The organism is Cellulosimicrobium sp. JZ28 (assembly GCF_015327065.1).
Classification (GTDB): Bacteria; Actinomycetota; Actinomycetes; order Actinomycetales; family Cellulomonadaceae; genus Cellulosimicrobium; species Cellulosimicrobium funkei.
Genome location: NZ_CP017660.1, coordinates 1,482,203 through 1,539,873 on the forward strand (window position 1 = coordinate 1,482,203; position 57,671 = coordinate 1,539,873).

Below are 57,671 nucleotides of genomic sequence, written 5' to 3' on the forward strand. Positions count from 1 at the left end.
GGGACGCCCCGGCGCGCGGCTGGTACGCGCGCGACGTGCACGAGGTCGCGCGCGACCTCCTGGGCGCCCTGCTCACGCGGCGCAGCGCCGACGGCGACGTCACGCTGCGGATCACCGAGGTCGAGGCGTACGACGGCGAGCGCGACCCGGGCTCCCACGCGTTCCGCGGGCGCACGGAGCGCAACCGCGCCATGTTCGGCGAGCCGGGCCGCCTCTACGTCTACCGCCACCTGGGTCTGCACCACTGCGTCAACGTCGTGTGCGGGCCGGTGGGCCGCGCGTCCGCCGTCCTGCTGAGGGCCGGGGAGGTGACCGACGGCGTCGGGCTCGCCCGGTCCCGCCGGGTCGCCGCGGGCCGGTGCGACTCGGACCGTCAGATCGCGCGCGGCCCGGCGCGTCTCGCGGTCGCGCTCGACCTCGACCTGCGCCACTACGGCGCGGAGCTGACGGACCCGGACGGCGAGCTCGTGCTGCACCGGGCGACGGACGGGCCGCACCGGCCGCCGATCGCCACGGGACCGCGCGTGGGCGTGTCGGGCGACGGCGGGGACGGCGAGCTGTTCCCCTGGCGCTACTGGCTCGCGGGGGACCCGACGGTGTCCGCATACCGCCGCGTGAGCGCGCGCTCCCGCTGAGCCGGGGCGGTCGACCCGCGGCACCACGGTCCGGCGCCGCCCGCGAGGTGGGCGGTGGCCGGGCGACGGCGTCCGGCACGGCAGACTAGGACCCGCGGCCCGGACGGGGCCGCACCCTCGTGCCCGCACGGCGGGCACTCGACGAAGGAGCAGAAGTGAGCGACGTTCTCGACGAGCTGCAATGGCGGGGCCTGGTGGCGCAGTCCACCGACGAGGCCGCGCTGCGCGCCGCGCTGGCCGAGGGCCCGATCACCTATTACTGCGGCTTCGACCCGACGGCGCCGAGCCTGCACCACGGTCACCTGGTCCAGCTCCTCCTGCTGCGCCACCTCCAGCTCGCCGGCCACCGGCCGATCGCGCTCGTGGGCGGCGCGACGGGCATGATCGGCGACCCGCGCCAGTCGGGGGAGCGGGTGCTCAACTCGAAGGAGACGGTCGCCGACTGGACCGAGCGTCTGCGCGGCCAGGTCTCGCGCTTCCTGGACTTCGAGGGGGAGAACGCGGCGCGCGTCGTCAACAACCTCGACTGGATCTCGGAGATGTCGGCGATCGACTTCCTGCGCGACGTGGGCAAGCACTACCGCCTCGGCACGATGCTCGCCAAGGACACGGTGGCGCGCCGCCTGAGCTCGGACGAGGGCATCAGCTTCACGGAGTTCAGCTACCAGATCCTCCAGGGCATCGACTTCCACGAGCTGTACCTGCGCCACGGGGTCACGCTGCAGACGGGCGGGAACGACCAGTGGGGCAACCTGCTCTCGGGCGTCGACCTCATCCGTCGGACGGAGGGCGCGTCGGTGCACGTCATGACGACGCCGCTCATCACGAAGGCCGACGGCACGAAGTTCGGCAAGACCGAGGGCGGCGCGGTCTGGCTCGACGCCGACATGATGAGCCCGTACGCGTTCTACCAGTTCTGGCTCAACGCGGCGGACGACGACGTCGTGCGGTTCCTGAAGATCTTCACCTTCCGCTCGCGCGAGGAGATCGCGGAGCTCGAGGCCGCGGTCCGGGAGCGGCCGGGGGCACGGGAGGCGCAGCGCACGCTCGCCGCCGACGTGACGACGCTCGTGCACGGGGCGGCGGCGACCGACGCGGTCATCGCGGCGAGCCAGGCGCTCTTCGGGCGGGGCGAGCTCGACGCCCTCGACGAGCGCACGCTCGAGGCGGCGGTCGCCGAGCTGCCGCGCGCGACGGCGCAGGTCGGCGACCCGGTCGTCGACCTCCTCGTGGCGTCGGGCCTCGTCGCGTCGAAGGGGGCGGCGCGCCGGGCGGTCGCGGAGGGCGGCGCGTACGTCAACAACGTCAAGGTCAACGGTGAGGACGCGACGCTCGGGGCGGACGACCTGCTGCACGGACGGTTCGCGCTGCTGCGCCGGGGCAAGAAGACGCTCGGGGTCGCCGTCGCCGCCTGATCCGGAGGGCGAGGGACAGGAGGGGCCGGGCCGCGTCGAGCGGTGCCGGCCCCTCCTGCGTCGGGTCCCGCGAGGGCGGCACGGAGCGGATTTGGCACTCCCGCGGAGCGCGTGTAGTGTTCTCGACGTTCGCCCGGCAGGGAGGAACGGACACCGGGTCTCGATCATCCGAGACGGTGGCTGGTCCCCCGGGCGGTCCCCTCGAAGATCGACAGGGTGCTTCGCGCGCCCTGAGGATGTTCGAGGCTGCTGGCTCTACGGCCGGCCCTCCGAGCTCGGAACACCGAGTTGGAAGGGACACCGAGGATCTGGTAGATTAGAGAAGTTGCCCCAAGCGAGGTTCTGCCCGGTCGGGTGGTGCTGAGTTGGTGTGTGTCGGTTGTTTGAGAACTCAACAGTGTGCTTGTTAGTCAATGCCAAATTTTTTGTCCCTGTGGCATGGCTGGCCTGGTTGCCCGTCGGGTGGTTGGGTTGGTTGTGTCTGGGATTCCTTTGGTTGATTTCGGAAGATGATGTCATCTTTCGTGTTGATGCCAGTTTTGTGAACCCTGTTGGGGTTCGCTTCGTATGGATTGTTCACTGCCGGGGTTTGTCCTGGTGGTGGGCGTTGTTCATTTACGGAGAGTTTGATCCTGGCTCAGGACGAACGCTGGCGGCGTGCTTAACACATGCAAGTCGAACGATGATGCCCAGCTTGCTGGGCGGATTAGTGGCGAACGGGTGAGTAACACGTGAGTAACCTGCCCTTGACTTCGGGATAACTCCGGGAAACCGGGGCTAATACCGGATATGAGCCGCCTTCGCATGGGGGTGGTTGGAAAGTTTTTCGGTCAGGGATGGGCTCGCGGCCTATCAGCTTGTTGGTGGGGTGATGGCCTACCAAGGCGACGACGGGTAGCCGGCCTGAGAGGGCGACCGGCCACACTGGGACTGAGACACGGCCCAGACTCCTACGGGAGGCAGCAGTGGGGAATATTGCACAATGGGCGAAAGCCTGATGCAGCGACGCCGCGTGAGGGATGAAGGCCTTCGGGTTGTAAACCTCTTTCAGCAGGGAAGAAGCGCAAGTGACGGTACCTGCAGAAGAAGCGCCGGCTAACTACGTGCCAGCAGCCGCGGTAATACGTAGGGCGCAAGCGTTGTCCGGAATTATTGGGCGTAAAGAGCTCGTAGGCGGTTTGTCGCGTCTGGTGTGAAAACTCGAGGCTCAACCTCGAGCTTGCATCGGGTACGGGCAGACTAGAGTGCGGTAGGGGAGACTGGAATTCCTGGTGTAGCGGTGGAATGCGCAGATATCAGGAGGAACACCGATGGCGAAGGCAGGTCTCTGGGCCGCAACTGACGCTGAGGAGCGAAAGCATGGGGAGCGAACAGGATTAGATACCCTGGTAGTCCATGCCGTAAACGTTGGGCACTAGGTGTGGGGCTCATTCCACGAGTTCCGTGCCGCAGCAAACGCATTAAGTGCCCCGCCTGGGGAGTACGGCCGCAAGGCTAAAACTCAAAGGAATTGACGGGGGCCCGCACAAGCGGCGGAGCATGCGGATTAATTCGATGCAACGCGAAGAACCTTACCAAGGCTTGACATGCACGAGAAGCCACCAGAGATGGTGGTCTCTTTGGACACTCGTGCACAGGTGGTGCATGGTTGTCGTCAGCTCGTGTCGTGAGATGTTGGGTTAAGTCCCGCAACGAGCGCAACCCTCGTCCCATGTTGCCAGCGGGTTATGCCGGGGACTCATGGGAGACTGCCGGGGTCAACTCGGAGGAAGGTGGGGATGACGTCAAATCATCATGCCCCTTATGTCTTGGGCTTCACGCATGCTACAATGGCCGGTACAAAGGGCTGCGATACCGTAAGGTGGAGCGAATCCCAAAAAGCCGGTCTCAGTTCGGATTGGGGTCTGCAACTCGACCCCATGAAGTCGGAGTCGCTAGTAATCGCAGATCAGCAACGCTGCGGTGAATACGTTCCCGGGCCTTGTACACACCGCCCGTCAAGTCACGAAAGTCGGTAACACCCGAAGCCCATGGCCCAACCGTTCGCGGGGGAGTGGTCGAAGGTGGGACTGGCGATTGGGACTAAGTCGTAACAAGGTAGCCGTACCGGAAGGTGCGGCTGGATCACCTCCTTTCTAAGGAGCTACCAACCCTCGTCCGCTGGTGTTTGCTGGTGGGTGGGTGGTTCAGGTGCCACGCCATCGCCGTCCGTGTGGTGGGTGGTTGCTCATGGGTGGAACATTGACGAAAGAGCTTTCTTGGTCTTGCTGGTGTCAGTACCTGCCGGCTCGCACGTGCCTCTTCGGGGGTTGGTGTGGGTGGTGGTGGAACATCGCGGGTGGGACCTGGGGGGCTTGTCGAGCACACTGTTGGGTCCTCAGGTCACCGGCCACCGGTTGGTGGGGTGCCTGGTACGGGCCGGTCCTTGGACCACGAACCGCTTCGTCTGCGCTCTTGTCTGAGGGTGTGGGTGGGGTAGGCGGGTCTGGTGGGGTCGGGGTCGTTGGTTGTTTGAGAACTGCACAGTGGACGCGAGCATCTTTGTAAAGATCAAGACGCACCCTTTGGGGTGTGGTTCTTGGTTCTCTGCAGTTTTGTTGTTTTTGTTGAAGTTTTTAAGGGCACAGGGTGGATGCCTTGGCACTAGGAGCCGAAGAAGGACGTGGTAGCCTGCGATAAGCCTCGGGGAGCTGGCAAACGAGCTGTGATCCGAGGGTTTCCGAATGGGGGAACCCCGCACGAGTCATGTCGTGTGACCCGCACCTGAATATATAGGGTGTGTGGAGGGAACGTCGGGAAGTGAAACATCTCAGTACCGACAGGAAGAGATATTCCGTGAGTAGTGGCGAGCGAAAGCGGATGAGGCCAAACCGGGCGCGTGTTCAAGCTGTCAGGCGTTGCGTGTTCGGGGTTGTGGGACCCTTCTGGTGGATCTGACAGTCCACCGGGGAGTAAGAAAGCCGTGTCATAGTCGAACCGCATTGAAAGGCGGACCACAGACGGTGCGAGTCCGGTAGACGAAATGGTGCGGCCTCCCGAAGGGGATCCCAAGTAGCACGGGGCCCGAGAAATCTCGTGTGAATCTGGCAAGACCACTTGCTAAGCCTAAATACTACCTAGTGACCGATAGCGGACCAGTACCGTGAGGGAAAGGTGAAAAGTACCCCGGGAGGGGAGTGAAATAGTACCTGAAACCGTGTGCCTACAATCCGTTGGAGCCTCCTTGGCTGGGGTGACAGCGTGCCTTTTGAAGAATGAGCCTGCGAGTTAGTGCTCAGTGGCGAGGTTAACCCGTGTGGGGAAGCCGTAGCGAAAGCGAGTCCGAACAGGGCGCCCATAGTCGCTGGGTCTAGACCCGAAGCGAAGTGATCTAGCCATGGGCAGGTTGAAGCGCGGGTAAGACCGCGTGGAGGACCGAACCCACCAGGGTTGAAAACCTGGGGGATGACCTGTGGTTAGGGGTGAAAGGCCAATCAAACTTCGTGATAGCTGGTTCTCCCCGAAATGCATTTAGGTGCAGCGTCACGTGTTTCTTGCCGGAGGTAGAGCTACTGGATGGCCGATGGGCCCTACAAGGTTACTGACGTCAGCCAAACTCCGAATGCCGGTAAGTGAAAGCGTGGCAGTGAGACTGCGGGGGATAAGCTCCGTAGTCGAGAGGGAAACAGCCCAGACCACCGGCTAAGGCCCCTAAGCGTGTGCTAAGTGGGAAAGGATGTGGAGTTGCACAGACAACCAGGAGGTTGGCTTAGAAGCAGCCACCCTTGAAAGAGTGCGTAATAGCTCACTGGTCAAGTGATTCCGCGCCGACAATGTAGCGGGGCTCAAGTACACCGCCGAAGCCGTGGCATCTGCGCTCAACTCAGGCCTTCGTGGTCCAGAGGCGCAGGTGGGTAGGGGAGCGTCGTGTGGGCGGTGAAGCCGCGGGGGAACCCAGCGGTGGAGCCCACACGAGTGAGAATGCAGGCATGAGTAGCGAAAGACGGGTGAGAAACCCGTCCGCCGAATGACCAAGGGTTCCAGGGCCAGGTTAATCCGCCCTGGGTAAGTCGGGACCTAAGGCGAGGCCGACAGGCGTAGTCGATGGACAAGGAGTTGATATTCTCCTACCGGCGAAGAACCGCCCATACCGAGCCCGGTGATGCTGACCGCCCAAACCTGCCCATCGACCCTTCGGGGTCACCGGGCAGGGGCGCGCGGGACCCAATCCGGTAGTAGGTAAGCGTATTAACAGGGGTGACGCAGGAAGGTAGCCCGGCGTGGCGATGGTAGACCACGTCCAAGGCTGTAGGCCGTCGGGTAGGCAAATCCGCCCGACACACAGGTTGAGAGCTGACGGTGAGCGCACAAGCGCGAACTGGGTGATCCTATGCTGCCAAGAAAAGCCTCGGCGCGAGGTTCTAGCCGCCCGTACCCCAAACCGACTCAGGTGGTCAGGTAGAGAATACTAAGGCGATCGAGAGAATCGTGGTTAAGGAACTCGGCAAAATGCCCCCGTAACTTCGGGAGAAGGGGGCCCGAAGCGTGAACACCCTCGCGGTGGGAGCGTGGACGGCCGCAGAGACCAGGGAGAAGCGACTGTTTACTAAAAACACAGGTCCGTGCGAAGTCGCAAGACGATGTATACGGACTGACGCCTGCCCGGTGCTGGAAGGTTAAGAGGACGGGTCAACCCTTCGGGGTGAAGCTCAGAATTTAAGCCCCAGTAAACGGCGGTGGTAACTATAACCATCCTAAGGTAGCGAAATTCCTTGTCGGGTAAGTTCCGACCTGCACGAATGGCGTAACGACTTCTCCGCTGTCTCAACCGCGAACTCGGCGAAATTGCACTACGAGTAAAGATGCTCGTTACGCGCAGCAGGACGGAAAGACCCCGGGACCTTTACTATAGCTTGGTATTGGTGTTCGGTGCGGCTTGTGTAGGATAGGTGGGAGACCGTGAAGCCCGTACGCCAGTGCGGGTGGAGTCAACGTTGAAATACCACTCTGGCCGCTTCGGATGTCTAACCTCGGTCCGTGATCCGGACCAGGGACAGTGCCTGGTGGGTAGTTTAACTGGGGCGGTTGCCTCCTAAAATGTAACGGAGGCGCTCAAAGGTTCCCTCAGCCTGGTTGGCAATCAGGTGTCGAGTGCAAGTGCACAAGGGAGCTTGACTGTGAGACTGACAGGTCGAGCAGGGACGAAAGTCGGAACTAGTGATCCGGCGGTGGCTTGTGGAAGCGCCGTCGCTCAACGGATAAAAGGTACCCCGGGGATAACAGGCTGATCTTGCCCAAGAGTCCATATCGACGGCATGGTTTGGCACCTCGATGTCGGCTCGTCGCATCCTGGGGCTGGAGTAGGTCCCAAGGGTTGGGCTGTTCGCCCATTAAAGCGGTACGCGAGCTGGGTTTAGAACGTCGTGAGACAGTTCGGTCCCTATCCGCTGCGCGCGCAGGAAACTTGAGAAGGGCTGTCCCTAGTACGAGAGGACCGGGACGGACGAACCTCTGGTGTGCCAGTTGTTCCGCCAGGAGCACCGCTGGTTGGCTACGTTCGGAAGGGATAACCGCTGAAAGCATCTAAGCGGGAAGCCTGCTTCAAGATGAGGTTTCCATACCCTACGGGGTGAGAGGCACCCAGCAGAACACTGGGTCGATAGGCCGGACGTGGAAGCGGGGACGAAAGACCCGTGCAGCTGACCGGTACTAATCAGCCGACAACTTCAACACCAAACACTTTGCTACGCGTCCACTGTGCGGTTCCCGAACCACCAACACCACACCCCCGCACGGGGTGCCCCAGGTGTTGACACGGTTCAACAGAGTTACGGCGGTCACAGCGAAGGGGAAACGCCCGGTCCCATACCGAACCCGGAAGCTAAGCCCTTCAGCGCCGATGGTACTGCCCTGGAGACGGGGTGGGAGAGTAGGACGCCGCCGGACAACCCTTCACCGAAGGCCCACCCCACACGGGGTGGGCCTTCGGCATTTCCGCGCCCAGCACGCCGACTCGCTGGTGCCGCAGCACGCCGTGCAGAGCGCGTGCGAGAGTCGCCGACCGGACCGGACGCCACCGCGCGTCCGCCGTCGGGTGCGAAGCCAGGCTGCCGCATCGTGAGCAGGTCGCCGGTGACACGGCACGAGCCTCGTCGTCCCGTCGTGGGAGGATGGCTTGCGCAAACTCCAGAACGAGAGGGAACCCCGGTGAACGACACCCCCCGTGAGCCCGAGCCGGATCGTCCGTCCTCGGGCGACGACCGCGGCGGTCGCCGCGACCGTGACGGCCGGCAGGATCCTCCCCGTGAGGGACGTGGCCGGCAGGGCGGCGCGCCGTCGGGCGACCGCCGCGGCGGGCCCGCCCGGGGAGCGGGCCGAGGCGCCGCGGACCAGCGGGGCGGCGGCGAGGGCGGATACCGTGGTCGGCGCGACGACGACCGTGGCCGCCCGGGCGGTGACCGGCCCGCACGGGACGGGGCGAGCCGCGGTACCGGCGGACGCCCGGACCGCGACCGTCGCGACGGGTCTCGCGGCACCGGTGACACCCGGGGCGGCGACCGCTCCGAGCGTCGAGGTGCCTGGGGCGAGCGTGGCGACGCGTCGCGCGGTCCCCGGCGTGAGTACGGGGCAGCCCGCGACGACCGGTCACGTTCTCGTGACGCTGACACCGGGCCGCGTCCGTGGCGTGGCGGTGCGGACCGTCCGGCACGGGGTGGCGACGCCGGTCGGGGGCGCTTCGACCGCGACTCCGCTGGCGGGCGCCGGGGACCGGGCGGACCGCGCGACGATCGCCGCGGTGGCGACCGTCCCGGCGGTGAGCGCCGGGGTCACGCCCCGCGCGCCGGAGCGGGTCGCGACCGCGAGGGCTTCGACCGCCGTCCCGAGCCCCGACACCCTGCCGGCCCGGACCTGCCCGAGGACGTGCAGATCTCCCAGCTCGACCGCGCCGCGCGCGGCAGGCTGCGGACGCTGAGCAAGGACACCGCCGAGGTCGTCGGGCGCCACCTCGTCATGGCCGGCCGTCTCATCGACACCGACCCGGAGCTCGCGTACGAACACGCCCAGGCGGCGGTGCGTCGGGCGGGTCGCGTCGACGTGGCGCGCGAGGCCGCGGGCCTGACGGCCTACCGGACAGGACGGTACGCCGAGGCCCTGCGCGAGCTGCGCACGGTGCGCCGTCTCAACGGGTCGTCGGAGCACCTGCCGATCATGGCCGACTGCGAGCGCGGCCTGGGGCGGCCGGAGCGCGCGCTCGCCCTCGCGTCGTCGGACGAGGCCGCGACCTTGGACGACGTCGGCCGGACCGAGCTGGCGATCGTCGTGAGCGGCGCGCGCGTCGATCTCGGCGAGCTCGACGCCGCGCTCGCGGCGCTCGACAACGTGCCGCCGGTCGGCCGCGGCGGCGAGCTCGGCGCCCGCGTGCTCCAGGCGCGCGCGTCCGTCCTGGAGCTCGCCGGCCGCACGGAGGAGGCCGCCGAGATCCTCGCCGGCATCGACGCGCGCCTGCTGGCGGCCGCGCTCGGCGAGGAGGACGAGGACGTCGTCGTCTACGACCTGAGCGAGGAGCTCGAGGAGGCGGACGAGGATGCGGACGGCTCGGTAGAGCCCGACGCCACGACCGACGAGCCCGGCGGTGCTCCTGACGCGGACGAGGCCGGGTCGGCGTCGTCCGGCTCGGACGAGCGCGAGACGGACGAGCGCGAGACGGACGAGCGCGAGACGGACGAGGGCGAGACGGACGAGGGCGAGACGGACGGGGGCGACCGGTGAGCGCGGGCCTGCTCGCGAGCGACGTCGCACTCGCGGACCGCTACGACCTCGCGCTGGTCGACCTCGACGGGGTCGCGTACCGCGGGCACGAGCCGATCGAGCACGCGTCCGAGGGCCTCACGGCCGCGCGGGGGCGCGGGATGCGGCTCGTCTTCGTGACGAACAACGCGTCCCGCGAGCCCGAGTCGGTCGCGGAGCAGCTCACCGGTCTCGACATCCCGACCACGCCGGACGAGGTGATGACCGCGGCGCAGGCCGCAGCGGCCCTCCTGCGGACCCGGCTCGAGCCGGGTGCGCGCGTCCTCGTCGTCGGTGGCGCGGGTCTGCTGACGGCGGTGCGCGAGGCGGGCTTCGTCGTCGTGGCGAGCGCGGACGACGAGCCGGACGCCGTCGCGCAGGGGTTCGCGCCCGAGCTCGGCTGGACCCAGCTCGCCGAGGCCGCCTACGCCGTCCAGCGCGGTGCCTGGCACGTGGCGAGCAACCTCGACCTGTCCCTCCCGACGGCCCGCGGGTTCGCACCGGGCAACGGGTCGCTCGTCGGGGCGGTGCGGGCCGCCACGGGCGTGACGCCCGACAGCGCCGGCAAGCCGTCGCCCACGATGTACGGCCTCGCGATCGACCGGGCGGGCGCGCGGGCGCCGCTGGTCGTCGGCGACCGGCTGGACACCGACCTCGCCGGAGCGCGTGCCGGGGGCTACCCCGGTCTGCACGTGCTCACGGGCGTGAGCACCGCGCGGAACGCGATCCTCGCGGAGCCCGGGCTGCGGCCGCACTACGTGGGCGCGGACCTGCGCAGCCTCCTGGAGCCGCACCCCGCGCCCGAGCGCGGCGCCGAGGGCTGGTGGACGTGCGGTGACAGCGCGGCGCGCGTCGACGACGGCGCACTCCGGCTGGACGTGCGCGGCGCGGCGACGATCGACACGGTGCGTGCCGCGGCGTCGGCCGCCTGGGCGGCGGTCGACGAGGGCCTGCCCGTCGACCCGGCGAGCGTCCCCGACCTCCCGGTGGGGACGCACTGACGGCACGCGGGGCGGACCACGGCGGCGGCGCGCGGCGCGCGGCGTGCTTCCGGCACCGCGCGCGGTCGTCCGTGGGACGCTACCGGTAGCGTGGTCCGCGGTCCCGGGGCGACGCCCCGGGCGACGAGCGACCAGACAGGAGGCAGGACATGACGGACGGTCCGCAGCGACCCGTGCCCGGTCCGCCTCCGGGCCGCGCGGCCGACCCGGGCGTCGGCGACGCCGAGGGGTCGCTCGAACCCGTGCTCTCTCGCCTCGCCGAGCTGGACGGCCTCGCGACCACCGACCACGTGGGGGTGCTGGAGGCCGTGCACGACGCGCTGGTCGCCGAGCTGGCCCGCGCGGAGGACTGAGCGTGGGGGAGCGGGACGACGCCCGGCTGGACGGCGAGCTCGTCCGGCGCGGGCTGGCACGGTCGCGTCGGCACGCGGCGGAGCTCGTCGCGGCGGGCCGCGTGACGCGTGCCGGGACGGTGCTCACCAAGCCGTCGACCGGCGTCCGCCCGGAGGACGTCGTCGAGGTGGCCCCCGACCCGCACGACCCGGGCTACGCGTCCCGGGCCGCGTTCAAGCTCGCGGGCGTCCTCGACGCGCTCGACGCGGTCGCGGGCGAGAGCTCGGCGGAGTCGGGGGCGCTGCCCCGCGGCCCGGTGGTCGACGGCGCGCGGTGCCTCGACCTCGGTGCGTCGACCGGGGGTTTCACCGACGTGCTGCTGCGGCGCGGCGCGCGCGAGGTCGTCGCGGTCGACGTGGGCCACGACCAGCTCGTGCCCGCGCTGCGCGCCGACCCGCGCGTCGTCGTGCACGAAGGGCTCAACGTGCGCGACCTGTCGCCCGCGCACGTGGGGGTCGTGCCCGACGTCGTGGTCGGCGACCTCTCGTTCATCTCGCTGGCGATGGTCCTGCCCGCGGTGGCCGGCGTCGTCGGGCCCGGGACGGACCTCCTGCTGCTCGTGAAGCCCCAGTTCGAGGTCGGCCGCGAGCGGCTCGGCAGCGGCGGGGTCGTGCGCGACCCGGCGCTGCACGTCGAGGTCGTCGCCGCGGTCGCGCGGCACGCCGCGCTGGTCGGCCTGCGGCCGCTCGCCGTCGTGCCGAGCCCGCTCCCCGGTCCGAGCGGCAACCGCGAGTACTTCTGGTGGCTGCGCGCGGGCGACCCGGGCCGGGCCGACGGCGCGGCGTTCGAGGACGAGGCGCTCGAGGGCGCCGCGGCGCAGGCCGTCGCGTGGCAGCCGGGGCCCGACGGCGGCCCGCCCCCGGTCGTCGCGGTCGCCCGCGCCGCGGCTGCGTCCGCCGAGCTGTCCGTCGAACCGCCCGCCGAACCGCCCGCCGAGACGTCCGCCCGACCTCCCGCCGGGGCCGTCCCGCCACCGGCACCGCACGCCGCACCGGGTGCGACCGAGACCACCGACCGACCCCTGACCGGAGGAGCAGCGTGACGCGACGCGTCCTGATCGTCACCCACGGCGGCCGCCCCGAGGCGGTCGTCGCGCTGCACGAGGCGGTGAGCGAGCTCGAGCGCGCCGGGTTCGAGGTGACGCTGCACGACGACGACCTCGCGGAGTCGTTCGGCGACCACATGGCACGCACGCGGGCGCGCGAGGGCGTCGCGGAGTCCGAGGTCGTCATCGTGCTCGGCGGTGACGGCACGATCCTGCGGGCCGCGGAGCTCACCCACGGCACGGGCGTGCCGCTGCTGGGCGTGAACCTCGGCCACGTCGGGTTCCTCGCGGAGAGCGAGCGCGAGGACCTGCGCGCCGCGGTGGGCCGTCTCGCGGCGTTCGACTACACGGTCGAGGAGCGCACGATCGTCGAGGTGCGTGCCTACCTGCCGGGCGAGCCGGAGCCGCTCGTCGGCTGGGCCCTCAACGAGGCGACGGTGGAGAAGGCGCAGCGCGAGCGCATGATCGAGGTCGTGCTCGGCGTCGACGGCCGCCCGCTCTCGTCGTTCGGGTGCGACGGCGTCATCACGGCCACCGCGACGGGGTCGACGGCGCACGCGTTCTCGGCCGGCGGGCCCGTGATGTGGCCCGAGGTCGACGCGGTGCTCGTCGTGCCGCTCGCGGCGCACGCACTGTTCGCGCGCCCGCTCGTCGTCGGTCCTCGCTCGACGATCACGGTCGACGTGCTGCCGGACTCGGCGTCGTCGGGCGTCCTCACGTGCGACGGCCGCCGCCGCATCGACCTGCCGAACGGCTCGCGCGTCGAGGTGCGGCGCTCGGACACGCCGCTGCGTCTCGCGCGCCTGAGCACGGCGCCGTTCACGGACCGGCTGGTGTCGAAGTTCTCGCTGCCGGTGGTCGGGTGGCGCGAGCGCGCGGCGAGCGTCGCCGCGACGGCGGGCACCACCGCGGAGCGCGCCGCCGCCGCGCCGGGCGGCGCGGGCGAGACGGCCAGGCTCCCGGGCGACGGGGGCACCACGGACGAGGAGGAGTGAGCGTGCTCGAGGAGATCGCGATCGAGAACCTCGGGGTCATCCGGTCGGCGCGCGTCCCGGTCGGCGCCGGGCTGACGGTGATCACGGGCGAGACGGGTGCCGGCAAGACGATGGTCCTCACCGGCCTCGGCCTGCTCATGGGCGGGAAGGCGGACCCGGCGACGGTGCGCCCGGGCGCGGCGAGCGCCGTCGTGGAGGGCCGGGTGCGCGTCGCGGACCGCCCGGCGGTCGCGCAGCGTGTCGACGACGCGGGCGGGCAGGTCGACGACGACGGCTCGGTCGTCATCCTGCGCACGGTCGCCGCGGAGGGCCGCTCGCGCGCGCACCTCGGCGGGCGCAGCGTCCCGCAGGGTGTCCTCGCCGAGATCGCCGACGACCTCGTCACGGTGCACGGCCAGTCCGACCAGCTCCGGCTGCGGACCGCGAGCCGACAGCGCACGGCCCTCGACGCGTTCGCCGGGCCGCAGCATGCCGAGCTCCTCGGGCAGTACCGCGAGGCGTGGGCCGAGCGGTCGGCGCTGCAGGCGCAGATCGACGACATCGAGACGCGCGCGGGCGAGCGCGCCCGTGAGGCGGAGCTGCTGCGCCTCGGGCTCGCCGAGGTCGAGCGGGTCGCGCCCCAGCCGGGCGAGGACGTCGAGCTCACCGCGCTCGTCGCGCGGCTCGGGAACGTCGAGGAGCTCCGGGTCGCCGCGCAGCTGGCGCACGACGCCGTCGCGGGGGACGAGGCCGCGGAGCCGCAGGAGAACGCCGTCGTGTCGGTCGACCGCGCGCGCCGCGCGCTCGAGTCGGTGGCCGGGACGGACCCGGCGCTCGCCCGCCTCGCCGAGCGGCTCGCCGAGGTGGGGTACGTGCTGGCCGACGTGGCCACGGAGATCTCGGGCTACGTCGAGGACCTGGCGGCGGACCCGGCGGGTCTCGAGTCCGCGCACGCGCGCCTCGCCGAGCTGGGGACGCTCACGCGCAGCTACGGGGAGACGGTCGACGACGTCCTCGCCTGGGCGAGCGACGCGGGGCTGCGGCTCCTGGACCTGGACGACGGCGGCGAGCGGCTCCAGGCCGCGACGGCGCGCCGCGACGAGCTGGACGCGGAGCTGGACCGGCTCGGCACGGCGATCACGGCCTCGCGCGAGCGGGCCGCCGCCGAGCTCGCCGCGGCCGTGACCGACGAGCTGCGCGGGCTCGCGATGGGCGGGGCGAGCCTCGTCGTGGACGTCGAGCGGGCCGAGGAGCCCGGCCCGTGGGGCGTCGACGCGGTGACGTTCTCGCTCGTCGCGCACGCGGGCGCGCCCGCGCGGCCGCTGGGCAAGGGGGCGTCGGGCGGCGAGCTGTCGCGCGTCATGCTCGCGATCGAGGTCGCGCTCGCGACGGCCGCCGTCGACGGCACCGGCCAGGTGCTGCCCACGTTCGTGTTCGACGAGGTCGACGCGGGGGTCGGGGGCAAGGCGGCCGTGGAGGTAGGGCGGCGGCTCGCGTCGCTCGCGCGGCGCACCCAGGTCGTCGTCGTCACCCACCTCGCGCAGGTCGCCGCGTTCGCGGACGTGCAACTCGTCGTGACCAAGGCGTCGGGCGAGGGCGACCCGTCGACCGCGGTCACGGTCACCGGTGTGCGCGAGGTCACGGGCGAGGAGCGCGTCCGCGAGCTCGCGCGGATGCTCTCGGGCCAGGAGGACTCCGACGCGGCCCGCCGCCACGCGGTGGAGCTTCTGGAGTCGTCGGTCGTGGGACGATAGGGCACGATGAGACTCACTCTGCGCAAAGCCTCCCTGCCGGAGGCCGGGTCCGGCACGCTCGGCCCGGCCAAGGTCGACGCGCGCACGAAGGCGCTCACGAAGCGGCTCAACCCGGGCGACGTCGCGGTGATCGACCACGTCGACATCGACCGGGTCGCCGCCGACGCGCTCGTCGCCGCGAAGCCGTCCGCCGTGCTCAACGCGGCCAAGTCGGTGTCGGGCCGCTACCCGAACCTCGGCCCCGACGTCCTCGTCGAGGCCGGCATCGTGCTCGTCGACGACCTCGGCCCCGCGATCATGGCGATCCCCGAAGGACGCGTGGTGCGGCTCGACGGCGGCAAGGTCTACCTGGGCGACGACCTCGTCGCCGAGGGCGTGCTGCAGAGCGAGGAGACGGTCGCGCGCAGCCTCGAGGAGGCGCGCGCCAACCTCTCGGTCGAGATCGAGTCGTTCGCCGAGAACACGATGAACTACCTGCGCCGCGAGCGGGACCTCCTGCTCGACGGCGTCGGCGTCCCGGACATCCGCACGTCCATCGAGGGGCGTCAGGTCCTCATCGTCGTGCGCGGCTACCACTACCGCGAGGACCTCGCGACGCTGCGCCCCTACATCACCGAGTACCGCCCGGTGCTCATCGGCGTGGACGGCGGCGCGGACGCGATCCTCGACGCGGGGTGGAAGCCCGACATGATCGTCGGCGACATGGACTCGGTCTCCGACCGCGCGCTGAGCAGCGGCGCGGAGATCGTCGTGCACGCCTACCGCGACGGCAAGGCGCCCGGCCTCGAGCGCGTGCAGGAGCTCGGCGTCGAGCCCGTCGTCTTCCCGGCGACCGGCACGAGCGAGGACATCGCGATGCTCCTCGCCGACGACAAGGGCGCCGAGGTGATCGTGGCCGTCGGCACGCACGCGACGCTCGTCGAGTTCCTCGACAAGGGCCGTGCGGGCATGGCGAGCACGTTCCTCACCCGGCTCCGGGTCGGCGGCAAGCTCGTCGACGCCAAGGGCGTCTCGCGCCTGTACCGGCACCGGATCTCCAACCTCCAGCTCTGGCTCCTGTCGATCGCCGGGCTCCTCGCCGTCGTCGCGGCGCTGTGGTCGACGGCGGCGGGCCAGACGTTCTTCGGGATCGTGGGCGCCCGGTTCGACGACCTCTGGTCGTGGATCGGGACGCTCTTCTCGGGCGGCGGCTGATCCCGCCGGGCCGTCGTGGTCGACGGCCCGTGCACGTGCCTGCGGCCCGTGCCCTCCGGCGGCCAGCGCCGACCCTGACCCTTGCCAGCACGCAGCAGCTCGAACCGAAGGACACCACCGCACAGTGATCGACTTCAGGTACCACATCGTCTCGTTGATCTCGGTCTTCCTGGCGCTCGCCGTGGGGATCATCCTCGGCGCGGGCCCGCTCCAGGGCGCGATCGGCGACCAGCTCACCGGGCAGGTGGAGCAGCTGCGCACCGAGCGCAACGAGCTGCGCGACCAGCTCGACCAGGCGAACGTGACGCTCGGCGACGACGCACGGTACATCGAGGCCGCGGGCCCGCAGCTCGTCGCAGGATCCCTCCAGGACCGTCGCGTGGCCGTCGTCGACCTGGACGGGGCGGACGACGAGCGCGACGACGCGATCGCCGCGCAGCTCGAGACGGCGGGTGCGTCCGTCGTCGGGCACGTGCGCCTCACGGACTCGTGGACGAGCCAGGACGAGGAGAGCGCGCGGCAGACGGTGGCCGAGGGTCTCGGCGACAAGCTGGGCGACGTCCCGCAGGACGCGACCCCCGAGCAGCGCCTGTCGCGCGCGCTCGCGCTGTCGCTCACCGGGGCGGCACCGTCGAGCACGGAGGAGCGCAGCCCCGAGGCGGTCGAGCTCGAGGCGCTGCTCGAGCGCTTCGCGCTCGTCGACGTGGTCTCCGAGCAGACGCTGCCGGCGGACGTGGTCCTGCTGCTCGGGGGCTCCGCGCCCTCGCCGGCAACCCCCGCCGCGGAGGGCGAGGAGCCGCCCGCACCCGACACCTACGCGGTCGACATCGAGGTCCAGGTGGCCGTCGCCGCGCAGGAGGTCGCCGGAGCCGCGCTGGTCGCCGGCCCGACGGCGGTCTCGGGCGACGTCGTCTCGACGATCCGCGCGAACGAGGACCTTGCCTCGACCGTCTCGACCGTCAGCGGCATCGAGGCCGAGCCGGGCCGGATCAACGTCCCGCTCGCGCTCGCCGCGCGGCTCGCGGACCAGGTGGGGCAGTTCGGGTTCGAGGAGAGCGCGACGGCCGTCCTCCCGCCCGCGGTCGAGCTCCCGGCGGTGACGCGCACGACGGCGTCCCCCGCCGGCGCGCAGGACGCCGCGGCGGACGACACCACGGGCGAACCGGCCGGTGACGGGGCCGACGTCGAGCAGGCCGGCGACGGCGCGGGGGAGGGCTGACGTGGGGCGCGCGCTGCACACGCTCGCGGCCGCCGGCGTCGCCGCGACGGTGACGGCCGCGGCACGCCGCACGGCCGGGTCGCGTGCGCCCGGGGGCGCGGAGCGCTGGACCCGCACCAACCACCGGGGCGAGCCGATCAGCCTGCTCGAGGGCCCGGCCGTGGCCGCCGGCCTCGTCGCCGGCACGCTCGCGGCGGGAGGCGACGCCCGCACGCGCGCGGCGGTCGCCCTCGCGACGGCGAGCGCGGGCACGTTCGGCCTCGTCGACGACCTCGCGGAGGACACGACGAGCCGCACCAAGGGGCTGCGCGGCCACCTCGGCGCGCTCGCGCGGGGTCGGGTCACGACGGGTGCGCTGAAGATCCTCGGGATCAGCGGCGTCTCGCTCGTCGCGGCGGCGATCGGCACGCGACGCACGGGCGGTGCCTTCGGGCACCTCGTGGACGTGGGCGTGAACGGCGCGCTCATGGCCGGCACCGCGAACCTGCTCAACCTCCTCGACCTGCGGCCGGGGCGCGCCCTCAAGGCCGCCGGCGCGGCGTCGCTCCCGTACCTCGGCACCGCTGCCGCGCCGACGACGGGCGCCGTCCTGGGTGCCGCCGTCGCCGCGGCCCCGGGGGACCTCGGCGAGCGCGACATGCTCGGCGACTGCGGCGCGAACGCGCTCGGTGCCGCGCTGGGCTCCCAGGTCGCGTTCACGGCGCCCCGCCCGGTGCGCTGGCTCGCGCTCGCGGGCGTCGTGGGGCTCACCCTCGCGAGCGAGAAGGTGAGCTTCTCGAAGGTCATCGAGGGCAACGACGCGCTGCGGCGCGTGGACGCGTGGGGCCGGCGCCCGGCGTGAGCGCGCGGGCGGGGCGGCTGCGCGCCGCCACGGGCACCCTGGCGGGCGCCGCCGCGATGATCACGCTCGTGACGATCGCGAGCCGCCTCGTCGGGTTCGCACGGTCGCTCGTGCAGTCCGCCGCCGTCGGCACCGAGGGCGTCGGGTCGGCGTTCACGGCCGCGAACCTCCTGCCGAACGTGCTGTTCGAGGTCGCCGCGGGCGGCGCGCTCGCCGGCTCGGTGGTCCCGCTCCTCGCCGGGCCCATCGCCCGGCGCGCGGGGGGCGAGGTCTCGCGCATCGCCTCGGCGCTGCTCGGGTGGACGCTCGTCGTGCTCGTCCCGCTCGGGGCGCTGCTCGCGCTCCTCGCGCAGCCGATCGCGTCCCTCCTCATGCTGCCGAAGCATCCCGAGCTCGTCGACGTCACGGCGACGTTCGTGCGCGTGTTCGCCCTCCAGGTGCCGCTCTACGGGCTGGCGGTCGTGCTCGGGAGCATCCTCCAGGCGCACAAGCGGTTCTTCTGGCAGGCGTTCTCGCCGCTCCTGTCGAGCCTGGCGGTCATCGTCGTCTTCCTCGTGTTCGCGGGTCTGGCGGGGGGCGACCAGAAGGACGTCGCCGCGTTGTCGGGCCAGGCCATCGCGTGGCTCGGCTGGGGCACGACGGCGGGCGTCGCCGTCCTCGCGCTGCCCCTCGTGCTCCCCGTGCACCGGCTGGGCGTCCGCCTGCGGCCCACGCTGCGCTTCCCGGGCGGCGAGGCGGTCCGGGCGCGCAACCTCGCGTTCGCGGGCGTCGGGGCGCTCGTCGCGCAGCAGCTCTCGGTGCTCGCGATCATGGGCGCCGCCTACCGGTTCGGACCGGAGCAGACCTTCCCGACCTACTGGTACGCCCAGCAGGTCTACCTGCTCCCGTACGCGGTGCTGGCCTTCCCGCTCGCGACGAGCACGTTCCCGCGCCTCGCGGAGCACGTCGCGCACGCCCGGCACGACGCCTACCGGCGCCTGCTCGCGACCACGACGCGCACGCTGCTCGTCGTCGCGGGGCTCGGCGTCGCGGCGCTGATCGCCGCGTCGGCGGCGGTCGAGGCGGTCTTCGCCCGCATCGCGACGGGCTCCGTCGACGGGCTCGGGGGAGCGGTCGCCGCGATGGCGGTGGGCATCGTCGGGTTCTCGCTGATCCTGCACCTGTCGCGCGCGCTGTACACGATCGACCGCCAGCGGGTCGCGGTCGTCGTGACGGCCGCGGGCTGGCTCGTCGTCGCGGCGACCGCGTACGTGCTCCCCGCCCTCACGGGTGCCCGCGACCAGGCCGGGGTGCTCCTGCAGCTCGGCCTCGCGACCGCGGTCGGGATGTCGGTCGCGGGCGCGGGACTGCTCCTCGCGACGCGGCGCCACGCCGGCCCGGACGCGACGCGCGGCGTCCCGCGCACGCTCGTCGTCGTCGCGGTCGGCGTGGCGCTGGGCGCGCTCGCGGGCTCGGCGCTGTCGAGCGTCCTGCTGCCCGACGACGCGGGCTGGCTGCCCGCCGTCGGCGTCGGCGCCCTCGCGGCCCTGGTCGCGGGCACGGTCGTGGTCGGCGTCTCGCTCGTCGGCGACCGCGCGGCCCTCCTGGGCGTCCTGCGGCGCGGGGCGCCGAGCACCGGCGACCCGGCCGCTCCCGGGGCGGGCGACGCCGTCGGGCCCACGACGGACGCGCCTGCGGGGGACGAACCCACGACGGAGGTACCCGGCGACACGTCGCCGAGGTGACGCGCCCGTGACGCGCGCCGGGTCGCGCGTCGAGGCGAGGGAGACCTCGCCGTGCCGCCCGGTGTGAGCGGGCCGACCCTCGGGCCCGCGTGCCGTCGTCGGGCACGCTGTTAGGATGGAGTTCCGTGGCAGATCACCTGAACCGGCCCTCCTCCCGCCTCAACGCCTCGGGCGCTCGTACCGAGCACCGCACCGCGCACGTCTTCGTCACCGGCGGCGTCGCCTCCTCGCTCGGCAAGGGCCTCACGGCGTCCAGCCTCGGTCGTCTGCTCCGCTCGCGCGGCCTGCGCGTCACCATGCAGAAGCTCGACCCGTACCTCAACGTCGATCCCGGGACGATGAACCCGTTCCAGCACGGCGAGGTGTTCGTCACCGAGGACGGCGCCGAGACGGACCTCGACATCGGCCACTACGAGCGCTTCCTCGACGTCGACCTCGAGGCGTCCGCGAACGTCACGACCGGTCAGGTCTACTCCCAGGTCATCGCGCGCGAGCGGCGCGGCGAGTACCTGGGCGACACGGTCCAGGTCATCCCGCACATCACCGACGAGATCAAGACGCGCATGCGCGCCCAGGCCGGTGAGGACGTCGACGTCATCATCACCGAGATCGGCGGCACCGTCGGCGACATCGAGTCGCAGCCCTTCCTCGAGGCTGCCCGCCAGGTGCGCCACGAGCTCGGCCGGGACGACGTCTTCTTCCTCCACGTGTCGCTCGTGCCGTACATCGGTCCGTCGGGCGAGCTCAAGACGAAGCCCACGCAGCACTCGGTCGCGGCGCTGCGGTCCATCGGCATCCAGCCCGACGCGATCGTGCTGCGCGCGGACCGCGTGGTGCCCGAGCCGGTGAAGCGCAAGATCGCCCTCATGTGCGACGTCGACAACGAGGCGGTCGTCAACGCGATCGACGCGCCGAGCATCTACGACATCCCGCGCGTGCTGCACGCGGAGGGCCTCGACGCCTACGTCGTGCGCCGCCTCGGCCTGCCGTTCCACGACGTCGACTGGGACGGCTGGAGCCAGCTCCTCGAGCGCGTGCACCAGCCCGCCCACCGCGTCGAGGTCGCGCTCGTCGGCAAGTACATCGACCTCCCGGACGCCTACCTCTCCGTCACGGAGGCTCTGCGCGCCGGCGGGTTCGCGAACGACGCCAAGGTCACGATCCGCTGGGTCGCGTCCGACGAGTGCCAGACGCCCGAGGGCGCGGACGACGCGCTGCACGGCGTGGACGCCGTCCTCGTGCCCGGCGGGTTCGGCGTGCGGGGCATCGAGGGCAAGCTCGGTGCGCTGCGCTGGGCGCGCGAGCACAAGGTGCCGACCCTCGGCATCTGCCTCGGCCTGCAGTCGATGGTCATCGAGTACGCGCGCAACGTGCTCGGCATCGACGACGCGTCCTCGACCGAGTTCGACCCGGGCACGTCCCACCCCGTCATCGCGACCATGGAGGAGCAGCTCGCGATCGTCGGCGGCGACGGCGACCTCGGCGGCACGATGCGCCTCGGCTCCTACGAGGCCGCGCTCACCCCGGGCTCGGTCGTCGCGAAGACCTACGGCGCGGAGCGCGTCACGGAGCGCCACCGCCACCGCTACGAGGTGAACAACACCTACCGCAAGCAGCTCGAGGAGGCGGGGCTCGTCATCAGCGGGACGTCGCCCGACTCGTCGCTCGTCGAGTTCGTCGAGCTCCCCGCGGACGTCCACCCGTACTACGTGAGCACGCAGGCGCACCCGGAGTTCAAGTCGCGCCCCACGCGCTCGCACCCGCTGTTCAGCGGCCTCGTCCGCGCCGCGCTCGAGAACCAGGCGGACTGAGTGGCCGGCGAGCACCCGGTCGTGGACGCGCTCGCGCCCCGGCCGGTCGTCGAGACGACGCTCGTGCACGAGGGTCGCGTGTTCGACCTGCGGTCCGACGTCGTCGACCTCGGCGACGGCGGCCGCGTCACGCGCGAGTACCTCGACCACCCCGGTGCGGTCGCGATCGTCGCCCTCGACGCGGACGAGCGCGTCCTGCTGCTGCGCCAGTACCGCCACCCGGTGCGGCGCGAGCTGTGGGAGGTGCCCGCGGGCCTGCTCGACGTCGTGGGCGAGGACGGCCGCGTCGCCGCGGCCCGCGAGCTCGCCGAGGAGGCGGACCTGCGGGCGGCCCGGTGGGACGTGCTCGTGGACTACTTCACGACGCCCGGCGGGTCCAACGAGGCGCTGCGGGTGTTCCTGGCGCGCGACCTGTCGCCCGTGCCGGACGAGGAGCGGTTCGCGCGCGAGGCGGAGGAGCTCGACATGGAGCTGCGCTGGGTCCCGCTCGACGAGGCGGTGTCCGCCGTCCTCGGGGGTGCGCTGCACAACCCGTCGGCGGTCGTCGGGATCCTTGCGGCCGCCACGTCGCGCGCGGGCGGCTGGGCCTCCCTGCGCCCCGCCGACGCGCCGTGGCCCGAGCGCCGCGGGGGCTGACGCGCCCTCGCGGGCGGGACGGCGTCGGCACCGAGGACTAGTGTTCTGCGTCGTGCGCCACCACGACGACCTCCCGGCACCGCCCGAGGTGCTCGTGCGCGTCCTCGGGCCGGTCCGCGTGCCCGGGCCCGACGGTCGGGCGGTCGCCCCGCGCGGACCGCGTGCGGCGGCGCTCGTGGTCGCGCTCGCGCTCGCGGGCGGTCGGACGCTCGGCGTGGCCTCGCTCGTCGAGGACCTGTGGGGCCCGGACGCGCCCCAGGACCCGCGCGCCGCGCTGCAGAGCCTCGTCTCGCGCCTGCGGCGCGACGCGGCGTCGGGGACCGTGCTGTCGCGCTCCGGGGGCTACGCGCTCGGCGCGCCGAGCGACCTCGACCTCGCACTTGGCGCGCTCGCCCGCGCGCGCGGCGCGCTCGCCCGGGCCCGGGAGGGCGGCCGGGACACCGACGGCGCCGCCGCGGTCGTCGCCGACCTGCGCGCCGCGCTCGCCTCGTGGAGCGACGAGGAGCCCGGCACGGGCGTGCCCGGTCCCGTCGCCCAGGCGCTGCGCACCGAGGCCGCGCGGCTCCGGGCCGGACTGACGGCCGCCCTGCGGTCGGCCGCCGCTGCCGCCGGGGACCACGTGACCGTGACGGCGCTGGCGTCCGCGGCGCTCGACGAGGACGCGACCGACGAGGACGCCGCGCGCGACCTCGTGACGAGCCTCGCGGCGTCGGGCCGGGAGGGCGAGGCCCTCGCCGCCTACGCGCGCCTGCGGCACGCGCTCGTCCGCGAGCTCGGCACCGACCCGGCCCCGGACCTCCAGCAGCTCGCCGCGAACCTGCTCGGCAGGTCGTCGTCCGCGCCCGACGCGGTGCCCACCCGCGTGTCTGCCCCCGTGAACGTCCCCGTGCCCGGTCCTCCGGCCGAGCGCGGCGGTCCGGGGGACGGCGAGGCACCCCGCTCCGGCGGCGAGCACCCGGTCGAGCCGGTCGGTCGCGCCACGTCCGTGCGTGGCCTGCGGGCGGCGCCGGACGCGCTCGTCGGCCGGGACGAGGACGTCGACGCCGTCCGGGACGCGCTCGCGCGGGCCCGGCTCGTGACCGTCCTCGGCCCCGGCGGTCTCGGCAAGACGCGCCTCGCGCAGGAGGTCGCGCGGCGCACGGCGGTGACCGGCTCGGTCGACCTGGTGGTCGTCGTCGAGCTCGCGGGCGTGCGCTCGGACGCGGACGTCGTCGTGGCGCTGGCCGACGGCCTGGGCATCTCGCCGCCGGCCCGCACCGGGCGGCTCGCCGACCGCCTCGCGGCGCCCGAGCTGCGCGAGCAGGTGCTCGACCGGGTACGCGGGCGCGCGGCGCTGCTCGTGCTGGACAACTGCGAGCACGTCCTCGACGGCTCCGCGCGCTGGGCCGCCGACCTGCTCGGCGCGGCGCCCGGGCTCGTGGTGCTCACGACGAGCAGGTCGCCGCTCCGGCTCGCCGCCGAGCTCGTCTACCCGCTCGAGCCGCTCGGTGCGACCGCGGGCGACGGTCCCGCCGTGCGCCTCTTCGTCGAGCGTGCGCACGCGGTCCGGCCGGGTGCGAGCCTGCCGCCCGCCGTCGTCGCGCGGCTGTGCGACCGCCTCGACGGGCTGCCGCTCGCCATCGAGCTCGCCGCGGCGCGCGTGCGGACCCTGAGCGTCGAGGAGGTGGAACGTCACCTCGACGAGCGCTTCGCGCTCCTGCGCTCCGGGGACCGGACCGCCCCGGACCGGCACCGCACGCTCGAGGCGGTGATCGAGTGGAGCTGGAACCTGCTGGGCCCGGCCGAGCAGGACCTGCTGTGCCGCGTCGCCGTCTTCCCGGACGGCTTCTCCGCCGAGGCGGCGCAGGCCGTGTCCGACGCCGGGAGCCGGGCGCCGTCGCGGGCGCCGGCCTGGGAGGTCCTCGACGCGCTCGACGGGCTCGTCGCGCAGTCGCTGCTGCGCGTCACCGAGGACGACGGCGTCGTGCGCTACCGGATGCTCGAGACGGTGCGCGAGTTCGGCGCCCTCCGGCTCGAGGCGACCGGGACGACGGGCCCGGCGCGCGAGGCCGTGCAGCGCTGGGCGGCCCGCCTCGCGACGCGGTGCGCCGACGCGCTCGTGGGCGGGGACCAGGCCGCCGCGGCGACGGACCTGCGCCGCGAGCAGGAGAACCTCGTCTTCGCGCTCCGCGAGGCGGTGCGGGACGAGCGCCCCGACGTCGTCGTGCGCGTGTTCACCGCGCTCACCGGGTCCTGGCTCCTGCTCGGCGTCGAGGACCAGGCCACCGGCCTCGTGGAGGTGGTCCTCGACTCGGTCGTCGGGTGGGACGTGCCGCCCGGCGACGTCCAGCCCGCCGCGCTCGCGCTCGCCGCCGTCGCGGGGGCGAGCGCGTTCGCCCGGCCCGAGCTGACGGCCCGCGCCCTCGGTCGCCTGCGCCGGCTGCTGCGACGCCCCGAGGCAGGGCCGCGGACCCGTGCCCTCGCCCGCCTGCTCACCGTCCGCAGCCAGGAGGAGATGGAGGCGACGCTCGCCGGGCTCCGCGCGTCCGACGACGCGTTCGTGGCGATGCTCGCCGAGTTCACGACGGCGCAGACCGCGGAGAACGAGGGTCGGCTCGCCGAGGCCCGGCGCTGGGGCGAGCGCGCGCACGACCGCGCGGTGGCCCGCGGTGACGTCGCGGCCCGCGCCACCACGGCGATGTTCCTCGCGTCGTGCGCGAGCGAGGCGGGGGACGCCGTGGACGTCGGGCGCTGGGCGCGCGCCGCGCGCGGCCACCTGCGGGCCCTCGGCGCGACGGCGACGCTGCAGCAGCTCGACTGGGTCGAGATGTCGGCCGCGGTGACGCTCGGGGAGACGGAGCGTGCCGAGCGGAAGCTCGCGGCGCTCGCGGGCGCGGTCGAGCACGGTCCCGTGGGCCCGGACGTCCCGGCGGACGTGCGGTCCGTCGTCGCGATGGCGCGCGCGGAGGTCGCGGCGCTGTACGGTGACGACGCCGCCGCCCTCGAGCTCTACGGGCAGGCCGCGGCGTCGTTCGACGGCGACGCGCGCTGGTCGCCCTGGTACGTGCTCCTCGTGTCGTCGTGGCTGGTGCGTCTCGCCGGGACCGGCGCCGGTGCCGGACCAGGGGCGTCCGCGGCCCGGGCGCGGGCCGCGGACGTCGCCGCGGAGCTCCGCGAGGTCGTGCTCGCGATGCACCGGGCCCGGCCGCACTTCGTCGACTACCCCGTCGCCGGGACGGCGTTCCTCGCGCTCGGTGTCGCCGCGGTGCTCGACGCCGGCCGGCACCCGGGGCCGGGAACGGGGGAGGGAGCCCTCCTCGTCGCGCTCGCCGAGCGGATGGGCTCGCGCCAGGACCAGCCCGCGCTGCGGCACGAGAGCGCGTGGGCCCAGGTCGCCGGAGCGGCGGGCGCGGACGCGGCGGAGCGCGCCCGGACGAGGGCTCGCGAGCTGTCCCGCGCGGACCTCGCCCGGCAGGGCTTCGCGCTGCTCGCCGCCGCGAACGCGGTCGACGACCCGACCGCCGCGGGCGGCCCGGACGACGACGGGGCCGGCGCCCGTCGGGGCGCCGACCCCGCCTGACGACGGCTCGGCCGTACCGCGTCAGGCCTTGCGCATGTAGGCCCGCACGGTGAGCGGTGCGAAGACCGCCACGATGACGGCGGCCCCGACGAGCGAGACCACGGCGTCCGAGCCCAGGCTGCCGGTGTTCGCGAGCTCGCGGACCGCGGTGACGAGGTGCGACACCGGGTTCACGGCGACGAAGCCCTGCAGCCAGCCCGGCATCGTGTCGGGCTGCACGAACGCGTTCGACAGGAACGTCAGGGGGAACAGGACGATCATCGAGATGCCCTGCACGCTCGACGCGGTCCGCGCGACGACGCCGAAGAACGCGAAGATCCAGCTCACCGCCCACGAGCAGACGATGACGAGCAGGCCCGCGAGCACGACCGCCCCGAGCCCGCCGCCGGGCCGGTAGCCCATGACGTAGCCCATCGTGAACGTGAGCGTCGTCGCGATGAGGTACCGGACGGTGTCGGCGAGCAGCGCGCCGGACAGCGGCGCGATCCGGGCGATGGGCAGCGACCGGAACCGGTCGAACACGCCCTTGTCCATGTCCTCGCGGAGCTGGGTGCCCGTGACGACCGACGTCGTGATGACGGTCTGCACGAGGATGCCGGGGATGATCGTCGGGAGGTAGCTCCCGACGTCGCCCGCGATCGCCCCGCCGAAGATGTACGTGAACATCAGCGTGAAGAGGATCGGCTGGAGCGTCACGTCGAACAGCTGCTCCGGCGTGCGCTTGATCTTCAGCAGACCGCGGTAGGCCATCGTCAGGGTGTGCTCGGCGGTCGCGCGGAGCGACGGCCGGTCCGCGAGGACGCGGTCGGCGCCCGCCTCGATCGGGCGTCGTGCCGTCGGGACGGCCGGTGCGGTGGTCGTGGTGGTGGTGCTCATCGCAGCGCCGCCTCTCGTGTCGTGGCCGCGCGGTCGCCGCGCGGGCGGGGGCCGGGGTCCGTCGGGCCGGGGTCGTCGTCGGCCGGGGTGTCCGCCGCGGTGCCGTGCCCCGTGAGCGTGAGGAAGACCTCGTCGAGGCTGGGCTTGTCCATGCTCAGCGAGCCGACCTCGATCCGGGCCTCGCGCAGGCGCACGAGGAGGTCGGTCACCGAGCCCGGTCCGGGCACGGGGACGGTGAGCCGTCGGGCCTCGGGGGAGACGGTCGCGGTGAGGCCGAGGGTGCGCTCGACGATCTCCAGCGCGGGCCCCACGTCGTCGCCGTGGGCGAGCGAGAGCTGCAGCGACTGGTCGCCGACGGCGTCCTTGAGGTCGTCCGCGGTGCCCTCCGCCACGACGCGCCCGCGGTCGATCACCGCGATGCGGTCCGCGAGCTGGTCCGCCTCGTCGAGGTACTGCGTCGTCAGCAGGACCGTCGAGCCGCTCGCGACGAGGTCGCGGATCGTGCCCCACATCTGGGCGCGCGTACGCGGGTCGAGGCCCGTCGTCGGCTCGTCGAGGAAGATGAGGGGCGGCTGGGCGATGAGGCTCGCGGCGAGGTCCAGCCGGCGGCGCATGCCGCCCGAGAAGTTCTTCAACGGTCGCGACGCCGCCTCGGAGAGCCCGAACGCGTCGAGCAGCTCCACGGCCTTGCGCCGCGCCTGCCCGCGCGAGAGCCCCAGCAGCCGCCCGAAGATCACGAGGTTCTCCGTCGCGCTGAGCGTCTCGTCGACGGACGCGTACTGACCCGTCACGCCGATGAGCTGGCGCACCCGGTGGGGGTGCGCGACGACGTCGTGCCCGAACACGCGGGCCTGCCCGGCGTCGGGACGCAGGAGCGTGGCGAGCATGCTGATGGTCGTCGTCTTGCCGGCGCCGTTGGGCCCGAGGACCCCGTAGACGGTGCCCGTGCGCACGGTGAGGTCCACGCCGTCGACGGCGCGGTGCGCGCCGAAGACCTTCACGAGGCCCTCGGCCTCGATCGCGGGGATGGTCATGTGTCCTCCTGGTCGGTGGGTTCACGACCAGGCTGGACGGGTGGCCTCGCACCGCGCTGTCACGGGAGCGCGGCCCGCTGTCACGCCGCTGTCACGCCGAGGCGCAGCCGTCGTCCTCGGCGGCGCGTGCTAGCGTCGACGGCGGTCGTGAACCGAGCCGAGGAGGTGAGCCCCGTGAACGCTGTGTCCGTACCGGGCGCTCCCTCGCTGCCCACGATCGCGCGACGGCCGTAGCCGTCCCCGGGAGCGCTCGCCGCACCATCGCGAGAGGCGACTCCCATGCGCACCACCACACCTTCTTCTGCACCGACCCCCTCAGACGCCGCGGTCCTCGGCCCGGCGGCAGCGTCCGTCCCGGTCCCCGCCCCGGCCCCGACCCCGACGACGGCCGAGCGCGCCCTCGTGCTCGGGGGCGGCGGGTCCACCGGCAACGCGTGGCTGATCGGCGTCGTCGCCGGTCTCGCCGACGCCGGGGTCGACGTCACGACGGCCGACCTCACGGTCGGGACGTCGGCCGGCGCCACCACCGCGGCGCAGCTCGCCGGCGCGACGCCCGCCGAGCTCTACGCCGCCGTCGTCGCCGGAGCCCCGCCGCGGCGCGCACCGGGTCCCGGGCGGGACGACCGCCGGGAGCGCACGCGCCAGGCGGCGGACCAGATGGCGCGCACGGCCGCGCTCATCGCCGCGGCGCGCGACGCGGCGGACATGCGGCGCCGGCTCGGCGCCGCGGCGCTCGACCTCCCGGCGGCCTCGGACGCGTCCGCGCAGGCGCGCTGGCGGGCGACGGTCGCGGCGCGCCTGCCGAGCACGGCGTGGCCGCGCCGCGCGCTGCTCGTCACCGCGGTCGACGCGCGGACCGGCGCACCGGTCGTCCTCGGCGCGCACAGCGGGGTCGACCTGGTGGACGCGGTCGCGGCGAGCTGCGCGGGCGGGTTCGCGTACGGCGTCGGGCCGGACCGGTTCATCGACGGCGGGTACCGCCGCAACGAGAACGCCGACGTCGCGGCGGGGTACCGCCGCGTGCTCGTGCTGTCACCGCTGGGCGGCAGGACGCGCACGCCGCGGGAGTGGGGCATGCAGCTCGACGCGCAGGTCGCGGAGCTGCGCGCGCAGGGCAGCGCGGTCGAGACGCTCGTCCCCGACGGGTCCGCCGAGGGGCTCGTGGGACCGCGGGCGATGGACCTGACGCTGCGCCCGTCCGCCGCCCGCGCGGGCCACGCCCAGGGCGTGGAGGCCGCCGACCGCGTCGCGCGCCTCTGGCGCTGAGCGCGGGCCCGGTCCGGCGCGTCGTCCGTCGATGCGCCGGACCCCGGGTCAGGTGCGCGTGCGGGTCGTGAGGACGACGCGCGTGGACCCGGCGACGAGCAGCGCCGAGCCGAGCATGTGCAGGCCCACGAGCAGCGCGGGCAGGCCCGTGAAGTACTGGACGTAGCCGATCGCGCCCTGGGCGAGCGTGATGGCGAGCAGGATCCACCCGGCGCGACGCACCTCCTGCGGCCCGCGGCGGACGCTCACGAGGTACGTGACGAGGACGGCGACGAAGACCCACACGGCCCACGCGTGGACCTTGCTCATGAGCGCCGGGTCGACGGCGAACCGGTACCCGACCTCCTCGTCACCGCTGTGCGGGCCCGCGCCCGTGACGATCACGCCGAGGACCACGACGACCGCGGTGAGCCCGTACAGCGCCCACGCGAGCGTGCGCGAGCGCGGCGCGACCGTCGGGACGGGCGGACCGTCGCCCTCCCCGGAACGGTGCAGCAGCAGCAGCGAGACGGACACGAGCGCCGCCGAGACCACGAAGTGGAGCGAGACCCAGCCCGGGTGCAGGTGCAGCAGGACGATGACGCCGCCGATGACCGCCTGCGCGGCCACGCCGAGGAGCGGCACGGCGCCCAGGAGCCGGTAGGACAGGACGCGCGAGCGGTCGGTCCACACGAGCACGAGGGCCGCGATCGCGATCACGCTCAGCACCCCGGTGAGCGTGCGGTTCCCGTACTCGACGAACTGGTGGTACGTCGTCTCCGGGTGGAAGCGCGCCGCGAACTGCCCGGGCTCGCACTGCGGCCACGTGGAGCACCCGAGGCCCGAGCCGGTCAGCCGGACGGCGCCGCCGGTGACGATGATGCCGATCTGCGCCACGAGGTTGGCGACGAGCACCGGCCGGGTCCAGCGGCGCAGCGGCGCGAGCCGGTCCGGTCGGGCGACGCCGTTGCCGACGGGGCGGTCGGTCGTGCCGGGGTCGAGCGCGGGGGGCGGGGTGCTCACGGTCCCACGGTATCGGGACGCGCGCGCAGCCCCGGAATCCTGCGGGTGTGAGATGTGCCCGGGGAGGGTCAGGTCCAGCGGAAGAGCTTGCCCGCGCCCCAGCCGAGCGCGGCGGTCCAGCCCAGCAGCACGACGACCGAGAACGGCGGGACGGAGCCGTCGAGCAGGGCGCCGCGCATCGCCTCGCCGAGCGCGCCCGACGGCAGCAGCAGGGCGACGTGCGCGAGCGGCCCGGGCAGCTGGTCCGCCGGGACGAGCACACCGCCGCCGACCGTGAGGAGCACGAGCACGAGGTTCGCGACCGCGAGCACGCCCTCGGCGCGCAGCGTGCCCGCGAGCAGCATCGCGAGCGACGTGAACGCCGCCGTGCCGAGCAGGACGGCGAGGAGCGCGGCCGGGATCCCCGCGACGTCGGGCTGCCAGCCGAGCGCGAGCGCGACGGCGGTGATGACGACGACCTGCACGACCTCGACCGCGAGCACGCCCAGCACCTTGCCCGCGAGCAGGCCGCCCCGGCCGAGGGGGGTCGTCGACATGAGGCGCAGCACGCCGTTGCGGCGGTCGAACGCCGTCGCGATGGCCTGGGACGTGAACGCCGTCGACATCACGGCGAGCGCGAGCACGCCCGGCGTCACGAAGTCGACGCGCGACGCACCGCCGGTGTCGAGGTCCACGAAGGACGTGAGCACGAGGCCGAGCAGGAGCATGACGGGCAGGATGATCGTCACGAGCAGCTGCTCGCCGTTGCGCAGGATCATCCGGGTCTCGAACGCCGTCTGGGCGGCGACGCGGCGCCACGCGGGCGCGGCGAGCTCGGTCCCGGCCGGTCCTCGGGCCGCGGCGGTGGCCGACGGCGTCTCGTTCGCGGTCATCGCAGGTGCCGTCCCGTGAGGTCGAGGAACACGTCCTCGAGCGTGCGGCGGCCCACCGTGACGCGCGACGCGAGGACGCCGCGCGCGGCGAGCCACGTCGTCAGCGCGACGAGCGTCGCCGGGTCGGCGGGGCCGGTGAGGGTGTACGAGCCGGGCTGCGGCTCGGCGACGGTCCACGACGCGGGGCCGGGGGCGCCGTCGGGCGCGGCGAGCGCGTCGCGCAGGCCGCCGAGATCGAGGCCGGCCGTCGCCTCGACGCGGACCGTGCGGTCCGTCTCCCCGTCGTCCCCGGACTCGAGGAGCTCGCGCGTCGCGCCCGCCGCGATCACCTTCCCGTGGTCGACGACGTACACCTGGTCCGCGAGGTCCTCCGCCTCGTCCATGAGGTGCGTCGTGAGGACGATCCCGACGCCCTCGGAGCGCAGCTCGCGCACGAGCTCCCACACGGCGTGCCGGCTCTGCGGGTCCATGCCCGCGCTCGGCTCGTCGAGGAAGACGACCTCGGGCCGCCCGACGATCGCCGCGGCGAGCGCGAGGCGCTGCCGCTGGCCGCCGGACAGGCGCCGGACGGTCGTGCGCGCGAAGCTCTCCAGCCCGAGGCGCTCGGTGAGCTCGCCGACGTCGCGCGGCCGGGCGTACATCGACGCGACGTGCCGCAGCATCTCCAGCGCGCGCACGCCCGTCGGCAGCCCGCCGTCCTGGAGCATGACGCCCACGCGGGGACGCAGCTCGCGCGCGTCGGTCAGCGGGTGCAGCCCGAGCACCTCGACGCGCCCGGCGTCGGGGGAGCGCAGGCCCTCGCAGCACTCGACGGTCGTCGTCTTGCCGGCGCCGTTGGGGCCGAGCACCGCGGTGATCGCGCCGCGCTCGGCGGTGAGGGACACGCCGTCGACGACGGCACGACCGTCGTAGCGCTTGACGAGGTCGTGCACGAGCACGGCGGGGGCGGGCACCCGGCCGATTCTAGGCGGAGCGCGCGCGCCCGCCGACCCGCGCCCGCCCAGGTCGCGCGGGGTGTCGCGTACGCCACATCCACCGCGTCAGGGCCCCGTCTGAGGGTCGCCTTGCTTGCGCCGGAACAATTAGGGAACAACCATGTTGTCTATATCGAGGGCGCTGCGCGCGCAGGCGTGCCCCCGACCGACCACGGAGGTGAGCATGGGAGCAGGAGCGGTCCGACCGGACGCGCTGCGTACCGTCGCCCCCTCCGGCGCGCCCGCTGCCGACGTCGACCGGCGCACGCGCGAGCGCGTGCTCGAGCTCGTCGCGAGCGCGGGCCCCGTCAGCGCGGCCGACCTCGCCGCGACGCTGGGCCTCACGCCCGCCGCGGTGCGCCGCCACCTCGCCCTCCTCGAGGAGGACGACCTCGTCGCCGTGCACGACGCCGGGCACCCCACCGGGATGCGCGGCCGCCCCGCGCGGCGGTACGTGACGACGTCGGCCGGCCAGGGCGAGCTCAGCGGCACCTACGCCGACCTCGCCGCGCAGGCGCTGCGCTACCTGCGCGACGTCGCGGGACCGGGCGCCGTCGAGCGCTTCGCCCAGGACCGGCTGTCCGAGCTCGCCGACCGCTACGCGGACCGGCTCGACGCGCCGGACGTCGAGGGCCGCGCGGCCCAGCTCGCCGCCGCGCTCGCCGACGACGGCTACGCCGCGAGCGTGCGCCCCGTGCCGGGCACCTCCGCCGTCCAGCTGTGCCAGGGGCACTGCCCGGTGCAGCATGTCGCCGAGGAGTTCCCGCAGCTGTGCGAGGCGGAGGCCCAGGTCTTCGCCAAGCTGCTCGGCTCGCACGTGCAGCGCCTCGCGACCCTCGCGACGGGCGCGCACGCGTGCACCACGAACGTGCCGGTCGGGATCTCCGTCCCGGCCCCCGCACCGCGGGTGGCGCGAGCCGCCCTGGCCCACGACGTCCGGGCGCGGGGGCGCCCGTCGTCGGGCGAGACCTGACCCCGAGGGGCGCCCCGCCCCGCCCGCACGACCTCCCCCGAAGAACCTGTACCGACTGCCCCCGCCCGCAACGACGGACAGTGGAAGGACGACCATGAGCGCTCCCACCCAGGACGCCGCCGGCACGGCTCTGCCGACCGGTGAGAAGCAGACCGACGACGAGATCATCGCCTCGATCGGCGCCTACGAGTACGGCTGGCACGACTCCGACGAGGCGGGCCAGATCGCGCAGCGCGGCCTCGACGAGGACGTCGTGCGCAACATCTCCCGGCTCAAGAACGAGCCCGAGTGGATGCTGAACCAGCGCCTCAAGGCGCTGCGCCTGTTCGGCAAGAAGCCCATGCCGAGCTGGGGCTCCGACCTCACCGGCATCGACTTCGACAACATCAAGTACTTCGTGCGCTCCACGGAGAAGCAGGCCGCCACGTGGGACGACCTGCCCGAGGACATCAAGGAGACGTACGACAAGCTCGGCATCCCCGAGGCGGAGAAGCAGCGCCTCGTCGCGGGCGTCGCCGCGCAGTACGAGTCCGAGGTGGTCTACCACCAGATCAACGAGGAGCTCGAGCGCCAGGGCGTCATCTTCCTCGACACGGACACCGCGCTGCGCGAGCACCCGGAGATCTTCCAGGAGTACTTCGGCACCGTCATCCCGTCGGGCGACAACAAGTTCGCCGCGCTCAACTCGGCCGTGTGGTCGGGCGGGTCCTTCGTCTACGTGCCGCCGGGCGTGCACGTCGAGATCCCGCTGCAGGCCTACTTCCGCATCAACACGGAGAACATGGGCCAGTTCGAGCGGACGCTGATCATCGCGGACGAGGGCTCGTACGTGCACTACGTCGAGGGCTGCACCGCGCCGATCTACTCGTCGGACTCGCTGCACTCCGCGGTCGTCGAGATCGTCGTGAAGAAGAACGCCCGCGTGCGCTACACGACGATCCAGAACTGGTCGAACAACGTCTACAACCTCGTGACCAAGCGGGCGACCGCGGCCGAGGGCGCGACGATGGAGTGGGTCGACGGCAACATCGGCTCCAAGGTCACCATGAAGTACCCGGCGATCTACCTGCTCGGCGAGCACGCGCGCGGCGAGACGCTGTCGATCGCGTTCGCGGGCGAGGGCCAGCACCAGGACGCCGGGGCCAAGATGGTCCACGCGGCGCCCCACACGTCGTCGTCGATCGTCTCGAAGTCGGTCGCGCGCGGCGGTGGCCGCACGTCCTACCGCGGCCTGGTCCAGGTGCTCGAGGGCGCCTCGCACTCGGCCTCGACCGTGCTGTGCGACGCGCTGCTCGTCGACCAGATCTCCCGGTCCGACACCTACCCGTACGTCGACGTCCGCGAGGACGACGTGTCCATGGGGCACGAGGCGACGGTCTCGCGGGTGAGCGAGGACCAGCTGTTCTACCTCATGTCCCGAGGCATGGAGGAGACCGAGGCGATGGCCATGATCGTGCGCGGGTTCGTCGAGCCCATCGCGCGCGAGCTGCCCATGGAGTACGCGCTCGAGCTCAACCGCCTCATCGAGCTGCAGATGGAAGGGTCCGTCGGCTGATATGACCACCACCACCGTTCCCGAAGAGGCCGGTCTGACCACCGACCACTCGCGCGCGCAGGCCGACGGGGCGCACTCCCACGGCGTCGTCGTGCCCCAGGGCTCGCGCGCCGAGCGGCTCACGTCGTTCGACCTCGCCGACATCCCCGTGCCCTCCGGGCGCGAGGAGGAGTGGCGCTTCTCGCCCGTGGCGCGCCTCGCGCCCCTGTTCGACGACACGATCGTCGGGCAGAGCGGCGGCGGCGACGTGCGCGTCACGGTCGTCGAGGCGCCCGAGGTCGAGGTCACGATCGTCGGCCGCGGCGACGAGCGCCTCGGCACCGCCGGCGAGCCCGGCGACCGCACGGCCGTGACGGCGTGGAACGCCTTCGAGCAGGCCACCGTCGTCACGGTGCCGAAGGAGGCCGTCGCCTCCGACGTCACCTCGGTCCGCATCGAGGGCCACGGCTCCACGCCGACGGCGAGCCACGTCCTCGTGCGCGCCGAGCGGCACTCCGAGGCCGTCGTCGTGCTCGACCACGTGGGCGCCGCGACGCTCAACGAGACGGTCGAGATCGTCGTCGAGGACGGCGCGCACCTCACCGTCGTGTCCGTCCAGGACTGGGCCGACGGCGCCGTGCACGCGTCGTCGCACCGCGCGCGGATCGGGCGCGACGCGCGCCTCAAGCACGTGGTCGTCACGCTCGGCGGCGACGTCGTGCGCGTCACCCCGGACGCGGAGTTCACGGCCGAGGGCGGCGAGGTCGAGATGGTGGGCCTCTACTTCGCGGACGCTGACCAGCACCAGGAGCACCGCCTGTTCGTCGACCACGCCGTCCCGCGCTGCAAGTCCCGCGTGACGTACAAGGGCGCGCTGCAGGGCGAGGGCGCGCACGCCGTGTGGGTCGGGGACGTGCTCATCCGGGCCGAGGCCGAGGGCACCGACACGTACGAGCTCAACCGCAACCTCGTCCTCACGGACGGCGCGCGCGCGGACTCGGTGCCGAACCTCGAGATCGAGACGGGCGAGATCGAGGGCGCGGGGCACGCGTCCGCGACCGGACGCTTCGACGACGAGCAGCTCTTCTACCTGCAGGCTCGCGGCATCCCGGAGGTCGAGGCGCGCCGTCTCGTCGTCCGCGGCTTCTTCGCCGAGCTCATCCAGGAGATCGGCGTCGCGTCGGTCGAGGAGCGCCTGCTCGAGGCGATCGAGCGCGAGCTGAGCAAGTCCATGTCGATCATCGACGGGAGCGCCGAGCCCGCCGAGGCGACGGCGTGACCGCACAGCCTGCCTGCACGACGTCCGACCTCGGCCCGGAGGAGGCGCTGCGCGTCGAGCTCCCGGCCGAGGACGGGCGCGTCGTCGAGGTCGCGGTCGTGCGCGACGGCGACGGCGGGTGGCACGCGATCTCCGACATCTGCTCGCACGGGGCCGTGTCCCTGTCCGACGGGGAGGTCGAGGGCTGCTTCGTCGAGTGCTGGCTGCACGGCTCGCAGTTCGACCTGCGGACCGGCATGCCGACCGCGCTGCCCGCGATGCGGCCCGTGCCGGTCTACCCGGTGACGGTCGACGGCGAGCAGGTGCTCGTCGACGTCGACCGCGTCGTCGCTCCCACCTGACCCGACCTCCTCTGACCCGGCGCGCCGCGCGCGCCCCCCAGCTCAAGAACCTCTTGGAGAACCACTGATGTCCACTCTCGAGATCCGCGACCTGCACGTCAGCGTCGAGACCAAGGAAGGGCCGAAGCCGATCCTGCGCGGCGTCGACCTGACGATCGCCAGCGGCGAGGTCCACGCCATCATGGGCCCGAACGGCTCGGGCAAGTCCACGCTCGCCTACTCGATCGCCGGCCACCCCAAGTACCAGGTCACCGGCGGCACCGTGACGCTCGACGGCGAGGACGTCCTCGCCATGAGCGTCGACGAGCGCGCCCGCGCGGGCCTGTTCCTCGCCATGCAGTACCCGGTCGAGGTCCCCGGCGTCTCCGTGTCCAACTTCCTGCGCACCGCGAAGACCGCGATCGACGGCGAGGCCCCCGCGCTGCGCCACTGGGTCAAGGACGTCAAGGGCGCCATGGAGCGCCTGCGCATGGACGACTCCTTCGCCGAGCGCTCGGTCAACGAGGGCTTCTCCGGCGGTGAGAAGAAGCGCCACGAGATCCTCCAGATGGAGCTCCTCCAGCCGAAGTTCGCCGTCCTCGACGAGACCGACTCGGGCCTCGACGTCGACGCGCTGCGCATCGTCTCCGAGGGCGTGAACCGCGTCCACGAGGCGACCCAGGCGGGCGTCCTGCTCATCACGCACTACACGCGCATCCTGCGCTACATCAAGCCGGACTTCGTCCACGTCTTCGTCGACGGCAAGGTCGCGGAGGAGGGCGGCCCGGAGCTCGCCGAGCGCCTGGAGGAGGAGGGCTACGACCGCTACCTCGGTGGCGCCGTCGAGTCCGCCTCGGCCGCCTCGGCCTGAGCGCTCGCACCACCTGAGGAGACGACCATGACGACCACCGCGCACCCCGCAGGGCAGCACGCCGGTCCGGCGCGCCTGACCGACGTCGAGCTCGCCGCCGTGCGGGCGGACTTCCCGCTGCTCGAGCGCACCGTGCGCGGTGGTCGTCCGCTCGTCTACCTCGACTCCGCGGCCACCGCGCAGAAGCCGCAGGTCGTCCTCGACACCGAGGTCGACTTCTACGAGGAGCGCAACGCGGCCGTGCACCGCGGCGCGCACCAGCTCGCCGAGGAGGCGACGGAGGCGTTCGAGGACGCCCGGGCCGACGTCGCGGCGTTCGTCGGTGCGCGCCCGGGCGAGATCGTCTGGACGTCGGGAGCGACGGCCGCGATCAACCTCGTCGCGTACGGGATCTCGAACGCGACGCTCGGCCGCGGGGGAGAGGCGGCCCGCCGCTTCGCGCTCGCGCCGGGCGACGAGATCGTCATCACGGAGGCCGAGCACCACGCGAACATCGTGCCGTGGCAGGAGCTCGCGGCCCGCACCGGGGCCGTCCTGCGCTGGTTCGAGGTGGACGACGACGGTCGCGTGCGCGTCGAGGACGCGGCGACCGTCATCACCGAGCGCACGCGCGTCGTGGCCTTCACGCACGTGTCGAACGTGACGGGCGCGGTCACCCCGGTCGAGCCGATCGTGGCCCGGGCGCGCGAGGTCGGGGCGCTCACGGTGCTCGACGCGTGCCAGTCCGTGCCGCACCTGCCGGTCGACCTGCCCGCGCTCGGCGTCGACTTCGCCGCGTTCTCGGCGCACAAGATGCTCGGCCCCACGGGCGTGGGCGTGCTGTACGGGCGGCGCGAGCTGCTCGAGGCGCTGCCGCCCGTGACGACCGGCGGGTCGATGATCGAGGTCGTCACGATGACCGAGTCGTCGTACATGGCGCCGCCGCAGCGGTTCGAGGCGGGCACGCAGCCCGTCGCGCAGGTCGTCGGGTTCGGCGCCGCGGCGAAGTACCTGCACGAGCTCGGCATGGACGGCGTCGCCGCGCACGAGTACGAGCTCGCCGCGGAGCTGCTGCGCATCGGGGAGATCCCCGGCGTGCGCATCATCGGCCCGCGCGAGCCGGCCGACCGCCTCGCCGTCGTGTCGTTCGTCGTGGACGGCGTGCACGCGCACGACGTCGGCCAGGTGCTCGACGACGCAGGCATCGCCGTGCGCGTCGGTCACCACTGCGCCCAGCCCCTGCACCGCCGCTTCGGGATCGCCGCGACCGCGCGCGCGTCGGCGTCGGTGTACACCACGCGCGAGGACGTCGACGCGTTCCGGGAAGCATTGGCCGGGGTCCGCGCGTTCTTCTCGGTGGACTGAGAGAGGACCCGATGAGCTCGATCGAGCAGATGTACCAGCAGGTCATCCTCGACCACGCGAAGACCCCGCACGGCCGGGGCCTGGTCGAGGTGGCGGACGGCGCGGCGAGCGGCCAGTCGCACCAGGTGAACCCCACGTGCGGCGACGAGGTGACGCTGCGCGTCGAGCTCGCCGGCGGCACCATCGACCGGGTGAGCTGGGAGGGGCAGGGCTGCAGCATCTCGCAGGCGTCCCTGTCCGTCCTCACCGACCTCGTGACGGGCCGCCCGGCAACGGAGGCCGAGCACCTCGGCGACGTCTTCCGCGAGCTCATGGGCTCGCGCGGGAAGGGCCTCGACGAGGCCGCGGAGGACGAGCTCGGTGACGCCACGGTGTTCACGGGCGTCTCGCGCTACCCTGCACGGATCAAGTGCGCCCTGCTCGGCTGGGCCGCGCTGCGCGACTCGCTCGTCACCTCGGGCGCCCTGAGCGCGCTCGGCGACGCATCGACCGCACTGGCTTCCGACGCGGCGCTCGCCGCGCGGGGAACGACGGAGGAGAACCGATGACCACCGAGACCGGCGCGCCCGTCGAGGGCGCCACGCCGAGCCCGCCGAACGTCGCGGACGTCGAGGAGGCGATGCGCGACGTCATCGACCCCGAGCTCGGCATCAACGTCGTCGACCTCGGCCTCGTCTACGGCATCCAGATCGACCAGAACAACCACGCCGTCATCGACATGACCCTCACGTCCGCGGCGTGCCCGCTGACGGACGTCATCGAGGACCAGTCCGCGCAGGCGCTCGAAGGCCTCGTCGACGGCTTCCGCGTCAACTGGGTCTGGATGCCGCCGTGGGGCCCGGAGAAGATCACCGACGACGGCAAGGAGCAGCTCCGCGCGCTCGGCTTCAACGTCTGAGACCACCGCTGCGACCGACGCCGCGTCCCCGTCCGGGGGCGCGGCGTCGTGCTGTTCCCGGCAGGTCGTGCGGTGCCGTTCGCGCCCGGCCGCGGTTCGCCCCTTCCGGTACGTTGACGCGGATCGTCCTGAGTGTTGGGATATGTGCGCCCACACCACTTTTCGGAGGACGACGTGACACAGCAGGACCAGACCGGCGCGGGCGGTTCCCCGCGGCAGGTGCGCTATCGCGGCCGGCACCTCCCGATGGTGGCGGTGGTCATCGCGGCGACGATCGCCACCGCCCTGGCGTACAGCGGCATGGTCCTGTTCGGTCTCGAGGTGGCGCACATGTCGCCGCTCGAGGCGTACGGGCTCGCGGGCTTCCTCGAGATCAGCCTCGTCGCCGTGGCGCTCATGGCACGCAACGCCGCGCTGGAGGGGCGGCCCTACGGCGTGCTCCTCGCGCTCACGTGGGTGCTCTCGGGGACGTCGGGCCTGTTCGCCGCTCTCCACGAGATCGCCGTCCCGACGGCGAGCACCCCGTACATGGTGGTGTTCCGGTTCGTGCCGCCGCTGGTCGCCGCGCTCATGTGGCACCTCGCCCTCGTGGGGGAGCGGCACATGGTCACGGGCCACACGCTCGAGGAGCGCCGTCGTGAGCTGCGCGTCCACGGGTACGTGTCCGCCCTGGAGCAGTGGCGCGACGCGCGCGCCGACAGCGCTGGCTCGCCGGCGGACCTGCGCAAGGTCCGCGCCGCGCACGAGCGCCAGCGCGCCGCCCGTGACGCCGCGCTCAAGCTGCTGACCGTCGAGGACTTCGAGCGTCGCATGCAGGTCTGGGTCGACCGCCTGGAGGCCGCGGAGCGGCACGGCAACCGGCTCGACCTCATCGGAGCGAGCTCCGCGAAGCGCGGCACCGCGCGGGGCAGGGCCGGCGCTGCGGCGTCCGAGGTGCCCGCGCCCGCCGAGGCACCCGCGGTCGTGGCCGTCGGGGCGGCAGTGTCCGCAGCGACGAGCGGCCCGGCTCCGCTCGCCTCCCGGCCCGCGAGCGGTGACGAGTCCGATGCGGTCGAGGCTCTCCCGGCGGTCGAGCCGGCAGACGCCGTGACGCCCGACGCCGTGACGCCCGCCGTCGACGTGCCCGCCGCCGACGTGTCCGACGACGTCGCGTCGGACGCCGCGCCGTCGTCCGACCTGCCGGTGCGCGAGGTGACCCGCGAGCTCCTCGCCGCCGAGGCGGCTGCCGAGGTCTCCGACGCGGAGACCGCGCAGGAGGCGCGCGCCGCCGAGCCCGCGTTCGAGGCCCTGCCGGACCTCGAGGCGCGGGTGAAGGAGATCTTCGGGCGCACGCGGCCCCTCCCGTGGGAGCAGCCCGTCCCCGAGGAGGCGGAGACGACGTCGGCCCCCGAGCCCCCGGCCGTGACGGGCCACACGCGGCGCGTGGAGGTCTTCGACCTCCCTCGGCCGCAGGACGTGGAGGCGACCACGGCGGACGACGTCGAGACGACGCTCGGTGAGGACCCGACCGCCGAGCGCGACCGGCGCATCGTCGAGCTCGTGCGCGAGGGCCTCAACCAGCGCGAGATCGCCCAGCGGGTCTCGGCGTCGCGGTCGACCGTGAGCCGCGTCGTGCGTCGTTACGAGGACCAGCTGGCCGACGAGGCCCGCGAGCTCGCGAACGCCTGAGCTCCCGCCGGACGATCGGCGTCACGACGCCGCGTCCCGTCCGGGGCGTGGCGTCGTGCCGTCCCCACCGCACGCATGGCCGGCGGGTGGCTTTCGCCGTGGGTACCGAGGACCTTGGTCCCGGGGCGGCTGTGGTCGGACCGCGTCGCCTAGGGTCGGGGCAGGCACCGGTCGCACCCGGGTCGGGGCCTCGACGCAGCCCCGCCTCTTGAAAGTGCTCCCCGTGGCCTCCCTCTCTCAGCCCTCGCCCCACGACGGCCCTCTGGACGGCGACCGGATCGTCGTCGTCGGCGCCGGCATGACGGCCCACCGCCTCGTCGCGGGCCTGCGCTCGCGCGACCCCGAGGGCGCCTGGTCCGTCACCGTGATCGGTGACGAGCCGCACGAGCCGTACGACCGCGTGCACCTGTCCGAGTGGTTCGACGCCCGCGACGTGGACGCCCTCGCCCTGGACCGCGCGGTGTGGGACGACCCGCGCGTCACGCTCGTCACCGGGGACGCGGTCGCGTCGCTCGACCGCACGGCGAGCGTCGTGACGACACGGTCGGGGCGCCAGGTCCATTACGACCGCGCCGTGCTCGCGACGGGCTCGTGGGCGTGGACGCCGCGCGCGGAGGGCACGGACCTGCCGGGCCTGTTCACCTACCGCACGCTGGACGACGTCGAGCGGCTCGCCGAGTGGGTGCGCCTGCGCGAGCGGGCGCTGGGTCGGGCGGTGCGCGGCGTCGTCGTGGGCGGTGGCGTGCTGGGCCTCGAGGCGGCGGCAGCGCTCCAGCGGCTGGGCGCGGAGGCCACGGTCGTGGAGTTCGCCGACCGGCTCATGAGCGTCCAGCTCGACCAGGGCGGCGGCGAGATGCTGCGCCTGCTCATCGAGGACCTCGGCGTCACGGTCCGCACGGGTGCGGGCGCGCACCGGTTCCTGCCCGCGGGCGACGGGTCCGTGGGCTCGGTCGAGCTCACGGACGGCTCCGAGCTGGCGACCGACGTCGTCGTCTTCTCCGTGGGCATCCGGCCGCGCGACAGGGTGGCGCGCGAGGCGGGCCTGGCGATCGGCGAACGCGGCGGCGTCGTCGTCGGCGAGGCGTGCCAGACCTCCGACCCGGGCGTGTGGGCGATCGGCGAGTGCGCGTCGGTCGACGGCGCGTGCGCGGGGCTGGTCGCGCCCGGGAACGACATGGCCGACGTCGTCGTCGACCGCTTCCTCGGCGGCGAGCGCGTGCACCGGCGCACCGACGACGGCACCAAGCTCAAGGGCGTGGGCGTCGAGGCAGCGTCGTTCGGCGACGTCAACGCGGTGAGCGCGGGCGCGCTCGAGGTGTCGTTCGTCGACCCGATCCACCGCCGGTACCGCAAGCTCGTGCTCTCGGACGACGCGACGACGCTGCTGGGCGGCGTGTTCGTCGGCGACATCGGGCTCTACTCGGCGCTGCGTCCGCTCCTGGGCCGTCCGCTCGGCGCCGACCCCGCGGCTGTGATCGCGCCCGACGGCGAGGGCCTGGCCGAGACCGAGCTGCCCGACGAGGCCGTCGTGTGCTCGTGCAACAACGTCGACGCCGGGACGGTCCGGGCTGCGGTGACCGAGCACGGTTGCCGGACGATCGGGCAGGTCAAGGACTGCACGACGGCGGGCACGGTGTGCGGGTCGTGCGTCCCGGCGCTCACCAAGCTGTTGAACGGCGAGCTGTCCCGGGCGGGCGTCACCGTCTCGGACGCGCTGTGCGAGCACTTCGCGATGTCCCGGGCGGCGTTGTACCGCATCGTGCGGGAGGAAGGGCTGCGCACGTTCTCCGAGATCGTCGCGGCGCACGGGACGGGCCGCGGCTGCGCCGTCTGCCGCCCGACGGTCGCGTCGATCCTCTCGACGCTGCGCCGCGGGCACGTCCTCGAGGGCGAGCAGGCCGCGCTCCAGGACACCAACGACCACGTCATGGCGAACCTGCAGAAGAACGGCACCTACTCGGTGATCCCGCGGATGCCCGGGGGCGAGGTGCGTGCGGACCAGCTCCTGGAGTTCGCGAAGGTCGCCGACGAGTTCGGGCTCTACGTGCGCGTGACCGGAGGACAGCGGCTGGCGATGTTCGGCGCGCGCCTCGACCAGCTCCCGGAGATCTGGCGGCGCCTGACGGCCGTGGGGTTCGAGTCCGGGCACGCGTACGGGAAGTCGCTGCGCACCGTGAAGACGTGCGTCGGGCGTACGTGGTGCCGGTTCGGCGTGCAGGACTCGTCGGCCATGGCGGTGCGGCTCGAGCTGCGCTACCGCGGCCTGCGCTCGCCGCACAAGATCAAGTTCGGCGTCTCCGGGTGCGCGCGCGAGTGCGCCGAGGCTCGTGGCAAGGACGTCGGCATCATCGCGACCCACAAGGGGTGGAACCTCTACGTCGGCGGGAACGGCGGAGCCCAGCCGGCCCACGCCCAGCTCCTCGCCGAGGACCTCGACGACGAGACCCTGGTCCGCTACGTCGACCGGTTCCTCATGCTCTACGTCCAGGAGGCCGACCGTCTCCAGCGCACGGCGCCCTGGGTCGCGGAGCGCGCGGGCGGGCTCGAGGAGCTGCGCCGCGTCGTCGTCGAGGACTCGCTCGGGATCGCCGAGGAGCTCGAGGCGGCGATGGCCGAGCACGTGCGCGACTACGAGGACGAGTGGAGCGCGACGCTCGCGGACCCGGCGAAGCTGCGCAAGTTCACTCCGTTCGTCAACGCGCCGGAGGCGGTCGACGGCGACCTCGCGTTCGTCCCCGAACGCGGGCAGGTCCGTCCCGCCGACGAGACCGACGCCGTCGCCTACCCGGACCCCCGCGCAGCGCGCGACGTCGCGCTCGTCGCCGCCCGCACCGAGCTGGAGGACGCCCGATGAGCACGTTCGTCGACATCTGCGCGCTCGACGACCTCGAGCCCGAGCGCGGGGTCGGGGCCCTCCTGGGCGGGACCCAGATCGCCGTCTTCCGGCTCGCCGACGGCACCGTGCGCGCCGTCCAGCAGCGGGACCCGTACTCCGGCGCCAACGTGATGTCGCGCGGCCTCGTCGGCACGCACCGCGTCACGCTCGACGACGGCACGGAGCGCGACGTCGACACCGTGACCACCCCGATGCTCAAGCAGGTCTGGGACGTCGACACCGGCGAGGTGCTCGACGCCGGGGGCAAGGACCGCAGGCCGCTGGCGGTCTTCGCGGCCGAGGTGCGCGACGGGCGCGTCCTCGTCGCCGACGCCGCGACCTCGACACCGGGGACGGCGGGACGCGCGACGACGTGAGCGACAGGGGCGTCGTCGGCTGAGGCCCTACTGTCCGGTCCTGCCGTCGATCCGCTCGCGCAGGAGGTCGGCGTGCCCGCAGTGCCGGGCGTACTCCTCGATCCGGTGGACCAGGACCTCGCGGACCGCGACCCGGTCCACGCCGAGCCGCTCCCCGAGGTCCGGGTGCCGCGTCAGCACCGCGTCGGTCGCGGCCTGCTCGCGCGCCAGGTTCGCGTACGCCTCGTCCACCACGCCCTGGTCGGCGACCGCGCCGTCGAAGTCCGCGTCGTGCCCCCCGTACAGCGCCGGCTCGCCGTCGTCGTCGGAGACCCACCCCCGCCACTCCCGCTCCACCTCCGCGAGATGACGGACGAGGCCGAGCAACGACATCGTCGACGGCGGCACGGAGCGCCGTGCGAGCTGCTCGGGGTCGAGGCCCTCGCACTTCATGAGCAGCGTCGTCCGGTAGCTCGCCGTGTAGTCGAGCAGCGTCGCGAGCTCGCCGTCCGGGCTCACGCCGTCGGTGTTGCGCGGGTCCTCGTCCGGGTCCACCCACATGTCCGGGTAGACGGCTGCGCGGGTCCACCGCACGGGCTCGGTCATCGCCCCATGGTCGCGCGCACCGGGGTGCCCCACAAGATCATTCGCCCCGGTCCCACGCGCTAGGATCGGCCACCGCCGGCAAGGACGCCGGTGCACGACCGAAGGAGTCTCCTCGCCCATGATCGTCGCGTGGGGCACGCTCGCCCTGCTCACCCTCGTCCATCTCGCCGCCCACCTCCTCGGTGCCGAGACCCTCGCCGACACGTCGCAGTGGTTCCTCATGCCGGTCCTGGCGGGCTGCCTGTGGCTCGCCACGCGGCGCCACGCCGCCGCCGGCCCGGGTCGGCGCTCGCGGCTCGTCCGGCTCACGCTCGTGGCGCTGGGCTTCTCGTGGCTCGGCGACACCGCGCCCGACCTCGCTGACGGCGACACCGCCTTCCTGGTCATGGTCGGATTCTTCCTCTGCGCCCAGGTCACGTACACGATCGCGTTCTGGCCCTACCGTGCGGGCTCCGTCCTGCGCCGCCCGCTCGCGCTCGTGCCGTACGGTCTCGCTCTGCTCGCCCTCGTCGTCGCGTGCGCGCCCGACGCGGGGTCGCTGCTCGTCCCCGTCGTCGTCTACGGCGTGTGCCTCGTGACGATGGCCGTGGTCGCGACGGGCGTCGACCGGCTCGCCGCGGTCGGCGGTGCGGTCTTCCTCCTGTCCGACGCGCTCATCGCGCTGAACGCCTTCGCCCCGTGGTACGACCTGCCCGGGCACGGCTTCTGGGTCATGCTCACCTACGTCGTCGGCCAGGTGCTGCTCGTGCTCGGCGTGCTCCGGCGAGAGCGCGCGGCTGCGCTCCCCGTCGTGACGGCCGCCTCGAGGACGCCGCGCGCGGCGGACGGGTTCCCGGCGTCGGCCAGAGGGCGTGTGCCGGCCGGTGCCTCAGGCGTCGAGCGAGCGGACGACGCGAGCGGGTGAGCCGACGACGACCGTGCGCGGCGGCACGTCCCGGGTGACGACGGAACCGGCCCCCACGACGGCGTCGTCCCCGATCGTCACGCCCGGGAGGACGGTCACGTTCGCCCCCAGCCAGACGTTGCGGCCGAGGACGACGCGCGCCGGGTGCATGTCGGCGCGGCGGGCCGGGTCGAGGTCGTGGTTGAGGGTCGTGAGGACGGCGTTGTGCCCGATGAGGCAGCCGTCCCCGACGACGATGCCGCCCTGGTCCTGGAACCGGCAGCCGGAGTTGATGAAGACGTCCCGCCCGAGGGTGATGTTCTTGCCGAAGTCGGCCGTGAAGGGCGGGAAGAGGTTCACGGACTCGTGCACGGGCCTGCCCGTCAGCTCCGCGAGCAGCTCGCGGACGCGCTCGGGCGAGCGGTACGCGCCGTTGAGCTCGCCGGCGATGCGCAGCGCCTCCTGGCTCGTGCGGTGCATGACGTCGTGCAGCGGCGAGCCGCCGGGGATCGTCCGCCCGGCGTCGAGCTCCGCGAGCAGGTCGTCCAGGTCCATGGGTTCCTCTCAGTCGGTGGGTGCCGGCGTGCGAGCGGCGTCCTCGGACGCCGCCCACGACGCGAGCAGGCGCAGCGACTCCTCGCTCGGGGAGCCGGGCGTCGCGGTGTACACGGTCATGCCGAGCCCGGGGTCGCCGTGGAGCTCGAGCGTCTGGTAGTGCAGCTCGAGCTCCCCGACCACGGGGTGGCGGAACGTCTTCTGCCCGGCGTAGTGCCGGCGCACGTCGTGGGACGCCCACAGCTCGCGGAACCGTTCGCTGCGCGTCGACAGCTCGCCCACGAGCGCCTGGAGCCGCCGGTCGTGCGGGCTGCGGCCGGCCTCGCGCCGCAGGATCGTGACGTTCGTCCACGCCGCTCGGTCCCAGTCGGGGTAGAAGTCGCGGGACGCCGGGTCGAGGAAGATGTGCCGCGAGAAGTTCGCCGCTCCCGCGGAGCCCGCGATCATGGGCGCGTACATCGCGGACCCGAGCGCGTTGGCGGCGACGAGGTCCATGCGGTTGTTCTGGATGAACGCCGGCGCGGTGGTGATCGCGTCGAGCAGGTACTGCAGCTCGGGTCGCACCGGGGTGTCGCCGTGGCCACGCTGCGGGCGTGCGCCGACGGGGTTGGCGGTGCGCGCGAGGTCGAGCAGGTGCTCGCGCTCGGCCGCGTCGAGGAGGAGGGCCCGCGCGACGGACTCGAGCACGGCGTCGGACACGCCCCGCAGGTTCCCCCGCTCGAGCCGCGTGTAGTAGTCGACGCTCACCCCGGCGAGGCGGGCGACCTCGTCGCGGCGCAGCCCGTCGACGCGCCGACGGCCGCCGTACGTCTCGATGCCCGCCTGCTCGGGCGTCACCCGGGCGCGGCGGCTCATGAGGAACTCGCGCACCTCGGAACGGTTGTCCATGGCCTCCACGTCCTTCACGGTAGTGCGGGACGACGGCGCGACGCGCGAGCGGTGCACCCGTCCACGCGGCGCGGCTCCGGTCCGAGCGTCCCGCCGGTCAGAACGTGACGATCGTCTTGAGGGACTCGCGGCGGTCCATCGCGGCGTAGCCCTCGGCGATGTCGTCGAGCGCGACGGCCTGGTCGAACACGCGGCCGGGGTCGATCGCGCCGCTCAGCACCTGCGGGATCGCGTCCTCGAGGTACGCGCGGACGGGGGCGGGCCCGCCGGTGAGCGTGATGTTGCGGCCGAACAGCGAGGCGAAGCCGACGGGGGCGTCGTCGTACTGCGGCACGCCGACGCGACTGATCACGCCACCCGCGCGCACGACGCCGTAGGACTGCTCGTAGGCGGGCAGGTGCCCGACGGCCTCCACGACGACGTGGCTGCCCAGGCCGTCCGTGAGGTCGAGGACCCGCTGCACGCCCTCGGCGCCGCGCTCGGCGACGACGTCGGTCGCGCCCCACTCGCGCCCCAGGTCGGTCCGGGCCTCGTGACGGCCCATGAGGATGATGCGCTCGGCGCCCATGAGGCGTGCGGCGAGCACGGCGGACAGCCCGACCGCGCCGTCGCCGACGACGGTGACGGTCTGGCCCGGCGACACGCGCGCCATGTGCGCGGCGTGGTAGCCCGTGAGGTAGACGTCTGAGAGCGTGAGCAGGGACGGCAGCAGAGGGCTCGTCTCGTCGACGTCCGGCACGGCGACGAGGCTGCCGTCCGCGAGCGGGATGCGCGCGAGCTCGGCCTGCTGGCCGCCGACGTCGCCGGGGTTGCCGTAGAAGCCCCCGTGGGGGCACGCGGTCTGAAACCCGTCGCGGCACACGGCGCACGTGTTGTCCGACCAGGCGAACGGCGCGATCACCAGGTCACCCGGACGGACCGTCGCGACGGCGGACCCGGTCTCCTCCACGACGCCGAGGAGCTCGTGGCCGATCGGGACGCCCTCGTCGCTGCGTCCCATCGAGCGGTAGGGGTGCAGGTCCGAGCCGCAGACGCACGCGCGCACCGCGCGGACGATCGCGTCGGTCGGCTCGAGGATCGTCGGGTCGGGACGGGTCTCGACCCGGACGTCGCCCGCGCCGTAGATGATGGTGGCCTTCATGGAGCTCTCCTCGCTGTGGGGTGCGCTCACCATTCGACACCGCACCCCGGGGCCTGAGGGAGTCCCGCTCCAGCAGGGTTCTGGCAGTACCTGGTTAGGCGCCCGCTGCCGTGCGCTCGTCGTCGACGTGCACCATGACGAGCGCGACGTCGTCCTGGGAGCCGAGCGGCACGAGCTCGGCGAGGAGGGCGTCGAGGAGCGCGTCGGGCGGCACAGCGCCGAGCGCCTCGACGCGGGCCGGCAGCTCGTCGAGCACGTCCCGCAGCGAACGGTCCCGCCGCTCGACGAGCCCGTCGGTGTAGAGCAGGAGCGTGTCGCCCGGGTCGAGCGACGTCTCGTGCTCGGCGCGCGGGCCGCCGAGCCCGACGCCGAGCATCGGCGAGGGGCGTGCGGTGAGCAGGTGCGCGGTCCCGTCGGCGCGACGCACGACGGGCGGGACGTGCCCGGCGCTCGCCCAGCACACGGCGCGCCGCCCCGTCAGGCCAGGGGTGCCGATGCGCGCGACGGCGACGGTGGACAGCGCCTGGAGCCCGAGCCCTTCCGCGGTGCGCTCGGCGGCGTCGAGCGCCTCGGCTGGCCCGGCGTCCGTCGCGAACGCGACCGAGCGCAGCACGCCGCGCAGGTGGGCCATGTGGGCGGCGGCGGCGACGTCGTGCCCCGTCACGTCGCCCACGACGACGGTCGCCTCGCCGTCGGGGTGGACGAACGCGTCGTACCAGTCGCCGCCGACGTGGACCTCCGGCACCGCCGGCCGGTACCGCACGTCGATCGTCAGGCCGGGGATGCGCGGGGGAGGCGTGAGCACGGAGTCCTGGAGGGCGAGCGACGCGCTGCGCTCGCGCGTGATCACGTCCGCGTACCGGTCGACGGACGACCCGAGCAGCAGGGCCTGGTCGACGACCGAGAGCGCGGTGGGGTCCGCGGGGCCGGACGGGGGCTCGGGCGCCGTCGTCCCGCCGGCCTGCACGACGGACGTCACGTCCTCCGCGCGGTGGACGACGGCCGTGACCCGGCCCGCGGCGTCGAGCACGGGGAGGTTCGTCGTGAGCCACCAGCGCTCGGACCACCCGCCGCCGGGACCGCGCAGGTCGTACCGGTGCGGGCCGATCATCTCGAGACGTCCCGTCCGCGCGACGCGCTCGAGCGACAGCACGACCCGGTCGACGGCACTCCCGTCCGGCCCCTGGACGGGGAAGACGTCGAGGTAGTGGCGCCCGACGACGGCGCTCGCGGGCGCGCCGATGGTGCGCAGGAGGGACTCGTTGGCGTCGAGGATGGTCAGGTCGGGCGCGAGGACCGCCTTGGGCGCCGTGAGGACCGAGAAGACGGCGTGGTAGTCGACGGGGCCGGCGGCCCCGTCCACGTCCGAGGGCGTGCGGACGCCGCCCCCTTCGTTCTCTGCCACACCTCGAGCCTGCCCCGATCCCGTGCACTCGCAAGGGCGGGCGCGCGTGGGGCATCCCGCCGGCGCACGACGCGGACCGGGCGCGAGGGTCGAGCGCTACCCGACGGCCGTGACCGGGGACGCGAGCGGCGTGCCCGACCCGTCGCGGCGCTGGTCGACCGGGGGCAGGTCGACCGACTGCCCGCCCGACCCCGTCGCGCGCGCCGGACCCTGCCCGACCCACGCGAGGATGAGCGCGTCCTCGCCCTTGAGGAACCGGTGCGCGCGGACGCCGCCGGTCCCGCGGCCCTTGCCGGGGTAGAGCTCGTACGGGGTCACCTTGCCGGCGCCGGTCTGGGTCCCGGGGAGCGCGTCGGACGACCCGGCGACGGTGACGACGACGCCGAGGTCGCGCACGTCGGCCGGGACGACGCCGAAGAACGCGACCCGCTGGCCGTCGGCGAGCCGGATGCCGGCCATGCCGCCGGCCGGGCGGCCCTGGGGCCGCACGGCCGACGCGTCGAAGTGCAGCAGGGACGCGTCGCTGGAGACGAAGACGAGCTCGTCGGCGTCCGTCGCGGGCGCCGCGCCCACGACGGTGTCGCCGTCCTTGAGCCCGATGACCTCCCACTCGTCGCGGTTGCCCGGCACGTCGCCCGGCGTGACGCGCTTGACGACGCCCTGCGCGGTGCCGAGCGCGAGCGGGGGAGCGTCGGGGTCGAGCGACGTGATGGTCACCGCCTCCTCGCCCGGCTCGAGCGCGACGACCTCGCTGAGCGGGACGCCGCCGGACAGGCTCGGCGCGTTGTCCGTCGGCGGGAGGGCGGGCAGGTCGAGCACGGACACGCGCAGCATGCGGCCCCGGCTCGTGACGAGGCCGACCTCGCCGCGCGCGGTCGTGCGGACGGCGGCGCGCAGCACGTCGTGCGCGGCGCGCGGCCCCGAGCGCGCGGGCTCCGTCTCGTCGCTCGTGCGCGCGAGGAGCCCGGTCGCGGAGAACAACGCCCAGCACGTGGTGTCGGCGACCTCGAGCGGGACCGCCGCGGTCGTCGTCGGTGCCGCGCCCGCGGACTCCAGCAGGATCGTGCGGCGCGGGGTGCCGTACGTCTTCGCGACGTCGGCCATCTCGCCCGACACCACGGCGCGCAGCCGTGCGTCGCTGCCGAGGATCTCCTGGAGCTCCTCGATCTCGCGGCGCAGCGTCTCCTGCTCCTTCTCGAGCTCGATGCGCGAGAACTTGGTGAGGCGGCGCAGCTGGAGCTCGAGGATGTACTCCGCCTGCGGCTCGGACAGGTCGAACACCGTCTGCAGGCGCCCGCGGGCGGTCGCGGTGTCGTCGGACGAGCGGATCACCTGGATGACCTCGTCGATGTCGACGATGGCGACGAGCAGGCCGTCCACGAGGTGCAGCCGCTCGGACCGCTTGCGCAGGCGGTAGGCCGAGCGACGGCGGACCACGTCGATCCGGTGGTCGACCCACACCGACAGCATCTCCCGCAGGCCGAGCGTGCGCGGCTGGCCGTCGACGAGCGCGACGTTGTTCATGCCGAACGAGTCCTCGAGCGGCGTGAACTTGTAGAGCTGCTCCAGCACCGCCTCGGGGTTGAAGCCCGTCTTCACCTCGACGACGATGCGCAGCCCGTGCTCGCGGTCCGTGAGGTCGGTCGCGGCCGTGATGCCCTGGATCTTCTTCGTCTTGACGCCCTCGGCGATCTTCTCGATCACCTTCTCCGGGCCGACGAGGTAGGGCAGCTCGGTGATGACGATGCCCTTGCGGCGCGGCGTGAGGTTCTCGACGCGTGCCGTGGCGCGCGTGCGGAACGTCCCGCGGCCCGTGCGGTAGGCGTCGCGGACGCCGTCGAGGCCGACGATCTTGCCGCCCGTCGGCAGGTCCGGGCCGGGCACGAACCGCATGAGCGCCTCGAGGTCGGCGTCCGGGTGCGCGACGAGGTGGCGTGCCGCGGCGACGACCTCGACGAGGTTGTGCGGCGCCATGTTGGTCGCCATGCCGACCGCGATGCCCGACGCGCCGTTGACCAGCAGGTTGGGGATCGCGGCGGGCAGGACCTCGGGCTGCTGGAGCTTGTTGTCGTAGTTCGGCACGAAGTCGACGACGTCCTCGTCGAGCCCTGCCGTCATCGCGAGCGACGGCGGCGCGAGACGCGCCTCGGTGTACCGGGAGGCGGCGGGGCCGTCGTCGAGCGTGCCGAAGTTACCGTGCCCGTCGACCAGCGGCAGCCGGAGCGAGAAGTCCTGGGAGAGGCGCACGAGCGCGTCGTAGATCGCGGCGTCGCCGTGCGGGTGCAGCTTGCCCATGACCTCGCCGACGACGCGCGCCGACTTCACGTGGGCGCGGTCGGGGCGCAGCCCCATGTCGGCCATCATGTAGAGGATGCGGCGCTGGACGGGCTTGAGGCCGTCCCGCGCGTCGGGCAGGGCGCGCGAGTAGATGACGGAGTAGGCGTACTCGAGGAACGACGTCTCCATCTCCGCCTGGACGTCGACGTCGACGATCTTCTCGTTCACCTCGGCCGGGTCGATCGAGGGGGTCGAGGACTTGCGCGCCATGGGCCTGCGGGCTCCTGCCGTTCGGTGCGCCGCGGTGGCGCGGGGTCTGTGCCGTCGTGGCCGGTGCTGGGCCGGCCGGGGTGCTGCGGGTTCGTGCCGCACGCGAGGGTACGCCACGGGTCCGACACGCGGCGCCACGGCGCCTGCCACGGCACGTGCCGGGACCACCTGCCGGGACCATTGTCCTCCCGGCTCGGGCCGGGGTGGCGCAGGCGCACCGCGCGCGCGACCGCATAGCCTGGGGTCGTGGACGACGACGCGCCGGGGCGGGACCCGGACCGGTACCCGGTGGAGTGGGAGGCCGACGTCGTGCTGCGCGACGGGACCACCACGCACGTGCGCCCCATCCGCCCCGAGGACGCCGACGCGCTCCAGCGCTTCCACGTCGGCCAGTCCGAGCGCTCCACCTACCTGCGGTTCTTCGCGCCCATGGAGCGGCTGTCCGAGCGCGACCTCGAGCGCTTCACGCGCGTCGACCACGTGGACCGCGTCGCGCTCGTCGCGGTGCGCCCGCGCGACGGCGCCCCCGGGGACGGCGGCGAGGACATCATCGGGGTCGCGCGGTTCGACCGCACCGGCCCCGCCGAGGCGGAGGTCGCCTTCAACATCGCCGACTCCGCGCAGGGCCGGGGCCTGGGCTCCGTGCTGCTGGAGCACGTCGCCGCGGCGGCGCGCGAGCGCGGCGTGCGCCGCTTCACGGCCGAGGTGCTGCCCCAGAACGGCAAGATGCTCGCGGTGTTCCGCGAGGCGGGGTACGACGTGCGCCAGCAGATGGACGACGGCTTCGTCCAGGTCAGCGTCGACCTCGACCCCACGGAGCGGTCCCGGGCCGTCATGGCCGACCGCGAGCACCGCGCGGAGGCCCGGAGCATGCAGGGGCTGCTGGGCGCCACGAGCGTCGTGCTCGTCGGTCCCGACGCCCCGGCCGACGCGCGCGCGGAGCACGACGGCGAGGCCCTCGACCGCCTGCTCGCGCAGCGCGCGCTCGCCGCGCTCGAGCGCAGCGACGTGACGGTCCACGTCGTGGGTGCCGCGCGCGGCCCGGGGGAGGAGCGGCGGTCCGCGACCCTCGCCGACGTGCCCGGTCCCGTCGACCTCGCCGTCGTCGCGCTGCCCCCGCCCGCGGCGATCGACGCCGTCCGCCGGCTCGCGCGCCTCGAGGTGCGCGGCGTCGTCGTGCTGTCGGCCGGCTTCGCCGAGACGGGCCCGGACGGGCTCGCGCTGCAGCGCGAGCTCCTGCGCGTCGCGCACACGGCGGGCCTGCGCGTCGTCGGGCCCGCGAGCTACGGGCTGCTGCGCACGGGCGACGCGCCCGACCGCCCGGCGCTCGCCGCGACCCTCGCCCACGACCTGCCGGCCCCCGGCGTGGTGGGCCTGTTCAGCCAGTCCGCGCCCATGGCCGTGACGCTCCTCGCGACGACGGCGCGGCGCGGCCTGGGCGTGTCGTCGTTCCTGTCCGCCGGGCACCGCGCGGACGTCTCGGGCAACGACCTCATGCAGTACTGGCAGGACGACGCCACGACGCAGGTCGTGTGCCTCTACCTCGAGTCCATCGGCAACCCGCGCAAGTTCTCGCGCATCGCGCGCCGCCTCGCGTCGGTCAAGCCCGTCGTCGTGGTCACGGCCGGGCGCTCGGGGCACGTCGTGCCGCCGGGGCACGCGGTCCGCTCGACGCGAGCGCCGCGGCGGACGCTCGAGGAGATGCTGCGGCAGTCCGGCGTCATCCGCGCCGAGAACACGCACCACATGATCGACATCGCCCAGCTCCTCGCGCACCAGCCGCTCCCGGCCGGGCGCCGCGTCGGCATCCTCGCGAGCTCCGCGTCGCTCGCCGCGCTCGTCGCCGAGGCGTCCTCCTCGGCGGGTCTCGTCGTCGCGCGCTCGGACTTCCTGCCCGAGGACGCGTCCGCCGACGAGCTCGCCGCCACGGTCGACGCGCTCTACGCGCCCGACGCGTGCGACGTCGTCGTCGTGGTGCAGGTCCCGGTCGTCGGGCCCCGCCGCGCGGACGTCTCGCTCGCCGTCGCGGACGCGGCCGCTCGCACGGGCCGCACGACCGTGGCGAGCATGCTCGGCCTGCACGGCCTCACCGACGAGCTCTCGGCCCAAGCTCCGGGGGCGGAGAGCGGGGCGGCCCCCGTGCGCGTCCCCGCCTACTCGACGCCGGAGGACGCCGTCGCCGCGCTCGGCGCGGTCGTGCGCTACGCGCGCTGGCGCGAGGCCGACCACGGCACGCCCGTGCGGCCGGCCGGCGTCGACCCGGTGCGGGCGCGCGCGCTCGTCGAGGAGGCGCTCGCCGGTCAGGACGCCGTCGACCTCGACCCGACGACGACGGCGGAGCTGCTCGCGTGCTACGGCGTGCGGGTCTGGCCCGCGCGCCGGGTGCGCACCGCCGACGAGGCGGTCGAGGCGGCGCGCGAGGTCGGCTGGCCCGTGGTGCTCAAGAGCACCGCGGCAGGCCTGCGGCACCGGGCCGACCTCGGCGGCGTGCGGCTGGACATCGCGGACGAGACCGAGCTGCGCACGGACTTCGCGCAGATGCGCGAGGCGCTCGCGGCCGTGCTGCCGGGCGCCGCGGACGAGCCGTTCGAGGTCCAGGCGATGGCCGACGCCGGGGTCGCGTGCGTGGTCCGCTCGACCGAGGACCAGCTCTTCGGGCCCGTCGTCTCGTTCGGGCTCGCGGGCGACGCCGTCGACCTCCTCGGCGACGTCGCGTACGGCGTGCCGCCCCTGACCGACGTCGACGTCGCGGCGATGGTCCGCTCGGTGCGGGCCGCGCCGCGCCTGTTCGGCTACATGGGCACGCACGTGGTGGCCACCGCCGCGCTCGAGGACGTCCTGGCGCGCGTGTCCGTGCTCGCGGACGACCTGCCCGAGGTCCGCAGCCTCGAGCTGTACCCCGTCGTCGTCTCGGAGCACGGGGCCGCGGTCCTCAGCGCGCGCGTCACGCTCGCCGACGCCCAGCGGGCCGACGCGCTCCGGCGGGCCCTGCCGGGCTGACGGGCCGACCGCGACCCGCCCGGGCCCCCGACGGCGGGTGGCCCCGGCCCGGCGCCGGATGGGACAATGCGCGGGTGCCCTCTGCTACCTCCAACGCCTGGACCGACCTGACGACCCAGCTCCACCGCGCCGGCTACTACCCGGAGCTCGTCGCGGACGTCCTCGACCTCGCGGTCGCGGGGGAGGAGATCGTCTCGCACCTCGTGCTCCCGGAGACGACGTTCGACGCGACCGAGGTGCGCCGCCACCTCACGGTGCTCGTCCTCACGCCCACGCGGCTCGTCACGGCGCACGTCGACGACCACCCGGCGGACAGCGAGAACCCGTCGGCCTCCGCCGCCGCCACGACCGAGGCCGTGCCCCTGTCCGAGGTGCGGTCCGTCTCGCTCACGCACGTCGTGGCCGAGCCGCACGAGCACCGTGCGGGCGCCGCGCCGCTCGAGGTCACGCTCGCGCTCGGCTGGGGCGCGGTCTCGCGCGTCGACCTCGAGCCCGCCGGCTGCCCCGACCCCGCGTGCGACGCCGATCACGGGCTCACCGGCCAGATCACGCCCGACGACGTCGTCGTCCGCGTGAGCGCCGAGGCGGAGGGCCGCGACGCCGTCCGGGCCGCGGTGGACTTCGCGCGGGCCCTGTCGCGCTCGACCACGCGGCACAGCGCCCGGTGAGCGAGGCACCCGCGGGCGCGCCGGCCCCGGTCGCCGACCCGGCGCTCCCTCCGGGCCTGCTCGCGCCGGAGCACGGGACAGGCGGCCTCGCGGCCGTCCTGCCCGCCGCCGCGGGCGCGCTCGGCGTCGGCCTGACCACCGCCACGGGGCTCGTGAGCGAGACGGCGCGCGGCGCGTTCGACCTGCCGCGCGCCGAGCGCGTGTGCGTCGTGCTGGTCGACGGCCTCGGCCACCTCAACCTCGCCGAGCGCGCGGGGCACGCCCCGTTCCTACGCTCGCTCCTGCCCGACGCGCGGCCCCTCACCTCGACGTTCCCCAGCACGACCGCCGCCGCGATCGGCGCGTTCGGCACGGGCACCGCGCCGGGCCGCACGGGCATGCTCGGGTACACGCAGCGCAACCCGGTGACGCGCGGCCTCGCCAACATGGTGTCGTGGGAGGGCGCGCCCGCGCCCGCCGAGCTCCAGCGCGAGGAGCCGGTGCTCGCGCGCCTGGCCGGGGCGGGCGTCGCGGTGACGTCCACCGGCCCCGCCCGGTTCGCCGGGTCGGGCATGACGGTCGCCGCGCTGCGGGGCGGCACGTACGCGGCCGCCGAGCCGCTGGCGGGGCGCGTCGACGCGGCCGTCCGCGCGCTGTCCCGGCCCGGTCTCGTCTACCTCTACTGGGGCGAGGTGGACAAGGCGGGCCACCACCACGGCAGCGCGTCGTGGCAGTGGGGCGACGAGCTCGAGGCGCTCGACCGCGAGCTCGCGCGCCTCGTGCGGTCGGTGCCGCGCGGCACGCTCGTGCTCGTCACCGCGGACCACGGCATGGTCGACGTCGACCCGGCGCTGCGCCGCGACGTCGCGACCGACCCCGCGCTCGCCCGCGGCGTCGAGCTCGTCGGCGGCGAGCCGCGCGCGGTCCACGTGTACACCGAGCCCGGCCAGACGGCGGCCGTCGCCGCGCGCTGGCGCGACGTCCTCGGCGACGACGCGCTCGTGCTGGAGCGGGACGAGATGCTCGCCCGGGGATTCCTCGGGCCCGACCCTCGGCCCGAGGCCGTCGCCTCCGCCGGTGACGTGATGGTCGCGCTGCGGGGGCGGGCGACCGTCGTCGACTCGCGCACCCAGACGCCCGCGTCGCTCACGCTCGTGGGCGTGCACGGCTCGCTCACCGAGCGCGAGATGCGCGTGCCGCTGCTCGTCGCGGCCACCTGACCCGACCGCGTCCCGTCGCGCCGGAGCCACCCGGCGCGGACGCACCGACCGACCTCGCGGAGGACCGCCGATGGCAGAGCTCGTCTTCTTCTCCGGGACCATGGACTGCGGCAAGTCCACCCTGGCGCTCCAGCTCGACCACAACCACGCCGCGCGCGGCCGCCGCGGGCTGATCTTCTCGCGCGACGACCGCGCCGGGTCTGACCGCCTCTCCTCGCGCCTCGGTCTCGAGGTCGTCGCGCGCGAGGTCCACGACGACACCGACTTCTGGTCGCTCGTCACCGCCGAGCCGGTGCCCGTGGACTACCTGGTGTGCGACGAGGCGCAGTTCTACTCCCCGGCGCAGGTCGAGCAGCTCGCGCGCCTCGTCGACGAGACGGAGATCGACGTCTTCGCGTTCGGCATCACGGCCGACTTCCGCACGCGCCTGTTCCCGGGCTCCGCACGCCTCATCGAGCTCGCGGACCGGGTCGAGGTCCTCCAGGTCGAGTCGCTGTGCTGGTGCGGGCGGCGCGCCACGCACAACGCGCGCACGGTGGACGGGCGCATGGTCGTCGAGGGCGACCAGGTCGTCGTCGGGGACGTCCGGGCCGGCTCGGGGGAGATCGGCTACGAGGTGCTCTGCCGGCGCCACCACATGCGGCGCATGACGACGGCGGTCGCTCGCCG

43 protein-coding genes and 3 rRNA genes (2 of these 46 running past the window's edge) are annotated in these 57,671 nt (G+C 73.6%); 35 read left to right on the plus strand and 11 right to left on the minus strand.

From position 1 onward, the window contains the following. From BJP59_RS06815 to BJP59_RS06900, 18 genes are all read left to right on the plus strand, one after another. Positions 1-635: the 3' portion of a DNA-3-methyladenine glycosylase gene (locus tag BJP59_RS06815; RefSeq protein WP_194522536.1), read on the plus strand. Its footprint begins 85 nt before the window's first position; only the last 635 of its 720 coding nucleotides appear in the window; its start codon lies beyond the left edge, outside the window; the stop codon is at positions 633-635. 155 nt (positions 636-790) lie between these two features. Beyond that, positions 791-2,050: a tyrosine--tRNA ligase gene (gene tyrS / locus BJP59_RS06820; protein ID WP_194522537.1), complete on the plus strand. Its 1,260-nt coding sequence runs from the start codon at positions 791-793 to the stop codon at positions 2,048-2,050. 614 nt (positions 2,051-2,664) lie between these two features. Then, positions 2,665-4,185 (plus strand): 16S ribosomal RNA (locus tag BJP59_RS06825). Positions 4,186-4,655: 470 nt separating this feature from the next. Next, positions 4,656-7,762, plus strand: a 23S ribosomal RNA gene (locus BJP59_RS06830). A 96-nt stretch (positions 7,763-7,858) separates the two neighbouring features. Then, positions 7,859-7,975, plus strand: a 5S ribosomal RNA gene (rrf, locus tag BJP59_RS06835). Together the 16S, 23S and 5S rRNA genes form the textbook arrangement of a ribosomal RNA operon. A 975-nt stretch (positions 7,976-8,950) precedes the next feature. Next, complete coding sequence (locus tag BJP59_RS06840) at positions 8,951-9,799, plus strand: hypothetical protein (protein ID WP_228485314.1); 849 nt, start codon at positions 8,951-8,953, stop codon at positions 9,797-9,799. Beyond that, positions 9,796-10,818: an HAD-IIA family hydrolase gene (locus tag BJP59_RS06845; protein ID WP_194522538.1), complete on the plus strand. Its 1,023-nt coding sequence runs from the start codon at positions 9,796-9,798 to the stop codon at positions 10,816-10,818. The genes BJP59_RS06840 and BJP59_RS06845 overlap by 4 nt, the downstream gene beginning before the upstream one ends. A 149-nt stretch (positions 10,819-10,967) precedes the next feature. Further along, a complete protein-coding gene (locus tag BJP59_RS06850) occupies positions 10,968-11,171 on the plus strand; it encodes a hypothetical protein (protein WP_228485315.1) in 204 nt (67 codons plus the stop codon). 2 nt (positions 11,172-11,173) lie between these two features. After that, on the plus strand, positions 11,174-12,253 hold the full coding sequence (locus tag BJP59_RS06855; RefSeq protein WP_336244614.1) for a TlyA family RNA methyltransferase: 1,080 nt from the start codon (positions 11,174-11,176) through the stop codon (positions 12,251-12,253). Further along, entirely contained in the window at positions 12,250-13,251 is a 1,002-nt protein-coding gene (locus BJP59_RS06860; protein ID WP_034650767.1) for an NAD kinase, read from the plus strand. The genes BJP59_RS06855 and BJP59_RS06860 overlap by 4 nt, the downstream gene beginning before the upstream one ends. Positions 13,252-13,253: 2 nt before the next feature. Then, entirely contained in the window at positions 13,254-14,984 is a 1,731-nt protein-coding gene (gene recN, locus BJP59_RS06865; protein WP_043658037.1) for a DNA repair protein RecN, read from the plus strand. A gap of 6 nt (positions 14,985-14,990) precedes the next feature. Further along, positions 14,991-16,178, plus strand: coding sequence for a putative cytokinetic ring protein SteA (gene steA / locus BJP59_RS06870; RefSeq protein WP_021482582.1), 1,188 nt, complete (start codon positions 14,991-14,993; stop codon positions 16,176-16,178). Between the two features lie 124 nt (positions 16,179-16,302). Further along, positions 16,303-17,397, plus strand: coding sequence for a copper transporter (locus BJP59_RS06875; protein ID WP_194522539.1), 1,095 nt, complete (start codon positions 16,303-16,305; stop codon positions 17,395-17,397). A gap of 1 nt (position 17,398) precedes the next feature. Then, entirely contained in the window at positions 17,399-18,238 is an 840-nt protein-coding gene (locus BJP59_RS06880) for a hypothetical protein (RefSeq protein ID WP_228485316.1), read from the plus strand. Continuing rightward, positions 18,235-19,962, plus strand: a complete 1,728-nt coding sequence (gene murJ / locus BJP59_RS06885; RefSeq protein WP_228485317.1) for a murein biosynthesis integral membrane protein MurJ — start codon at positions 18,235-18,237, stop codon at positions 19,960-19,962. The genes BJP59_RS06880 and murJ overlap by 4 nt, the downstream gene beginning before the upstream one ends. A gap of 125 nt (positions 19,963-20,087) precedes the next feature. Then, positions 20,088-21,773, plus strand: a complete 1,686-nt coding sequence (locus tag BJP59_RS06890; protein WP_021482746.1) for a CTP synthase — start codon at positions 20,088-20,090, stop codon at positions 21,771-21,773. Then, the gene (locus BJP59_RS06895) at positions 21,774-22,409 is read left to right on the plus strand and encodes an NUDIX domain-containing protein (RefSeq protein WP_194522540.1); all 636 of its coding nucleotides are present in this window, start codon (positions 21,774-21,776) and stop codon (positions 22,407-22,409) included. A gap of 52 nt (positions 22,410-22,461) precedes the next feature. After that, entirely contained in the window at positions 22,462-25,968 is a 3,507-nt protein-coding gene (locus tag BJP59_RS06900) for an AfsR/SARP family transcriptional regulator (RefSeq protein WP_194522541.1), read from the plus strand. Between the two features lie 21 nt (positions 25,969-25,989). On the opposite strand, the gene BJP59_RS06905 is transcribed toward BJP59_RS06900, so the two are convergent. Both BJP59_RS06905 and BJP59_RS06910 read right to left on the minus strand, forming a co-directional pair. Continuing rightward, positions 25,990-26,844 carry an ABC transporter permease gene (locus tag BJP59_RS06905; RefSeq protein ID WP_194522542.1) on the minus strand — a complete coding sequence of 285 codons (855 nt, stop codon included), beginning with the start codon at positions 26,842-26,844 and terminating at the stop codon, positions 25,990-25,992. After that, positions 26,841-27,878: an ATP-binding cassette domain-containing protein gene (locus BJP59_RS06910; protein ID WP_194522543.1), complete on the minus strand. Its 1,038-nt coding sequence runs from the start codon at positions 27,876-27,878 to the stop codon at positions 26,841-26,843. The genes BJP59_RS06905 and BJP59_RS06910 overlap by 4 nt, the downstream gene beginning before the upstream one ends. Positions 27,879-28,157: 279 nt before the next feature. On the opposite strand from BJP59_RS06910, the gene BJP59_RS06915 reads away from it, so the two are divergent. After that, entirely contained in the window at positions 28,158-29,144 is a 987-nt protein-coding gene (locus BJP59_RS06915) for a patatin-like phospholipase family protein (protein WP_228485318.1), read from the plus strand. Between the two features lie 48 nt (positions 29,145-29,192). Here BJP59_RS06915 and BJP59_RS06920 read toward each other — a convergent pair whose 3' ends face one another. From BJP59_RS06920 to BJP59_RS06930, 3 genes are all read right to left on the minus strand, one after another. Beyond that, positions 29,193-30,146, minus strand: a complete 954-nt coding sequence (locus tag BJP59_RS06920) for a COX15/CtaA family protein (RefSeq protein WP_194522545.1) — start codon at positions 30,144-30,146, stop codon at positions 29,193-29,195. A 68-nt stretch (positions 30,147-30,214) separates the two neighbouring features. Then, entirely contained in the window at positions 30,215-31,018 is an 804-nt protein-coding gene (locus tag BJP59_RS06925; RefSeq protein WP_034656080.1) for an ABC transporter permease, read from the minus strand. Beyond that, on the minus strand, positions 31,015-31,971 hold the full coding sequence (locus BJP59_RS06930; RefSeq protein WP_194522546.1) for an ABC transporter ATP-binding protein: 957 nt from the start codon (positions 31,969-31,971) through the stop codon (positions 31,015-31,017). Before BJP59_RS06930 ends, BJP59_RS06925 begins: the two co-directional genes overlap by 4 nt. Positions 31,972-32,176: 205 nt before the next feature. Here BJP59_RS06930 and BJP59_RS06935 point away from each other — a divergent pair, with 205 nt between their 5' ends. The 11 genes from BJP59_RS06935 to BJP59_RS06985 all read left to right on the plus strand — a co-directional run bounded on the left by BJP59_RS06935 (position 32,177) and on the right by BJP59_RS06985 (position 44,131). Further along, positions 32,177-32,965, plus strand: a complete 789-nt coding sequence (locus tag BJP59_RS06935; RefSeq protein WP_076404969.1) for a helix-turn-helix transcriptional regulator — start codon at positions 32,177-32,179, stop codon at positions 32,963-32,965. Between the two features lie 94 nt (positions 32,966-33,059). After that, entirely contained in the window at positions 33,060-34,520 is a 1,461-nt protein-coding gene (gene sufB / locus BJP59_RS06940; protein ID WP_021480877.1) for a Fe-S cluster assembly protein SufB, read from the plus strand. A 1-nt stretch (position 34,521) separates the two neighbouring features. Beyond that, positions 34,522-35,778, plus strand: a complete 1,257-nt coding sequence (sufD, locus tag BJP59_RS06945; RefSeq protein ID WP_194522547.1) for a Fe-S cluster assembly protein SufD — start codon at positions 34,522-34,524, stop codon at positions 35,776-35,778. Then, positions 35,775-36,119, plus strand: a complete 345-nt coding sequence (locus BJP59_RS06950) for a non-heme iron oxygenase ferredoxin subunit (protein WP_021480875.1) — start codon at positions 35,775-35,777, stop codon at positions 36,117-36,119. Before sufD ends, BJP59_RS06950 begins: the two co-directional genes overlap by 4 nt. A gap of 67 nt (positions 36,120-36,186) precedes the next feature. Next, a complete protein-coding gene (gene sufC / locus BJP59_RS06955; protein WP_021480874.1) occupies positions 36,187-36,969 on the plus strand; it encodes a Fe-S cluster assembly ATPase SufC in 783 nt (260 codons plus the stop codon). Between the two features lie 27 nt (positions 36,970-36,996). Next, the gene (locus BJP59_RS06960) at positions 36,997-38,313 is read left to right on the plus strand and encodes a cysteine desulfurase (protein ID WP_194522548.1); all 1,317 of its coding nucleotides are present in this window, start codon (positions 36,997-36,999) and stop codon (positions 38,311-38,313) included. A gap of 11 nt (positions 38,314-38,324) precedes the next feature. Beyond that, complete coding sequence (gene sufU, locus BJP59_RS06965) at positions 38,325-38,861, plus strand: Fe-S cluster assembly sulfur transfer protein SufU (protein ID WP_194522549.1); 537 nt, start codon at positions 38,325-38,327, stop codon at positions 38,859-38,861. Next, on the plus strand, positions 38,858-39,211 hold the full coding sequence (locus tag BJP59_RS06970) for a metal-sulfur cluster assembly factor (protein ID WP_194228448.1): 354 nt from the start codon (positions 38,858-38,860) through the stop codon (positions 39,209-39,211). The genes sufU and BJP59_RS06970 overlap by 4 nt, the downstream gene beginning before the upstream one ends. 174 nt (positions 39,212-39,385) lie before the next feature. Beyond that, positions 39,386-40,879, plus strand: a complete 1,494-nt coding sequence (locus BJP59_RS06975) for a winged helix-turn-helix domain-containing protein (RefSeq protein WP_194522550.1) — start codon at positions 39,386-39,388, stop codon at positions 40,877-40,879. Between the two features lie 298 nt (positions 40,880-41,177). After that, positions 41,178-43,733, plus strand: a complete 2,556-nt coding sequence (gene nirB / locus BJP59_RS06980; protein WP_194522969.1) for a nitrite reductase large subunit NirB — start codon at positions 41,178-41,180, stop codon at positions 43,731-43,733. Then, positions 43,730-44,131: a nitrite reductase (NAD(P)H) small subunit gene (locus BJP59_RS06985; RefSeq protein ID WP_021481600.1), complete on the plus strand. Its 402-nt coding sequence runs from the start codon at positions 43,730-43,732 to the stop codon at positions 44,129-44,131. Before nirB ends, BJP59_RS06985 begins: the two co-directional genes overlap by 4 nt. 27 nt (positions 44,132-44,158) lie before the next feature. Here the strand turns inward: BJP59_RS06985 and BJP59_RS06990 are convergent, their stop codons facing one another. After that, complete coding sequence (locus BJP59_RS06990; protein ID WP_086150287.1) at positions 44,159-44,716, minus strand: DinB family protein; 558 nt, start codon at positions 44,714-44,716, stop codon at positions 44,159-44,161. Positions 44,717-44,834: 118 nt separating this feature from the next. Between BJP59_RS06990 and BJP59_RS06995 the strand changes: the two genes are divergently transcribed. Further along, complete coding sequence (locus BJP59_RS06995) at positions 44,835-45,620, plus strand: lysoplasmalogenase (protein ID WP_194522551.1); 786 nt, start codon at positions 44,835-44,837, stop codon at positions 45,618-45,620. On the opposite strand, the gene BJP59_RS07000 is transcribed toward BJP59_RS06995, so the two are convergent. The 5 genes from BJP59_RS07000 to BJP59_RS07020 form a co-directional block, all read right to left on the minus strand. After that, positions 45,585-46,154, minus strand: coding sequence for a DapH/DapD/GlmU-related protein (locus tag BJP59_RS07000; RefSeq protein WP_194522552.1), 570 nt, complete (start codon positions 46,152-46,154; stop codon positions 45,585-45,587). The genes BJP59_RS06995 and BJP59_RS07000 overlap by 36 nt on opposite strands. 9 nt (positions 46,155-46,163) lie before the next feature. Beyond that, positions 46,164-47,042 (minus strand): helix-turn-helix transcriptional regulator, encoded by an 879-nt coding sequence (locus BJP59_RS07005; RefSeq protein ID WP_194522553.1) that lies wholly within the window; start codon positions 47,040-47,042, stop codon positions 46,164-46,166. Between the two features lie 97 nt (positions 47,043-47,139). Next, complete coding sequence (locus BJP59_RS07010; RefSeq protein WP_194216269.1) at positions 47,140-48,183, minus strand: zinc-binding dehydrogenase; 1,044 nt, start codon at positions 48,181-48,183, stop codon at positions 47,140-47,142. A 94-nt stretch (positions 48,184-48,277) separates the two neighbouring features. Beyond that, positions 48,278-49,588 (minus strand): PP2C family protein-serine/threonine phosphatase, encoded by a 1,311-nt coding sequence (locus BJP59_RS07015; RefSeq protein ID WP_194522554.1) that lies wholly within the window; start codon positions 49,586-49,588, stop codon positions 48,278-48,280. A gap of 96 nt (positions 49,589-49,684) precedes the next feature. Continuing rightward, positions 49,685-52,135 (minus strand): DNA gyrase/topoisomerase IV subunit A, encoded by a 2,451-nt coding sequence (locus BJP59_RS07020; protein ID WP_194522555.1) that lies wholly within the window; start codon positions 52,133-52,135, stop codon positions 49,685-49,687. 246 nt (positions 52,136-52,381) lie between these two features. Between BJP59_RS07020 and BJP59_RS07025 the strand changes: the two genes are divergently transcribed. The 4 genes from BJP59_RS07025 to BJP59_RS07040 all read left to right on the plus strand — a co-directional run. Further along, positions 52,382-55,135 carry a bifunctional acetate--CoA ligase family protein/GNAT family N-acetyltransferase gene (locus BJP59_RS07025; protein ID WP_194522556.1) on the plus strand — a complete coding sequence of 918 codons (2,754 nt, stop codon included), beginning with the start codon at positions 52,382-52,384 and terminating at the stop codon, positions 55,133-55,135. A 74-nt stretch (positions 55,136-55,209) separates the two neighbouring features. After that, the gene (locus BJP59_RS07030) at positions 55,210-55,803 is read left to right on the plus strand and encodes a DUF5998 family protein (RefSeq protein ID WP_043652060.1); all 594 of its coding nucleotides are present in this window, start codon (positions 55,210-55,212) and stop codon (positions 55,801-55,803) included. Beyond that, entirely contained in the window at positions 55,800-57,002 is a 1,203-nt protein-coding gene (locus tag BJP59_RS07035; RefSeq protein WP_194522557.1) for an alkaline phosphatase family protein, read from the plus strand. Before BJP59_RS07030 ends, BJP59_RS07035 begins: the two co-directional genes overlap by 4 nt. Positions 57,003-57,072: 70 nt before the next feature. Next, on the plus strand, positions 57,073-57,671 hold the 5' portion of the coding sequence (locus BJP59_RS07040; RefSeq protein WP_021482148.1) for a thymidine kinase. 43 nt of this gene lie beyond the right edge of the window; the window shows 599 of its 642 coding nt (coding positions 1-599); its start codon is at positions 57,073-57,075; its stop codon lies beyond the right edge, outside the window.

Bases quoted from the DNA above. Each gene is read 5' to 3' on its own strand.
- BJP59_RS07020 (WP_194522555.1), bottom strand. From the start codon at position 52,135: ATGGCGCGCAAGTCCTCGACCCCCTCGATCGACCCGGCCGAGGTGAAC.
- sufB (WP_021480877.1), top strand. From the start codon at position 33,060: ATGAGCGCTCCCACCCAGGACGCCGCCGGCACGGCTCTGCCGACCGGT.
- BJP59_RS06960 (WP_194522548.1), top strand. From the start codon at position 36,997: ATGACGACCACCGCGCACCCCGCAGGGCAGCACGCCGGTCCGGCGCGC.
- BJP59_RS07005 (WP_194522553.1), bottom strand. From the start codon at position 47,042: ATGGACAACCGTTCCGAGGTGCGCGAGTTCCTCATGAGCCGCCGCGCC.
- BJP59_RS06925 (WP_034656080.1), bottom strand. From the start codon at position 31,018: ATGACCGCGAACGAGACGCCGTCGGCCACCGCCGCGGCCCGAGGACCG.
- BJP59_RS06990 (WP_086150287.1), bottom strand. From the start codon at position 44,716: ATGACCGAGCCCGTGCGGTGGACCCGCGCAGCCGTCTACCCGGACATG.
- steA (WP_021482582.1), top strand. From the start codon at position 14,991: ATGAGACTCACTCTGCGCAAAGCCTCCCTGCCGGAGGCCGGGTCCGGC.
- BJP59_RS06905 (WP_194522542.1), bottom strand. From the start codon at position 26,844: ATGAGCACCACCACCACGACCACCGCACCGGCCGTCCCGACGGCACGA.
- BJP59_RS06915 (WP_228485318.1), top strand. From the start codon at position 28,158: ATGCGCACCACCACACCTTCTTCTGCACCGACCCCCTCAGACGCCGCG.
- sufU (WP_194522549.1), top strand. From the start codon at position 38,325: ATGAGCTCGATCGAGCAGATGTACCAGCAGGTCATCCTCGACCACGCG.
- BJP59_RS06850 (WP_228485315.1), top strand. From the start codon at position 10,968: ATGACGGACGGTCCGCAGCGACCCGTGCCCGGTCCGCCTCCGGGCCGC.
- BJP59_RS06970 (WP_194228448.1), top strand. From the start codon at position 38,858: ATGACCACCGAGACCGGCGCGCCCGTCGAGGGCGCCACGCCGAGCCCG.
- nirB (WP_194522969.1), top strand. From the start codon at position 41,178: ATGACGGCCCACCGCCTCGTCGCGGGCCTGCGCTCGCGCGACCCCGAG.
- BJP59_RS07000 (WP_194522552.1), bottom strand. From the start codon at position 46,154: ATGGACCTGGACGACCTGCTCGCGGAGCTCGACGCCGGGCGGACGATC.
- BJP59_RS06995 (WP_194522551.1), top strand. From the start codon at position 44,835: ATGATCGTCGCGTGGGGCACGCTCGCCCTGCTCACCCTCGTCCATCTC.
- BJP59_RS07010 (WP_194216269.1), bottom strand. From the start codon at position 48,183: ATGAAGGCCACCATCATCTACGGCGCGGGCGACGTCCGGGTCGAGACC.
- sufD (WP_194522547.1), top strand. From the start codon at position 34,522: ATGACCACCACCACCGTTCCCGAAGAGGCCGGTCTGACCACCGACCAC.
- sufC (WP_021480874.1), top strand. From the start codon at position 36,187: ATGTCCACTCTCGAGATCCGCGACCTGCACGTCAGCGTCGAGACCAAG.
- BJP59_RS06935 (WP_076404969.1), top strand. From the start codon at position 32,177: ATGGGAGCAGGAGCGGTCCGACCGGACGCGCTGCGTACCGTCGCCCCC.
- BJP59_RS06910 (WP_194522543.1), bottom strand. From the start codon at position 27,878: ATGACCATCCCCGCGATCGAGGCCGAGGGCCTCGTGAAGGTCTTCGGC.
- BJP59_RS06985 (WP_021481600.1), top strand. From the start codon at position 43,730: ATGAGCACGTTCGTCGACATCTGCGCGCTCGACGACCTCGAGCCCGAG.